Source organism: Brevundimonas sp., assembly GCF_041648615.1.
In the GTDB taxonomy this organism is placed as follows: Bacteria; Pseudomonadota; Alphaproteobacteria; order Caulobacterales; family Caulobacteraceae; genus Brevundimonas.
The window spans coordinates 1-52097 of sequence record NZ_JBAZOS010000019.1 but is presented as its reverse complement, the minus strand read 5'-3'; the positions used below and the strand labels follow the sequence as shown (position 1 = coordinate 52097).

At 68.5% G+C, this 52097-nt stretch carries 49 protein-coding genes and 1 pseudogene; 23 read left to right on the top strand and 27 right to left on the bottom strand.

All coding sequences use genetic code 11. From position 1 onward, the window contains the following. A pseudogene (locus tag WC555_RS09075) lies at nt 1-294 on the top strand (hypothetical protein); the annotation flags it as partial. Between the two features lie 18 nt (nt 295-312). Here the strand turns inward: WC555_RS09075 and WC555_RS09070 are convergent. The 6 genes from WC555_RS09070 to WC555_RS09045 form a co-directional block, all read right to left on the bottom strand. Next, nucleotides 313-1089, bottom strand: a complete 777-nt coding sequence (locus tag WC555_RS09070) for an NYN domain-containing protein (protein ID WP_373252996.1) — start codon at nt 1087-1089, stop codon at nt 313-315. Nucleotides 1090-1153: 64 nt separating this feature from the next. Continuing rightward, nucleotides 1154-1702 (bottom strand): fasciclin domain-containing protein, encoded by a 549-nt coding sequence (locus WC555_RS09065; protein ID WP_373252995.1) that lies wholly within the window; start codon nt 1700-1702, stop codon nt 1154-1156. A gap of 37 nt (nt 1703-1739) precedes the next feature. Further along, nucleotides 1740-2702 carry a hypothetical protein gene (locus WC555_RS09060; RefSeq protein ID WP_373252993.1) on the bottom strand — a complete coding sequence of 321 codons (963 nt, stop codon included), beginning with the start codon at nt 2700-2702 and terminating at the stop codon, nt 1740-1742. 407 nt (nt 2703-3109) lie between these two features. Beyond that, nucleotides 3110-4954, bottom strand: coding sequence for an LVIVD repeat-containing protein (locus WC555_RS09055; protein ID WP_373252992.1), 1845 nt, complete (start codon nt 4952-4954; stop codon nt 3110-3112). A gap of 22 nt (nt 4955-4976) precedes the next feature. Next, a complete protein-coding gene (locus tag WC555_RS09050; RefSeq protein ID WP_373252990.1) occupies nt 4977-5654 on the bottom strand; it encodes a DUF305 domain-containing protein in 678 nt (225 codons plus the stop codon). A 3-nt stretch (nt 5655-5657) separates the two neighbouring features. After that, the gene (locus WC555_RS09045; protein ID WP_373252989.1) at nt 5658-6023 is read right to left on the bottom strand and encodes a hypothetical protein; all 366 of its coding nucleotides are present in this window, start codon (nt 6021-6023) and stop codon (nt 5658-5660) included. 215 nt (nt 6024-6238) lie between these two features. On the opposite strand from WC555_RS09045, the gene WC555_RS09040 reads away from it, so the two are divergent. Continuing rightward, the gene (locus WC555_RS09040) at nt 6239-9583 is read left to right on the top strand and encodes an amidohydrolase family protein (protein ID WP_373252987.1); all 3345 of its coding nucleotides are present in this window, start codon (nt 6239-6241) and stop codon (nt 9581-9583) included. A 141-nt stretch (nt 9584-9724) separates the two neighbouring features. On the opposite strand, the gene WC555_RS09035 is transcribed toward WC555_RS09040, so the two are convergent. Further along, the gene (locus WC555_RS09035; RefSeq protein ID WP_373252986.1) at nt 9725-10324 is read right to left on the bottom strand and encodes a hypothetical protein; all 600 of its coding nucleotides are present in this window, start codon (nt 10322-10324) and stop codon (nt 9725-9727) included. A 217-nt stretch (nt 10325-10541) separates the two neighbouring features. On the opposite strand from WC555_RS09035, the gene WC555_RS09030 reads away from it, so the two are divergent. Next, entirely contained in the window at nt 10542-11867 is a 1326-nt protein-coding gene (locus tag WC555_RS09030; RefSeq protein ID WP_373252985.1) for an MvaI/BcnI family restriction endonuclease, read from the top strand. 7 nt (nt 11868-11874) lie between these two features. Here the strand turns inward: WC555_RS09030 and WC555_RS09025 are convergent, their stop codons facing one another. The 3 genes from WC555_RS09025 to lepA form a co-directional block, all read right to left on the bottom strand. Then, nucleotides 11875-12360 (bottom strand): very short patch repair endonuclease, encoded by a 486-nt coding sequence (locus WC555_RS09025; RefSeq protein ID WP_373252984.1) that lies wholly within the window; start codon nt 12358-12360, stop codon nt 11875-11877. Continuing rightward, nucleotides 12353-13531 (bottom strand): DNA (cytosine-5-)-methyltransferase, encoded by a 1179-nt coding sequence (gene dcm, locus WC555_RS09020; RefSeq protein ID WP_373252982.1) that lies wholly within the window; start codon nt 13529-13531, stop codon nt 12353-12355. Before dcm ends, WC555_RS09025 begins: the two co-directional genes overlap by 8 nt. 160 nt (nt 13532-13691) lie before the next feature. Beyond that, nucleotides 13692-15500: a translation elongation factor 4 gene (lepA, locus tag WC555_RS09015; protein WP_373252981.1), complete on the bottom strand. Its 1809-nt coding sequence runs from the start codon at nt 15498-15500 to the stop codon at nt 13692-13694. Between the two features lie 223 nt (nt 15501-15723). Here lepA and WC555_RS09010 point away from each other — a divergent pair, with 223 nt between their 5' ends. Continuing rightward, nucleotides 15724-16851, top strand: coding sequence for an efflux RND transporter periplasmic adaptor subunit (locus WC555_RS09010; RefSeq protein WP_373252980.1), 1128 nt, complete (start codon nt 15724-15726; stop codon nt 16849-16851). Between the two features lie 10 nt (nt 16852-16861). Next, nucleotides 16862-19954: an efflux RND transporter permease subunit gene (locus WC555_RS09005; protein WP_373252979.1), complete on the top strand. Its 3093-nt coding sequence runs from the start codon at nt 16862-16864 to the stop codon at nt 19952-19954. A gap of 72 nt (nt 19955-20026) precedes the next feature. On the opposite strand, the gene WC555_RS09000 is transcribed toward WC555_RS09005, so the two are convergent. The 3 genes from WC555_RS09000 to nhaA form a co-directional block, all read right to left on the bottom strand. Next, the gene (locus tag WC555_RS09000) at nt 20027-20491 is read right to left on the bottom strand and encodes a hypothetical protein (RefSeq protein WP_373252978.1); all 465 of its coding nucleotides are present in this window, start codon (nt 20489-20491) and stop codon (nt 20027-20029) included. A 181-nt stretch (nt 20492-20672) separates the two neighbouring features. Then, nucleotides 20673-23279: a TonB-dependent receptor gene (locus tag WC555_RS08995; RefSeq protein WP_373252976.1), complete on the bottom strand. Its 2607-nt coding sequence runs from the start codon at nt 23277-23279 to the stop codon at nt 20673-20675. A gap of 228 nt (nt 23280-23507) precedes the next feature. Beyond that, nucleotides 23508-24722, bottom strand: a complete 1215-nt coding sequence (gene nhaA / locus WC555_RS08990; protein WP_373252975.1) for a Na+/H+ antiporter NhaA — start codon at nt 24720-24722, stop codon at nt 23508-23510. Nucleotides 24723-24907: 185 nt separating this feature from the next. On the opposite strand from nhaA, the gene WC555_RS08985 reads away from it, so the two are divergent. After that, nucleotides 24908-26350, top strand: coding sequence for a protein adenylyltransferase SelO (locus tag WC555_RS08985; protein WP_373252973.1), 1443 nt, complete (start codon nt 24908-24910; stop codon nt 26348-26350). A 281-nt stretch (nt 26351-26631) separates the two neighbouring features. Further along, entirely contained in the window at nt 26632-27060 is a 429-nt protein-coding gene (locus WC555_RS08980) for a DoxX family protein (protein ID WP_373252972.1), read from the top strand. On the opposite strand, the gene WC555_RS08975 is transcribed toward WC555_RS08980, so the two are convergent. Further along, nucleotides 27057-27221 carry a DUF2256 domain-containing protein gene (locus tag WC555_RS08975; protein ID WP_373252971.1) on the bottom strand — a complete coding sequence of 55 codons (165 nt, stop codon included), beginning with the start codon at nt 27219-27221 and terminating at the stop codon, nt 27057-27059. The two genes, WC555_RS08980 and WC555_RS08975, sit on opposite strands and share 4 nt — an antisense overlap. A 49-nt stretch (nt 27222-27270) precedes the next feature. Between WC555_RS08975 and WC555_RS08970 the strand changes: the two genes are divergently transcribed. The 10 genes from WC555_RS08970 (at nt 27271) to WC555_RS08925 (ending at nt 37352) form a co-directional block, all read left to right on the top strand. Beyond that, nucleotides 27271-27756, top strand: coding sequence for a MerR family DNA-binding transcriptional regulator (locus tag WC555_RS08970; RefSeq protein WP_373252970.1), 486 nt, complete (start codon nt 27271-27273; stop codon nt 27754-27756). Between the two features lie 2 nt (nt 27757-27758). Beyond that, nucleotides 27759-29543, top strand: coding sequence for an acyl-CoA dehydrogenase C-terminal domain-containing protein (locus WC555_RS08965; protein WP_373252968.1), 1785 nt, complete (start codon nt 27759-27761; stop codon nt 29541-29543). A gap of 166 nt (nt 29544-29709) precedes the next feature. Next, nucleotides 29710-30873, top strand: a complete 1164-nt coding sequence (locus tag WC555_RS08960; protein WP_373252966.1) for an acyl-CoA dehydrogenase family protein — start codon at nt 29710-29712, stop codon at nt 30871-30873. 60 nt (nt 30874-30933) lie between these two features. Further along, nucleotides 30934-31653, top strand: coding sequence for a 16S rRNA (uracil(1498)-N(3))-methyltransferase (locus WC555_RS08955; protein ID WP_373252964.1), 720 nt, complete (start codon nt 30934-30936; stop codon nt 31651-31653). A 31-nt stretch (nt 31654-31684) separates the two neighbouring features. Then, nucleotides 31685-32143: an ion channel gene (locus tag WC555_RS08950; RefSeq protein WP_373252962.1), complete on the top strand. Its 459-nt coding sequence runs from the start codon at nt 31685-31687 to the stop codon at nt 32141-32143. Between the two features lie 67 nt (nt 32144-32210). After that, nucleotides 32211-33572 carry a glutamate--cysteine ligase gene (locus WC555_RS08945; RefSeq protein ID WP_373252960.1) on the top strand — a complete coding sequence of 454 codons (1362 nt, stop codon included), beginning with the start codon at nt 32211-32213 and terminating at the stop codon, nt 33570-33572. Between the two features lie 119 nt (nt 33573-33691). Beyond that, the gene (locus WC555_RS08940) at nt 33692-34441 is read left to right on the top strand and encodes a DUF72 domain-containing protein (protein ID WP_373252959.1); all 750 of its coding nucleotides are present in this window, start codon (nt 33692-33694) and stop codon (nt 34439-34441) included. Nucleotides 34442-34500: 59 nt separating this feature from the next. After that, nucleotides 34501-35559 carry an NAD(P)-dependent alcohol dehydrogenase gene (locus WC555_RS08935; protein WP_373252958.1) on the top strand — a complete coding sequence of 353 codons (1059 nt, stop codon included), beginning with the start codon at nt 34501-34503 and terminating at the stop codon, nt 35557-35559. Between the two features lie 203 nt (nt 35560-35762). Further along, complete coding sequence (gene phbB / locus WC555_RS08930) at nt 35763-36488, top strand: acetoacetyl-CoA reductase (protein ID WP_373252956.1); 726 nt, start codon at nt 35763-35765, stop codon at nt 36486-36488. A 75-nt stretch (nt 36489-36563) separates the two neighbouring features. Further along, on the top strand, nt 36564-37352 hold the full coding sequence (locus WC555_RS08925) for a DUF4908 domain-containing protein (RefSeq protein WP_373252954.1): 789 nt from the start codon (nt 36564-36566) through the stop codon (nt 37350-37352). A gap of 7 nt (nt 37353-37359) precedes the next feature. On the opposite strand, the gene gloB is transcribed toward WC555_RS08925, so the two are convergent. Further along, nucleotides 37360-38088: a hydroxyacylglutathione hydrolase gene (gloB, locus tag WC555_RS08920; RefSeq protein WP_373252953.1), complete on the bottom strand. Its 729-nt coding sequence runs from the start codon at nt 38086-38088 to the stop codon at nt 37360-37362. Between the two features lie 45 nt (nt 38089-38133). On the opposite strand from gloB, the gene WC555_RS08915 reads away from it, so the two are divergent. The 5 genes from WC555_RS08915 (at nt 38134) to WC555_RS08895 (ending at nt 42838) form a co-directional block, all read left to right on the top strand. Further along, on the top strand, nt 38134-38910 hold the full coding sequence (locus tag WC555_RS08915) for a class I SAM-dependent methyltransferase (protein ID WP_373252951.1): 777 nt from the start codon (nt 38134-38136) through the stop codon (nt 38908-38910). 10 nt (nt 38911-38920) lie between these two features. After that, on the top strand, nt 38921-39424 hold the full coding sequence (locus WC555_RS08910; RefSeq protein WP_373252950.1) for a histidine phosphatase family protein: 504 nt from the start codon (nt 38921-38923) through the stop codon (nt 39422-39424). Further along, the gene (locus tag WC555_RS08905) at nt 39421-39777 is read left to right on the top strand and encodes a DUF952 domain-containing protein (RefSeq protein ID WP_373252948.1); all 357 of its coding nucleotides are present in this window, start codon (nt 39421-39423) and stop codon (nt 39775-39777) included. The genes WC555_RS08910 and WC555_RS08905 overlap by 4 nt, the downstream gene beginning before the upstream one ends. Continuing rightward, nucleotides 39768-40805, top strand: a complete 1038-nt coding sequence (locus WC555_RS08900; RefSeq protein WP_373252947.1) for a quinone-dependent dihydroorotate dehydrogenase — start codon at nt 39768-39770, stop codon at nt 40803-40805. Before WC555_RS08905 ends, WC555_RS08900 begins: the two co-directional genes overlap by 10 nt. Before the next feature lie 65 nt (nt 40806-40870). Further along, complete coding sequence (locus WC555_RS08895) at nt 40871-42838, top strand: ATP-binding protein (protein ID WP_373252945.1); 1968 nt, start codon at nt 40871-40873, stop codon at nt 42836-42838. On the opposite strand, the gene WC555_RS08890 is transcribed toward WC555_RS08895, so the two are convergent. After that, nucleotides 42796-43242: a very short patch repair endonuclease gene (locus WC555_RS08890; RefSeq protein ID WP_373252999.1), complete on the bottom strand. Its 447-nt coding sequence runs from the start codon at nt 43240-43242 to the stop codon at nt 42796-42798. The genes WC555_RS08895 and WC555_RS08890 overlap by 43 nt on opposite strands. Before the next feature lie 51 nt (nt 43243-43293). Further along, nucleotides 43294-43779, bottom strand: coding sequence for a peroxiredoxin (locus tag WC555_RS08885; protein ID WP_373252943.1), 486 nt, complete (start codon nt 43777-43779; stop codon nt 43294-43296). Nucleotides 43780-43908: 129 nt separating this feature from the next. Between WC555_RS08885 and WC555_RS08880 the strand changes: the two genes are divergently transcribed. Beyond that, nucleotides 43909-44478, top strand: coding sequence for a YqgE/AlgH family protein (locus WC555_RS08880; RefSeq protein WP_373252942.1), 570 nt, complete (start codon nt 43909-43911; stop codon nt 44476-44478). Here WC555_RS08880 and WC555_RS08875 read toward each other — a convergent pair. The 10 genes from WC555_RS08875 to WC555_RS08830 form a co-directional block, all read right to left on the bottom strand. Continuing rightward, the gene (locus tag WC555_RS08875) at nt 44475-46142 is read right to left on the bottom strand and encodes a putative bifunctional diguanylate cyclase/phosphodiesterase (RefSeq protein WP_373252940.1); all 1668 of its coding nucleotides are present in this window, start codon (nt 46140-46142) and stop codon (nt 44475-44477) included. The genes WC555_RS08880 and WC555_RS08875 overlap by 4 nt on opposite strands. Nucleotides 46143-46187: 45 nt before the next feature. Next, nucleotides 46188-46778, bottom strand: a complete 591-nt coding sequence (locus WC555_RS08870) for a GNAT family N-acetyltransferase (RefSeq protein WP_373252939.1) — start codon at nt 46776-46778, stop codon at nt 46188-46190. A gap of 25 nt (nt 46779-46803) precedes the next feature. Beyond that, complete coding sequence (locus WC555_RS08865) at nt 46804-48015, bottom strand: M16 family metallopeptidase (RefSeq protein ID WP_373252937.1); 1212 nt, start codon at nt 48013-48015, stop codon at nt 46804-46806. 50 nt (nt 48016-48065) lie between these two features. Further along, on the bottom strand, nt 48066-48773 hold the full coding sequence (locus WC555_RS08860) for an SURF1 family protein (RefSeq protein ID WP_373252936.1): 708 nt from the start codon (nt 48771-48773) through the stop codon (nt 48066-48068). Beyond that, entirely contained in the window at nt 48763-49155 is a 393-nt protein-coding gene (locus WC555_RS08855) for a DUF983 domain-containing protein (protein WP_373252935.1), read from the bottom strand. The genes WC555_RS08860 and WC555_RS08855 overlap by 11 nt, the downstream gene beginning before the upstream one ends. After that, nucleotides 49152-50060, bottom strand: coding sequence for a cytochrome c oxidase subunit 3 (locus WC555_RS08850; protein ID WP_373252933.1), 909 nt, complete (start codon nt 50058-50060; stop codon nt 49152-49154). The genes WC555_RS08855 and WC555_RS08850 overlap by 4 nt, the downstream gene beginning before the upstream one ends. A 51-nt stretch (nt 50061-50111) precedes the next feature. Further along, complete coding sequence (locus WC555_RS08845) at nt 50112-50678, bottom strand: cytochrome c oxidase assembly protein (RefSeq protein ID WP_373252932.1); 567 nt, start codon at nt 50676-50678, stop codon at nt 50112-50114. Continuing rightward, complete coding sequence (locus WC555_RS08840; RefSeq protein ID WP_373252930.1) at nt 50675-50854, bottom strand: hypothetical protein; 180 nt, start codon at nt 50852-50854, stop codon at nt 50675-50677. Before WC555_RS08840 ends, WC555_RS08845 begins: the two co-directional genes overlap by 4 nt. Nucleotides 50855-50859: 5 nt before the next feature. After that, nucleotides 50860-51828 (bottom strand): heme o synthase, encoded by a 969-nt coding sequence (gene cyoE / locus WC555_RS08835; protein WP_373252929.1) that lies wholly within the window; start codon nt 51826-51828, stop codon nt 50860-50862. 112 nt (nt 51829-51940) lie between these two features. Further along, the coding region (locus WC555_RS08830; RefSeq protein WP_373252998.1) for a hypothetical protein at nt 51941-52097 on the bottom strand (157 nt) is incomplete at its 5' end.

Sequence of the window (52097 nt, the reverse complement as noted above, 5' to 3'; positions counted from 1 at the left end):
GCCGATCCCGAGGTGCGGGCCGCCGTCGGCCGGGCCCACGCCGCCATGCCCGCCCGCGGCCGCGCCATCCTGGTCTGGGACGGCGACTGGATCCAGGATCCGGGCCAGGCGGGCAAGGGTCTGGCCGGGGTGCGCCAGGCCATCGCCCTGGAGGTCGCCTTCGCTCCGCGCGAATGCCGGGCCCAGGCGGTGCGCGGCCTCGCCGTCATCGCCTTCGCCGACGGGCCGGACGCGCCGCGGCTGGCCCTGGGCGGCGGCGACTGGCGCTGGTCCGACCTGCTGGGCGCGCGCTGACCCGACAGGCGCCTCCCGTCAGGCCTTGTCGCGAATGCGCATGGCCCCGCCGGCGGCGCCGGTCTGGACCTCGAAACGGCCGGTGCCCCGGATCAGGTCCGACAGCTTGGCGAAGCCGTAGGTCCGCTGGTCGAAGTCGGGATAGGCGTTGCGCAGCCGGTCGCCGAGGCCGCTGACCGTGACCCATCCGTCGCCGTCCTCGTCCATGTCGGCGATGACCGTGGCGATCAGCCGGGCCGCCTCGACCGGCTTGCGCTTGCCGGGCGCCGGGGCCGCAGCCGGAGCCGCGCCGGTCCCTGTCCCGGCCGTCCGCCGCCCCGAGGCGACGGGCGCCGCGTCCGCCGCCGCCGGCGCGCTGAGGTTCTCGGTGTAGATGAAGCGGGTGCAGGCCTGACGGAAGCTTTCGGGCGTCTTCTGCTCGCCGAAGCCGAAGACGTCGACGCCCTCCTCGCGAATGCGCGACGCCAGCCGGGTGAAGTCGGCGTCCGACGAGACCAGGCAGAAGCCGTCGAACCGGCCCGAGTGCAGCAGGTCCATGGCGTCGATGACCAGGGCGATGTCGCCCGAGTTCTTGCCCTTGGTGTTGGCGAAATTCTGCTGCGGCTGGATGGCGAACCGGGCCAGCACCCGGGTCCAGCCGGCGATCTGGGCGCTGGCGAAATCGCCATAGATGCGCCGCGCCGAGGCCTCGCCCAGGGTGGCGATCTCGGTGAACAGCGCCTCGGCGATCCGCGCCGAGGCGTTCTCGGCGTCGATCAGCACGGCGAGGCGGGGGGCCTTTCCTTCAGCGGGCATGGCGGGGATCCTCGGTTGGGGCGACCGCACCTGTCGCCCCGGTGGCGCGCCGGGTCAATGCCGGCTAGTCCGCGGCGGGCGCCGCCGTCGTTCGCACCAGCAGGGCGTCGACCGGCTGCACCACCCCGTTGGAGGCCACGGTCTCGGCGGCGGTCAGGCGCGCGCGGGCGCCGTTGTCGCCCGAGACGATCACGGCGTCGCCCTCCTTGGTGAAGGTCAGCAGGCTGTTGGCCATGGTGCGCATCTCGGCCGCGCCCGAGCCGTTGCGCTCGATGGCGGCGACGATGTCGGCGCGGGTCAGGGCGCCGGGCACGATATGGGCCCGCAGCATGGCGGCGCCCTGGGCCTTCATCGCTTCGTCGCCGAGGTCGCCGGCCGCGGCGGCGAAGGCCGCGTCCGAGGGGGCGAACACCGTATAGGGGCCCTTGCCCGCCAGCACGTCGCCGAGGGCGGCGTTGTCCAGCACCCGCTCCAGCATGGCGAACGACCGGTCGTCCTTCAGCGTCGCCGCGATGGTCCGGTTCGAGGGCGCGGCCGCTTCTCCCGCCTTGCCGACGCCGTCGCCGCAGGCGGCCAGCAGCATCAGGGCGAGGGGCGCGAGCGCCCGGCGCATCGTCGATCTCATCATCATGGTCCCTGTCGACTCCGGATCAGGTCAGCAGCTGGATGACGGCGGTCACCAGCTGGGTCCTGGGATCGGCCTGATACACATAGCCGTCGTTGTAACGATACAGGGCGTCGGCGCTGTCGGCGTACCGTTCGCGGTAAGCCGTGGGCACATTGTAGATGTCATAGCCCTCGGGCAGGGGCTGGCCGACGCTGAGGTTCTGGCCGGTCAGCAGGGCCGCGACCTGGCTGATCATCTGCGTCTTCGGATCCACGCCGTACAGGGCGCCGTCGGCGTAGCGATAGTCCTGGTTCTGCGGCAGGCCGAAATAGCTGGAATAGTAGTCGGGCGCCGGCTGGTAGGCGTATTGCGACGGCCAGGCGGCGCCGGGCGACAGCGCCCCGCCCAGCACGGGCAGATAGCCCAGCAGCGAGCCCTGCGGATTCATCCGGTACAGATAGCCGTCCTCATAGCGGTAGCGGGACTCGTCCCCCGTCCGGCGCCACAGCGACTCATAGCGGTCGGCCCCGGCGGCGGCGGCGGCGATCCGGCGCGCCTGTCCCGGCGGCAGGCATCCGTTGTCCTTCTTCGCCAGTCCGGGCGGGCAGCCGGCGATCAGACCGCGGTCGTCGTCGCGGTTGAAATAGACCACGGGACGGCCGTCACGGGTCTGCAAGACCTGACGCTCGAGGGCGCGGCGCACATCACGCGGGGCGTCGGGGCGGCGGTCGCCGGAGCGGCGGGCGTCATCGCCGCGTTCGCTGCTGCGGCCGCGCACGGCCTCGACGATCCGCGTTTCGGTCCGGCCCCCGGCCCGATCGGCGCGGCGGTCGTCGTCCCGCCCGGCGCCGCGCCCCTGGCCCCCGCCGCGGTCGTCATCGCCGCCGCGATTTCCGCGTTCCTGTCTGTCGTCGCCGCCCTTGCCATTGCCGGGGTCCGCCAGAACGACCGTCGGGGCGGCCAGGGCGAGGACGAGGGCCGTGGTGATCGGGGCAAGCTTGTACATGGGACGCTCTTTCGGTTCCGGGTCAGAACGTCCGCGACCGGACGCTGTTCCGTTGGCCGCGCTCACCCGACGCCGTTCGTCGTGGCGCTCCGGGGCAGGCCTCGCAGTCTGAGCGTCCGCAGAGCCGCGATATCAGCTGTTCAACAGCGCGAGATCGTCTGTCTCACGGCGAACCTTTCGCGCTCGAAAAGACCCGTGCATCCCCGCGAAGGCGGGGACCCAGGTTTGAGAGGCGACCAGACTGGCGGACAGCACCGGCGCTCAGTCCGACACCGGCGGTGGGGCCAAAGCCTGGGTCCCCGCCTTCGCGGGGATGCACGGATGAGGGACGGGATGCACGGACAAGGGGGTGGGCCTGGCCCCTCGCCCACGCCGGCGATGGAAAACCGCTGGCAGGGCGAAGCCCCCTATCCCGCCCGCCTTCCGAACATCCCCGCCAGCGCCGTCATCCGGCCCTTGTCGGCGCCGGTCGCCTTTTCCGCCGCCGCCGTGAGGGCCGCGGCCAGTTCGGCGGAACCCTGACGGGCCCCGGCGCTCTGACGCCACTGGTCGACGCCCGCCTGGACCTGCGCCGTCAGGGCGGCGTCGGCGGCGGGTGAGCGGGCGATCTGGTCGAGGTAGGCCTGGGCGACCTCGGGGCTGTCGGGCCAGCTGACGCGCATCTGGGTCTGGGGGTTGATCGTGTCGGCCCGGACGCTTTCGGCCGCGGCGATCTCGGCCGCCGACAGGTTGGGGCCGGGGACCAGTTTCAGCACGTCGAGACCGCGGGCGATCTCGCTGGACCAGATGCGGCCGTTGAGCCAGTAGGCCGACCATGAACCGGCGACGAACAGCTTGCCCGTTTCGACCGGACCGCGATCGAAATACGCGATCTCGAACGGCTTCGTCGGGTCGGTGAAGTCCATGACCGAGACGCCGCCCTGATACCAGGCCTGGACCATCAGGTCGCGGCCGGGGACGGGGATGATCATGCCGTTGTGGGCGACGCAGTTCTGGTCGTCGGGCTGGGCCGAGGGCAGTTTGTGGAAGGCGCGGCCGCGCAGGGTGCGATTCTCGATCGTGGCGACCATGTTGGCGCCCCAGGTCGAGGGATCCTCGGCCCGGCAGCGCGCGCCGATGCCGCCGCCCCACTCATCGGTGAAGACGACCTTGTCGCCGGCGTTGTTGAAGGTGGCCGAGTGCCAGTAGGCCATGTCGGGGTCGAAGATGTCGGACACCCGGGTCGGGTTTTGCGGGTCCGAGATGTCGAGCAGGATGCCGTTGCCGCTGCAGGCCCCGGCGGCCAGGCCGATGTCGGGATAGACGGTGATGTCGTGGCACTGGTTGGTCTGGCTGGTGTTCTGGCTGGCGATGCCGGCGCGGCCGCCACGCCACAGGCCGGCGACGCGGCCGGTGACGCTGTCGGCGAAGATGCGCGGGCGGTTGACGATGGCGGCGTCCTGGGGCCGGTCGAGGTTCACCTTGATGACGTCGATCGAGAACAGGGCGGTTTCGGGGTTCTGGTCCGGCTGGCCGTCGGTGCAGATGGACAGCTCCTCGGTCTTGCGGACGTTCGAGGTGCCGGAGTTGTAGATGTAGAGGCTGCGCGGATCGGCCGGGTCGGGCACCAGGGTGTGGGTGTGCGAGCCGCGGCAGGTCTGGACGGCGGCGATCTGGCGCGGGGCGTTCAGGTCGCTGATGTCGAAGATGCGGACGCCGCGGAAGCGCTCGGCGTTGACCTCGCCCGTCGCGGCGGTCGTGCCGCAGTCGAGGCGGGCGCGGTTCTCTTCCACCGACATGAACAGCAGGTTTCCGTGGACGGAGACGTCGCCCTGACCGCCGGGGCAGACCACGGACATGACCAGACGCGGGGCGCCGTCGGTCACGTCATAGGCGTTGAAGCCGTTGAAATTGCCGAGGAACAACTTGCCGTCCGACATGGCCATGTCGGTGTTGGCCAGGGCCAGGGGACCGTATTTCGGATTGGCCCGCATACGCGCCTGGAAGGCCTCGGCCTCGGCCTGGTTGCGCGGCGGGGCGAACAGGGCGTCGGGATCGAAGAAGCCGGGGGGCGGCGGGACCGAATACTCCAGCGCCATGCCGGAGGCCGCCTGACCGGCGTCGTGCAGGCCGCCGGAAAGACCGGTGCGGGCGTCGGCGGCGATGACCTGGGCGGCGGGCGCCTGGGCCGAGGCCAGGGTGGGGGCCAGTCCGGCGCCGGTCAGCACGCCGAGGGCGGCGGCGGTGGAAAGCAGGGTTCTGCGAACGTTCATGGCCGGTCCTTGGGGTGCGGGTTCAGAGGTCTGACAGGATGGATTGCATGCGCAGGATCTCCGCCGACTGGTCGGAGACGACGGAGTTGGTGAAGTCGGACAGCAGGGTGTCCTCGGCCGCGCCGTCCGTGGCCAGCAGGGCGTCGACCATGTCGAGCGCACCCTGGTGGTGCTGGATCATGCCGGTGAGGAACAGGCGGTCGAAGGCGGGGCCGGTGGCGGCGGCGAGGGTCTGCATCTGCGCCGGGGACAGCATGCCGGGCATGACCGGCGTGTCGCTGGCGGGCATGGCCCGGGCGGGAGCGTGGCCGGCGTGGGCGGAATGATCCATGCCGGCGTGGGACATGCCGGGCATCTCCAGCGGCTGGCCGCGCTGGCTCAACCAGTCGCGCATGATGTCCATCTCGGCCTGCTGGCTCAGGGCGATGCGCCGGCCCATCAGCCGGACGGCGGGGCTGGCGGCGCGGGTCTGGAGGAGTTCGACCATCTCCACGGCTTGGGCGTGGTGGACGATCATATGCTGCATGAAGGCGACGTCGTCGCCGGTGAAGGTCGAGCGGCTGAGCGCCACCGCCTCGCCGGGGGTGATGACCCGCGACGCGGCGCCGGGGGCGCCGGGCTGGAAGATCGGCGGCGTCTGCGAACCCGCTGACTGGGCGGCGATCAGTCCGGCGAGGAGGAGGCCCGGCAGAAGGGTCATTCGCTAGCCCGTGACGCCGACGGTGCTGAACTTGCCGTCCTGCATCTGGCCGATGACCCAGGTCAGGGTCCGGCCGCCCGTGTATTTCACGCTCCAGCTCTCGACCCGGCCTTCCGGAGTGTCCTGGGCGCTGACGAAGGTCATGGTTTCGATCGTCCCAAGGGCGCTCAGCGCCGGGGCCATGCCCTGGATCTGGCCGTTGCAGGCGTCCAGCAGGGACTGGGCCATCAGCGTCTCCAGACAGGTTCCGGCGGCGGCCTCGGTGACGATGCGGTTCAGCTGTTCGCCATACTGGCCGTCCTCGGCCATGGCCGGAAACGCCACCAGGGCCGCGGCCGCAACCCCGGCCAGCATCATGTGGATACGCATTCGTTGGCTCCCCCGCCTGAATTCCGCGCGGACCATGACTCAGGCGGAGGACGTCCACAACCTGTCGCCGCATGACAAAGAATTCACGCTCCGGAACCGCCCGGCCGGCGGGGGCGCGGCTGGACTTCGCCCACCGGGGAATGCTCTGTTGCCGCCCGACAGGGACGCGGCGCCTAGGGGCGCGGTTCAGACGTCCGGTGTTGGGGCATGAAACCATGAAACGCGCTTTTCTGACCACGGTCGCCCTGATGGCGTTCGCCTGCCCGGTCGCGGCCCAGACGCCCGAGCCGGTCTCGCCGCTGGCCTCGCCGCCGGTCCCGGCGCCGGCTCCCGCTCCCGTCGCGGCGCAGGAGGGAGCGGCCGCCGCTCCCGCGGCCGCTCCGGACGAGACGCCCAAATGGGACGTGCAGAACCCGCCCGGACCCTCGCGCGACATTCCCATCGACGTCACCCGCGGCACCTGGATGTCGCTGGACGTCAGCCCCGACGGCCAGACCCTCGTCTTCGACCTGCTGGGCGACATCTACGTCATGCCGGTCGCCGGCGGCGAGGCGCGCGCCATCGCCAGCGGCGTGGCCTGGGAGATGCAGCCGAAATGGTCGCCCGACGGCCGCCATATCGCCTTCACCTCGGACCGCGGCGGCGGCGACAACATCTGGATCATGGACGCCGACGGCGCCAACCCGACGCAGGTGTCGAAGGAGACCTTCCGCCTGCTGAACCAGCCGGACTGGACCCCCGACGGCCAGTTCATCGTGGCGCGCAAGCATTTCACCTCGGCCCGGTCCCTGGGAGCCGGCGAGCTGTGGATGTACCACCGCTCGGGCGGCGGCGGGGTGCAGATGACCGAGCGCCGCACCCAGCAGAAGGACACGGGCGAGCCCGCCTTCTCGCCCGACGGCCGTTATCTGTATTTCAGCGACGACGCCACGCCCGGTACGACGTTCGAATACTCCAAGGACGTCAACGGCCAGATCTACATCATCCGCCGCCTCGACCGCGAGACCGGCGAGATCGATCCCTATGTCACCGGCCCCGGCGGCTCGATCCGGCCGACGCCCTCGCCCGACGGCAAGTCCCTGGCCTTCATCCGGCGCGTTCGCTACCAGTCCACCCTCTATGTCATGGACATCGAGTCCGGCCGTGAAACCCCGGTCTTCTCCGGCCTCGACCGCGACATGCAGGAGACCTGGGCCGTCCACGGCGTCTATCCGGCGATCAGCTGGACGCCCGACAACCGGTCGATCGTCTTCTGGGCCGACGGCCGCATCCAGCGCGTCGACGTGGCCTCGCAGGCCGTCACCGACATCCCCTTCCATGTCGCCGACACCCGCCGGGTGCAGGACGCCGTCCGCTTCCCCGTCGAGGTCGCGCCCGACCGCTTCGACGTCAGGATGATCCGCTGGGCCCGCCCCTCGCCGGACGGCACGAAGGTGGTGTTCGAGGCCCTGGGCAATCTGTGGATCCGCGACCTGCCGACCGGCACGCCGCGCCGGCTGACGCGCCAGAGCGACCATTTCGAACTCTATCCGTCCTGGTCCCGCGACGGCCGGTCGATCGTCTATACGACCTGGGACGACCAGGACCTCGGCTCCGTCCGCGTGGTCCCGGCGTCCGGCGGCGCGGGCCGCGTCGTGACCCCTCACCCCGGCCATTACGTCGAGCCCGTCTTCTCGCCCGACGGCCGCACCATCGTCTATCGCACCGTCAGCGACGGCTTCCTGACCACGGCCCTGTGGAGCCGCGATCCGGGCGTCTACCGCATCCCGGCGGCGGGCGGAGAGCCGGTCCACGTCACCGACGACGGCGAGGGCCCGCAGTTCGGCGCCGACGGCGACCGCCTGTTCCTGACCGGCCGCGACGGCGACAAGCGCGCCCTGATCTCGGTCGACCTGGACGGCGACGACAAGCGCACCCACCTGACCTCCGAATGGGCCAGCGAGTTCGCCGTCTCGCCCGACGGAAACTGGGTCGGCTGGACCGAGCGGTTCAACGCCTATGTCGCCCCCTTCGTCGCCGCCGGCCGTCCGTTCGCCGTCGCCCCCGACGGCAAGGCCCTGCCCCAGGCCCGGGTCACCCGCGACTCCGGCGAATGGCTGAGCTGGTCCGGCGACAGCCGCCGCCTGCAGTGGTCGCAGGGGCCCGAGCTGTTCACCCGCGACCTGAACCAGGCCTTCGCCTTCGTCGACGGCGCCCCGGACGAACTGCCCAAGCCCGACGAGCGCGGGATCAATATCGGCTTCAGCGCCGTGACCGACCGGCCCGAGGGCCGCATGGCCCTGACCGGCGCCCGGCTGATCACCATGAACGGCGCCGAGGTGATCGAGAACGGCGTCGTCATCGTCGACGGAAACCGCATCGAGGCCATCGGCCCGGCCGCGACCACCCCCGTCCCCGCCGGCGTCCCGGTCATGGACATGGCCGGCAAGACCATCATGCCCGGCCTGGTCGACGCCCACTGGCACGGCGCCATGGGGTCGGACGAGATCATCCCGGAGCAGAGCTGGGTCGACTACGCCTCGCTGGCCTTCGGCGTGACCACGATCCACAACCCGTCCAGCGACACCAGCGAGATCTTCGCCCACAGCGAGCTGGCCCGCGCCGGCCGCGTGGTCGCCCCGCGCATCTTCTCCACCGGCTCCATCCTGTACGGGGCGACCAGCGCCGGGACCGCCAAGATCGACAGTCTCGACGACGCCCTGTCGACGCTGCGCCGCATGCAGGCGGCGGGCGCCTGGAGCGTCAAGAGCTACAACCAGCCGCGCCGCGACCAGCGCCAGCAGATCATCGAGGCGGCGCGCCAGCTGAACATGATGGTCGTCCCCGAGGGCGGCTCGCTGTTCCAGCACAATATGTCGATGATCGTCGACGGCCACACCACCATCGAGCATTCGATCCCGCTGGCCGTCCTGTACGACGACGTCCACCAGCTGTGGCGCCAGACGGGCGTGGCCTACAACCCGACCCTGGTCGTGGCCTATGGCGGCAGCTATGGCGAAAACTACTGGTACCAGGAGAGCCAGGTCTGGAACCACCCGATCCTGACCCAGTACGTCCCGCGCCGCATCCTCGACTCCCGCGCCCGCCGCCCGGTGACCCTGCCGGAGAACGAGTGGAACCACATCTCCATCGCGCGCGAGGCGACGCGCCTGTCGCAACAGGGCGTCAGCGTCTCCATCGGCGCCCACGGCCAGCGCGAGGGTCTGGCCGCCCACTGGGAGCTGTGGAGCCTGGCCCAGGGCGGCATGGCCCCACTGGACGTGATCCGCGCCGGCACCCTGAACGGCGCCCGCTCCCTGGGTCTGGACCGCGACCTGGGCTCGCTGGAGGTCGGCAAGCTGGCCGACATGGTGGTGCTGGACCGCAATCCGCTGGAGAACATCCGCGACACCACCTCGATCGCCTACACCATCGCCAACGGCCGGGTGTACGACACGGGCATGAACGAGGTGGCCCCGCGCCAGAAGCCCCGGGCGCCGTTCTGGTTCGCGGAGACCGGTGGCGAAGGCTGGTCAGCGGGCGCCGCCGAAACGGAAACCGACGGCCACGGGCACGACTAGGGGCCTCGACGTCTCCTCCCCCCTTGTGGGGGAGGGGGACCACGCGCAGCGTGGTGGAGGGGGCCGCCGCCACACAGTCTCTTCCCTTTTCGCGAAGCGATGGGGAGGGGGACCGCGCGCAGCGTGGCGGAGGGGCGCCGGCTACGCCCCCGGCCCCTCGCCTCCAACCTCCCCGCCGGGCTTCCAGTCCGCCCCCAGCACCTTGCGGCGAACCGCCTCGAACTCCGCCTCGCTCGGCTCCTGCCCCCAGCCTTCGGCCGCCGCACGCCCCCGTTCCGCCAGCCGCGCATAGCTCTCGGCCAGTCCCGCCAGCGCCCTCGCCTCGGCCCACAGCCGCCCGGTCATGGCCCGGCCCGAGGCCAGTGTTGCGACCCTCGCCAGCGCCGCCGGATCGCCGGCGTCGGGATCGTCGGCCCGCGCAGGCGCGAACAGGCTTTTCAGCGCCCTCTGGTCCGCCCGCGGCCGCTCGGCCCGCACGGCCTCGGCGGCCTCGACCTCTCGCGCATGGGCCCGCGCCCGATCGTCGCCATTGGTCTTCTTGGTCCAGCCGTCCCGGCACGCGTGGTAATAGACCGACCCCGGCGCGACCCTCCACTTGACCGCCAGTTCGCGCGCCGTGGCGCCGTTCCGGTACGCCTCCACGATCTCGGCCCAGCTCTCCTTGCTCAGGCGATAGTGGCCCGGAACGACCGGCGGTCGGGGGCGGCGGGGCGGGAGCTCATCGGCATGGGTCTGTGTCATCCCGCAAGTATAACCCCGCCCGAAAAGGCGCCAGGAAAACAGGCCAACTCGGCCCGCAAACGCAGGCGGGGCCGTGAATTGGTATGCGCAGTAAAAAATCTTGAGACGGTCGCTCGAGAGCGGAGCCAGCACCTCTCGCGTAGATAGAATGATCCGCTATCCCCGCTCCCCGACGCGAGATACGGTCAAAGGCGCGAACAGTTGTTGAGGCTGGACTTTGATCGATTCACTCGGACGCTTGCTGGCGCTGATGGCATACCATGGTGCGTACCGCATCTATGCAAAGAGGCTCTCACCGAACGACAACTCCAAGAACCAAGTGTATCTTGGAGGCGGGTTTTCGGCATTAAATGTTCTTCCCCACGGTGAGATCTATATCGACACCACGTCACGCGGCGGCAGCAAGCAGGATCGCCCCAAAGCGGCGCTCAATTTTTTCTGGATTGACGGGGAGGGCAAACACCTCGCTCCAGACGCAAACCTAATCCTCTATCCAGACTACCCCGAAGTGCGAATGTCCGGTTTTCTGCGTGGCTGCCAGTCCGCGCCAAACAACTTGATGACGATACGCGACGAGGGGCGCATCTTGTTTTTTGGGGTCACGCGAGACGGGGAGGTTCTGGGATTTGCCACGAATAGTGACGGTCCGATCTCAAACCAGCTCAACGCTAGCTCATGGCCCGCGCTGGGGGTCTTCCTCGAGCTACCGCTCAGCCTAGAGGATCCGACCGATCCGAAAGCGGCTCTCCTCGCACAATTGCGCAGGGTCCATGACTTGCGATGGATCGCGTCTCAGAAGCTCACGCGGACGGGAGCAAGGGCCGCCTATGCGGCACGCAACGGTGGCGGCTATACGCTCGAGGCGGAACTCGGTGTCCAGCCAAATGGATATGCCGAACCCGATTTCATGGGCTGGGAAGTGAAGCAGTACGGCGTCAGGGATTTCGTCAAATTTGCACCCAAGTCGGTGGTCACCTTGTTCACGCCGGAGCCGACTGGTGGCTTCTACAAGACCCGAACCGCCGAAAAATTCGTCGAGCGTTTCGGATACCCCGACAAGAGCGGGAAGGCCGACAGGATCAACTTCGGAGGAATTTATTCCTGCCAGAAAGCCGCGCATGGAGACACCGGGCTCCGCATGACCCTTAAGGGCTTTGACGCTGCCGTCGGGAAGATTACCGACATGGACGGAGGATTGTCGCTGGTTACTCAGGACGGCGAAGAGGCCGCGACTTGGTCCTTTTCGGGCTTGATGGCGCACTGGAACAGAAAGCATGCCCAAGCGGCCTACGTCCCCTCGCTCTTCCGAACACCACCGCCGGAATACTCGTATGGATCGCGGGTTCTCCTCTGCGAACAGACCGACTTCATTCTTTTCTTGAAAGCATTCGCTGCGGGGAAAGTCTACTACGATCCAGCATTGAAACTTGAAAAGGCTGTATCCGGCAAGCATGTACTACACAGACGCAGCCAGTTTCGGATTCAGCACTCCAATCTCGCGCAAATGTATCATCGCCACGAAACCGTTAGCTTGATAAATTGATCTGAGACTACACTTTTCTGGATGTGCCTGGTTCACGGCGGGCCGGAGCACCCCGGATTTCGAAGATCGCATCGTTACCGACCAACCAAGACTCGCACTCGTCCAGCACCGTTTCCAGCGATAAACGAGCCCGGCCTTTGAGTGCGCATTCCCATATCGTACCCACGCGCCAGCCTGCCTTCAGGAGTGCAGTGATCGAAAGTCCGTCCAACTCTCGGTTGCGTCCGATTTTCGCTTCCCAGAACTCCGGTCGCGTCTTCGGCCATTTGAACAGATGGCAATCGTGCCCGTGCCAGAAGCAGCCGTGGACGAAGATCACCGCCCGATATTTCGGCAGGCAGATGTCCGGCTTTCCGGGCAGATCGCAGTGCAGCCGGTAGCGAAACCCGCGCGCATGGAGCGCCTTGCGGATCAGCAGTTCCGGTTTGGTGTTCTTGCCCCGGATGCCGGACATCATCCGGCTGCGGGTCGCCGGATCGACGACGTCAGCCAAGCCCGGCCTTCGGCCGTTTCCCGAGCGCAGCGAAGAGGTGCGGCTTCATATGTTCGGCGACGGCTTTCACGGCCGGCACCACAACAGAATTGCCGAACTGGCGATAGGCTTGGGTGTCCGACACCGGGATGATGAAGTCATTTCCTTGAGCGTCATCAAAGCCCATCAGACGAGCGCATTCTCGCGGCGTAAGACGGCGAGGGGCCTTGCCTTCCTGCTTCACCAGAATCTCGGACCCGTCCTTGTGGTACCGGGCCGACAAGGTGCGGGCCACGTCACCGGGGCCGACCAGCCCGAAACCGAAGCCATTGCCAGCGGCCGCGTGTTTTTCCTTGTACCGCTGGAGGTAGGTCCAGAGGTTGTCGGTCAGTGTATAGCGGTCGGCTACCCGCCCCGAATTCCCGACCGTGAACCGCTGATCCGGGGCCTCCGATCCATCCCCGGGGTGAAGGATTTCCGCCAGCTTCGGCGCCGCATCGGGCAGCTTCATATCGGCAAAGCGGAAGCCCTGCTCCTCGCGGAAACCGATGATGAAAATCCGCTCCCGGTGTTGCGGCGTCCAGTGGCGGCCGTCGATGACCCGGCAGTCGATTTTGTAGCCGAGCTCCTCCGTCAGCACATCCTTGATGGTCTGAAAGGTCTTGCCCTTGTCGTGCCCCACCAGGTTCCGGACGTTCTCGAGCAGGAAGGCGGCGGGTCGATGGTGGGCGATGATCCGCGCCACGTCGAAGAAGAGAGTGCCCTGGGTCTTGTCCTCAAAGCCGTGCGCGCGGCCGAGGGCGTTCTTCTTGGACACGCCCGCGATGGAGAACGGCTGGCACGGGAAGCCCGCCAAAAGGACATCGTGCGCCGGAATCTCGGCCGCCTCGACGGCGCGAATGTCACCGTTGATCTCGTGATCGTCGTCCGGGAAATTCGCCCGGTAGGTCTGCTGGCTGAATTTGTCCCACTCGGACGTGAAGACGCAGCGACCGCCGATGGACTCGAAGCCGCGACGCAGCCCGCCGATACCCGCGAAAAGGTCGATGAAGGTGAAGTCGGCGGGTGGCTGGTCCTTGCCGCCGCGCAGCAATTTCAGCTTGGGTTGCGGGGCCACAGGCGTGACCGGACCGTCAATATAACCCAAGCTCACCGCCGCGTCGGCGGTCGCCTGTCCGGCCTGTTTCACCATTAGGGTGTACTCCGACACGCTGATTCCGCGCTTGTTGAGGGTGGCAGACTGGGGAGATTCTGCCAGGAGAACAAGTCAGGAACAAGAACTTACCAACCGCAGGCTGAGCCCGTTCGCGGCTTCTAACAAAAACCCCTGCTCGGCGCCTTGGGCAGACTCCTCAATCGTCATCCATCTTCAGCGCCGCGATGAAGGCCTCCTGCGGGATCTCCACCTTGCCGAACTGGCGCATCCGCTTCTTGCCGGCCTTCTGCTTCTCCAGCAGCTTCTTCTTCCGCGTGGCGTCGCCGCCGTAGCATTTGCTGGTCACGTCCTTGCGCAGCGCCCGCACCGTCTCGCGGGCGATGATCTTGCCGCCGATGGCGGCCTGGATGGGGATGACGAACAGGTGCGGGGGGATCAGCTCCTTCATCTTCTCGACCATCGAGCGGCCGCGCATCTCGGCCCGGCCGCGGTGGACCAGCATGGAGAGGGCGTCGACGGGCTCGGCGTTGACGAGGATGTTCATCTTGACCAGGTCGCCGACCTTGTAGTCCGACAGCTCATAGTCGAACGAGGCGTAGCCCTTGGAGATGGATTTCAGCCGGTCGTAGAAGTCGAACACCACCTCGTTCAGCGGCAGCTCATAGACCACCAGGGCTCGGCTGCCGACGTAGGACAGTTCGACCTGGGCGCCGCGGCGGTCCTGGCACAGCTTGATGACGCCGCCGAGGTATTCGTCGGGGGTCAGGATGGTCGCCTTGATCCACGGCTCGCTGATTTCCATGATCTGCATCACGTCGGGCAGGTCGGCCGGGTTGTGCAGCTCGATCTCGGAGCCGTCGCGCAGGGCGATCCTGTAGACCACCGAGGGGGCGGTCGCGATCAGGTCGAGGTTGAACTCGCGGCTGAGCCGCTCCTGGATGATCTCCAGATGCAGCAGGCCGAGGAAGCCGCAGCGGAAGCCGAAGCCGAGGGCGGCGCTGGACTCCATCTCATAGGTGAAGCTGGCGTCGTTCAGGCGCAGGCGGCCGATGGCGGCGCGCAGGTCCTCGAAATCGGCGGCGTCGACCGGGAAAAGGCCGCAGAAGACCACCGACTGGACCTGTTTGAAGCCCTTGAGGGCTTCGGTCGTCGGCTTCTTCTCGTCGGTGATGGTGTCGCCGACGGCGGCGTGGGCGACTTCCTTGATCTGGGCGGTGATGAAGCCGACCTCGCCGGGACCGAGCTGGTCGACCGGGGTGTTCTTGGGCAGGAAGACGCCGACGCGGTCGATCAGATGGGTCGAGCCGTGCTGCATCATCTTGATGCGCTGGCCGGCCTTGATGGCGCCGTCGAAGACGCGCACCAGGACGACGACGCCCAGATAGGGGTCGTACCAGGCGTCGACCAGCAGGGCCTTGAGCGGCGCGTTCGGGTCGCCCTTCGGCGCCGGCAGGCGGGTGACGATGGCCTCCAGCACATCCTCGATGCCGATGCCGGACTTGGCCGAGCACAGCACGGCCTCGGAGGCGTCGATGCCGATGACGTCCTCGATCTGCTGGCGCACCCGCTCGGGCTCGGCCGCGGGCAGGTCGATCTTGTTGAGGACCGGGACGATCTCGTGGTTGTTGTCGATGGCCTGATAGACATTGGCCAGGGTCTGGGCCTCGACCCCCTGCGACGCGTCGACCACCAGCAGGCTGCCCTCGCAGGCGGCCAGCGAGCGGCTGACCTCATAGGCGAAGTCGACGTGGCCCGGCGTGTCCATCAGGTTGAGGACGTAGTCGAGCCCGTCCTTCGCCTTATAGTTCAGGCGCACCGTCTGCGCCTTGATTGTGATCCCCCTCTCCTTCTCGATATCCATCGAATCAAGCACTTGCGCCGACATTTCACGCGCGGTGAGCCCGCCGGTGAACTGAATCAGCCGGTCGGACAGGGTGGATTTGCCGTGGTCGATGTGGGCGACAACGGAGAAATTCCGGATACGGTCGATGGGAGGGGTCGTCATGGCCGCGCCGGTAGCACAGCGGGGCGGAATCGCCAAAGAGTCCACGGCCCGCAGGATGTTTCAGACCTGAAATCCGGCATGGATTACTTCGCCGTAAGACCCTGCTTTGCCGTTTGAGAAGCCGTCGCGAAACCGCTATTCAACGGCTGATGACGAAGCGCCGGACGGCGCGAACGATCGGCGCGCGGCCTCCCCCGCCGCGGCGCCCTGCAAGGGATCAGACGTGGCGAACATCAAACGGAACCTGCGGGCCGGCGCGGCCCTTGTCCTCGTCAGCCTGGCCCTGGCGGCTTGCGGCGGCGAAGGCGACGCCAAGAAGGCCGAGACCAAGGCCGGCGGCGGCGCGTCCAGCCAGACCGTTTCGGTCGTGACCGCCTCGCTGCAGAACCTGCCGCGGACCGTCACCGCCTCGGGCACCGTCTCGGCCTGGGAAGAGGTGCCGGTCGGCGCCGAAACCGGCGGGCTGACGGCGACCGGTGTGTTCGTCGATGAGGGGACCTATGTCCGTCAGGGCCAGGCGCTCGTGCAGATGAACGACGCCCTGTTGCGCGCCCAGCTGCGTCAGCAGCAGGCGGCGGTGCAGACGGCCGAGGCCAATGCGGCGCGCGATCAGGCGGCGCTGGGCCGGGCCCAGGAGCTGAAGGAGCGCGGCTTCCTCAGCCAGGCCTCGCTGGACACGGCCCTGGCCAACCAGCGCGCCTCGAACGCCAATGTCGCGGCGGCGCAGGCCTCACTGTCCGAGACCCGCACCCGCCTGTCGCAGGCGACCATCAAGGCCCCCGTCTCGGGTCTGGTCATCAGCCGCAGCGTCACGCGCGGCCAGATCATCGCCGCCGGGACGGAACTGTTCCGCATCGTCCGCGACGGCCGGCTGGAGCTGGACGCCCAGGTGCCGGAAACCGACATGGCCCTGGTCCGGGCGGGCCAGAGCGCCGTCGTCTCGTCCGATCAGGTCGGCGAGACCACCGGCCGCGTCCGCATCGTGACGCCCGAGGTCAATGCCGAGACCCGTCTGGGAACCGCCCGCATCGCCCTGGTCGGCGGCGCCTTCCGTCCCGGCATGTTCGCCCGCGCCCGCATCCAGGTCGGCGATCAGCCGGCCGTGACCGTGCCCACGGCTTCGGTGCTGTATCGTGAGAACCGCGCCGGCGTCTTCGTGCTGGGGACCGACAACCGGGCCCACTTCCAGACCGTGACCGTGCTGTCGCGCACCACCGAATCGACCGCGGTCGGCGGCCTCGCCGCCGGGACGCGGGTCGTTGTCGCCGGCGCCGGGTTCCTCGGCGAAGGTGACCGCGTGACCATCGCGGCCGCCGCCCGGCCGGCCGCCGCCGCACCGGCCGCCAGATAGGACCCGGACGATGAAAAACATCTCGTCCTGGTCGATCCGGAATCCGATCCCGATCATCCTCATGTTCGTGCTGCTGACGCTCGCGGGCGTCAACGGTTTCATGGGGATGCGGATCAACAACAACCCCGACATCGATTTCCCGCTGGTCAGCGTCTATGCGGGCCGGCCCGGCGCCGCGCCCAGCGAGATGGAGGTCCAGGTCACCCGGCTGATCGAGGATTCCCTCGCCGGCCTGCCGGGCGTGCGCCACATCAACTCCCAGATCACCGACGGCTCGTCCTCGACGACGATCGAGTTCGAGCTGGGCACCGACACCGAGCGGGCGACCAACGACGTCCGCAACGCCATGAGCGGCCTGCGCGCCGACCTGCCGCAGGACATGCAGGAGCCCAGCGTCCAGCGCATCGACATCACCGGCGACGCCCTGATCACCTGGGTGGTCCGCTCGTCGACCATGACGCCGGAAGAGATCAGCTGGTTCATCGACAACGAGGTGAGCCGCTCGCTGCTGGCCATCAGCGGCGTCGGCGAGGTCAACCGCTCCGGCGGCGTGGATCGCGAGATCCGGGTCGAGCTGGATCCCGACCGTCTGGCCTCGTTCGGCCTGACGGCGGCCTCGGTCAGCCAGGCCCTGACCTCGGTCAACAACGACCTGCCCGGCGGGCGGGTGACGATCTCGGGGTCCGAGCGGTCGATCCGTACCCTGGGCGCCGCCGGCTCGATCGAGCAGCTGCGCGAGACCCTGATCCCGTTGTCGGGCGGCCGCTCGGCCCGTCTGGGCGACCTCGGCACGGTCGAGGACCACTGGAGCGAACCGCGCCGTCTGGCCCGCTACAACGGCCAGGAGGCCGTCACCTTCAACTTCCTGCGGTCGCGAAGCGCCAGCGAGGTCAAGGTTTCCGAGCGCGTCCGCGAACGTGTCGCCGAGATTGACGAGGCCCACCCCGAGCTGACCATCGAGAAGGTCACGTCCAGCGTCGAATACATCGAGGAAAGCTACCTCGCCTCGATCGAGGCCCTGCTGCTGGGCGCCGGTCTGGCGGTCGTGGTGGTGTTCATCTTCCTCAGGGACTGGCGCGCCACCTTCATCACCGCCACGGCCATGCCGTTGTCGCTGATCCCTGCCTTCGCCATCCTGGGGCCGCTGGACCAGTCGCTGAACGTGGTCACCCTGCTGGCGCTGTCGCTGACGGTCGGCATCCTGGTCGACGACGCCATCGTGGAGATCGAGAATATCGTCCGGCACATGCGGGACGGGAAGTCGCCCTATCACGCCTCGATGGAGGCGGCGGACGAGATCGGTCTGGCCGTCGTGGCCACCACCGCGACCATCCTGGCCGTCTTCGCGCCCGTGGGCTTCATGCCGGGCATCATCGGCCAGTTCTTCAAGGCCTTCGCCCTGGCGGCCTGCGTCTCGGTGGCCTTCTCTCTGGTCGTGGCGCGGACGCTGACGCCGCTGATGGCCGCCTATCTGCTGAAGCACCAGAAGCACGAGGACGCCGACCCGTTCTGGATGGGGACCTATCTGAAGGCCCTGCGCTGGAGCGTCCGGCACCGGTGGATCGTGTTCGGCATCGGCACCGTCCTGTTCGTCGGCTGCGGCTATCTGGCCACCAAGGTGCCGTTCGAGTTCTCGCCCTCGGGCGACCAGTCGCGCGCCGCCTTCTCGGTGGAGCTGCCGCCCGGCGCGACCCTGCGCCAGACCGACGCCATCGTGCAGCAGGTCACCCGCGACCTGCAGCAGCGGCCCGAGGTCACCTCGGTCTATGCCGCCGTCGGCGGCCAGGACGTCAATCAGGCCAATGTCTATGCCGACATGGTGGGCAAGGGCGAACGCGCGCTGAGCCAGCAGGAATTCGCGCGCGAGATGGTCGACGGCTGGAAGGCCATCCCCGGCGCCCGGATCGGCGCCGGAACCGGCAACCAGGGCGGGGGGCCGTCCGACGGGACGACCTACACCTTCGCCATTCTGGGCGACAGCCCCGAGGCCCTGCAGGCCGCGGCCCGCAAGATCGAGGCCGAGATGCGCACCGTTCCGGGCCTGGCCAATGTGGTCAACACCGCCTCGATCGCACGGCCGGAAATCCTCGTCACCCCGCGACCGGACGAGGCGGCCCTGATGGGCGTGTCGACCGGCGACATCTCGCAGACCATCCGCGTCGCCACCATCGGCGACATCGCCCAGAACCTGCCCAAATATAACCTGGGCGACCGCCAGGTGCCGATCCGGCTTCAGTTGACCGAGGCGGCGCGCGAGGATCTGTCGGTGCTCGAGAACCTGCGGGTGCCGACCAACAGCGGCGGGGCCGTGCCGTTGAGCGCCGTGGCCGACATCCAGTTCGGATCGGGCCCGTCGCAGGTGCTGCGTCAGGACCGCTCGCGCATCGCCTCGATCACCGCCGAACTGGACGGCATCCGGTCGGGCGAGGCCGAGGCCGCGGTCAAGAAACTGGACAGCGTCCAGAACCTGCCGGCCGGCGTGCGTCAGGTTCCGGCCGGGGACGCCGAGTTCATCCAGGAGATGATCAGCGGCTTCGCCGTCGCCTTCCTGACCGGCGTCCTGCTGATGTATGCGGTGCTGGTGCTGCTGTTCCGCAGCTTCGCCTATCCGATCACCATCATGGCGTCCCTGCCCCTGGCCATCGGCGGCGCCTTCGTGGCCCTGGTCATCGGCGGCTCCAGCTTCTCGATCTCCTCCCTGATCGGGGTGCTGATGCTGATGGGCATCGCGGCCAAGAACTCCATCCTGCTGGTCGACTACATCGTCATGGCCGAGAAGGAGGGCATGACCCGGCTCGACGCCATCATGGACGCCGCCCACAAGCGGGCGCGGCCCATCCTGATGACCACCTTCGCCATGGGCGCCGGCATGATGCCCGTGGCCGTCGGCTGGGGCGCGGACGTCGAGTTCCGTCAGCCCATGGCCATCGCCGTGGTCGGGGGACTGATCTCCTCGACCTTCCTGTCGCTGCTGTTCATCCCGCCGATCTTCACCATCATCGACGACATCGCCGGCTTCTTCGCCCGGCGCATGACCAAGATGTTCGCCAGCCAGCGCCACGCGCCGACGCGAGCGGAGCCGGTCGCGCCTCCGGCGGAGTAGGCGAGCGAGAGAAGGGTTGGAAGCGGGCACGGTCAGCCGTCCGCTTCCAACCCCTTGCGGACCTTCCCATGGTCAGACCGGGTAGGTTTCCCAATTCCGCTTTCGCGGGCTCCGCAACTCCACCTTGGTTGGACTGAAACTGAGCATTCCCTCGCTTGGCGAGGGTGGAACCATCGTGTCTCGCTCGACAACCATGCTGCCGCACCAGTGCCCAGCGGCGTCCGTGAACACCGCCGTGCGAATGGCGCCGGAGAGCCAGTCAGACACGAGTTTGATGGCTTCTTGTGCTGCACCTTCGGCATCGAGGGCCTCTTCAGGAAGGTCGGTCTCCCAATAGCCGAACTCGACGTGAAGCTCTTCGTCCGCCGTGTCGATCAGAATGGGCTCAATCGCGTCCTCGTCCAACCGGTCGATTTCCAAAAGAAGATAGCCGCCGTCCCATCGGGTCCAGCGCCCATTGAGCGTCTCGGCCCAGCCGGAAAGTGCCCGGAACACATCGCGTGACCATTGATCTACGGGGTCGGTTGACGCCGCCATGAAAGGCGTTCCACTCGGTTTGGATGTTCGCATGTCGCCGACTTCAGTGCCGCAGGTGATCCAGTTATCACTCAGGCAGCTACAGTCCGCTACCCACCCATAGCGGCCCCGATCGCGCAAAACAAAACCGGCCGGGGTTTCCCCCGGCCGGCTGCGTCGCCCCGCCTCGCGGCGAGCGTGGCTAGTATTTGAAGCGCAGGGTCGCGCCGTAGGTGCGCGGCTGGCCCAGGAAGGCGTCGTAGGTCTGGGTGTCCAGAGCCGGGTTGTAGTAGGTGCCGTTCGGCTGGACCGTCGTCTGGAACGCCGAGCCTTGCAGCGGGGCGTTGTAGGCGACCTGGATGTACTCCTCGTCGGTCAGGTTCTGGACCCAGAACTCGGCCGTCCAGCGTTCGTCCTCGGTGCCGATCATGATGCGACCGTTCACCGTGGTGAAGGCTTCCTGCAGCTTGTAGGGCAGCAGGTCCGACCCGGTGTTGTAGTCGTCCATGTATTTGGCGGCGAGGCTGAAGCCGGCGCGCAGGCCGTTGCCCATGCTGCGGTCATAGTTGATCGAGCCGGTGGCCGACCATTCCGGAGCGAACGAGGCGCGGGCGCCCGGCAGCAGCGAGAGTTGCGGGAAGTTGCCCGGGCTCGTCAGATCGGCGGCGGTGAAGTTTCCGTAGTTGGCGTCCGTGTAGGTGACGCCGCCCTGGAAACTCAGGCCCTCGATCGGCGTGAACCAGACCATGTCGGCGTCGACGCCGCGCGAGGTCAGTTCGGGGATCGATTCCACCACGAAGGCGGTGCCGAGGAAGGTGTTGAGCTGGAAGTCCTCGAACGTCTGGTCGAAGTAGGTCGCGTTCAGCAGCAGGGTGCGGTTCAGCAGCGTCATCTTGACGCCGGCTTCGTAGCTGTCGACCACTTCCGAGGGGAACAGCAGCGAGGCGGCCGGCGTGATGCCGCTCTGCACCCGATCCAGGTTGTAGCCGAAGCTCTTGTAGCCGCGGGCGTACGACACATAGGCCAGGATGGACGGGTTCAGGCGGTAGGACGCCTTGACCGTGCCGCTCAGCTCGCCGTCGTCGAAGCTTTCGGAGACATTGCGGTTGGTGAAGGCCGAGTTGGCCCACGGCAGACAGATGTTGCCGATGATGGTCGAAGCCGAGGCGCCGAGGACTCCGCCGATGGCGGCGGCGTTGGCCAGCGTGGCGTTACAGGTGTTGCCGTTGCCGTTGATGTTGCGCTGCTGCGCCACCAGGCTCTTGTCATCCATGGTGTAGCGGAGGCCCAGGGTGATGTCGAAGGCGTCGGTGACGTGCCAGCTGTTGTTGGTGAAGATCGCGATCGATTCCGATTGCTGATCGTAGTTGTCCTCTGCGCCCTGGCCGACGACGAAGCCGATGCCGCCGCCGCTGACGGCGCCGCCGGTGCCCAGGCAGGCGCCGAGCCCGCCCGCCGTCTGCGCCGTCCGCGTGAAGCAGCCGATGTCGTTCGAGCTGACGGGAAGGGCCGGATTGGCGCGGTTCAGGGCCGCGCTGAGAACGAACGACAGGTAGGGCGTATAGTCGGCGCCGAAGTAGTAGCTGTCCGTCCGGTTGATGTCTTCCTTGGTGGCGAACAGGCCGACCAGCCAGTCGAGACGGTCGTTCGAGCCGGCCAGGCGGAATTCCTGGGTCAGGTTGTCGACTTCATAGCCGTAGTCGCCGTCCTGGACGCGGTACAGCAGGTCGGCGCCGGTGTAGTCGATGTCCTGGCCGAGGCTGGAGGTCCAGCGACGGGCCGAGGTGACCGAGGTCAGGGTCGCGCCGCCGAACAGGGTCGGCAGGTCGATGTTGGCCTCGATCGAGATGCCCTTGTCCTCGACTTCCTGGCCGGTCGAGCGGTTGGCGTAGCCGGTGCGCAGGAAGGGCAGCGGGCCGTTGCCGGCGACCGGCGGACGCTGTCCCGTGCCGGTCGAGAGGCCGTCGACGAACGGATAGGTCGGACCCGTGCGGATCTGGGTGCCGACGCAGCAGAACTCGTCACGCGACGAATAGTCGGCGATCACGCGGATGGAGACGTCGTCGTTCGGCAGCCAGAGCAGCTGGCCGCGGACGGTGCCGAAGTCCTGGTTGCCGTCGGTGGTCTCGGCGCGCGGGCCGTCACCGGTGTCGATGTTCATGAAGCCGTCGCGGACGCGGCGGCCGGCGTAGAGGCGGAACGCCAGGGTGTCGCTGATCGGGCCGGTGACCGAGCCCGAGACGCCCATCTGGCCGTAGTTGCCGGCGTTCAGTTCGGCGTTGAAGCCGGGCGTGAACGACGGGGCCTCGGTGATGATGTTGATGACGCCGGCCGAGGTGTTCTTGCCGAACAGCGTGCCCTGCGGGCCCTTCAGCACTTCAATGCGGGCCATTTCGCCCAGGTCGCCGAAGCCCACCGAGTTACGCGAGCGATAGACGCCGTCGATGACCACGCCGACCGAGCTTTCCAGGCCGGGGTTGTCGCCGACCGTGCCGACGCCGCGGATGCGGGCGGTGGTCGAGGCTTCCGACGAGGTCGAGGTGACCGTCATGCCGGGGGTCAGGATCTGCAGGTCCTTGATGTCGCGGACGCCGGCGTTCTGCAGCGTTTCCTGCGACAGGCTGGTGACCACGATCGGCACGTCCTGCAGGTTCTGCTCCCGCTTCTGGGCGGTGACGATGATGTCGTCGATCGTCGTCGGCTGGTCCTGCGGCTCCTGCTGGGCCGAGGCGGCGCCGGCGATGCCGAAGGCGCAGACGCCCACGACGGCGGCCGACACAGTTGTGCGAAGAAGGTTGGTAAGGCGCATGGTCGCTCCCCGACATGGGCCGGGACCCCGTCAAGGACGGCGACCGCGGCGTTTCCTGATCCCTGGCCCGCGCCCTTCTGTGGAGCGCGGAAAGTCCAGTATCCGGGGTAATCCAAGCCGGACTCAGCGACAAGCAGCGCGACAGCTCACGGCCCTGTTTCCGCCATGGCGCAAGCATGACTGTGACGCAAAAGCGACAGAAATCGATGACGCTAGGTCAATATTCGCCTAGACCGGGGCAGTATCCGGCGCCTGTTCGGCCAAAATCTTGCGTCGTCGCGCGGCCACCGCCAGCACCGCGCCGCCGGCGACCGCGGATAGCAGCGACCCCAGCAGCACGCCCAACTTGACCTCGACCTGTTCCGGCGAGTCGATGGCGCCCGGGAACGCCAGGGCGCCGATGAACAGGCTCATGGTGAAGCCGACGCCGCACAGCAGGCTGACCCCGTAGACTTCCAGCCAGGTCGCGTCCGTCGGTTTGGAGCCGATCCGGAGGGCCGAGGCGAGCCAGGCCGCGCCCAGCACCCCGACCTGCTTGCCGATGAACAGGCCGAGCGCGATGCCCAGCACCAGCGGAGCCAGCATCTGGTCCAGCGACAGGCCGGCGAAGCTGACGCCGGCCTTGGCGAAGGCGAACAGCGGCAGGACCAGGAAGGCCACATAGGGGTGCAGGTCATGCATGGCCTCCTGCAACGGACTCTGTCCGTCGCAACGGCGGTCGACGACCGGCACGATGGCGGCGAAGGCGACCGCGGTCAGCGAGGTCGACAGCCCGGCCAGCACCGTCAGATACCAGACCGCGCCGAAGCCGAGGACCCAGAAGGGCGCCGGTATCTTGCGATTTCGGGCCACGAAGAAGCCAACCACCAGAACCGCGACGATCGCGGCGAGCGGCTGCAGGCTGACCCCGCTGGAAAAGAGCGCGGCGATCAGGGCGATGGCGCCGAGGTCGTCGACGATGGCCAGGGTCAGCAGGAAGACCCGCAGCGACGAGGGCAGCCGCCGCGCCATCACGGCGAAAACGGCGAGGGCGAAGGCGATGTCGGTGGCCAGGGGGATCGGCCAGCCGCCGTGCGGCCCGCCCATCAGGCTCGAAAAGGCCAGATAGACCAGGGCCGGGGCGATCATGCCTCCCGCCGCCGCCAGAACCGGCGTGGCCAGTTTGCGCGGATCGCTGAGTTCGCCGCGCAGGATCTCGTATTTGATCTCCAGCCCGACCACGAGGAAGAAGACGGCCATCAGCCCTTCCTTGATCCACTCGGAGATCGACATCTCCAGGACCAGCGGGCCGAGTTGCAGGACGTGCTCGCTCTTGAGCCAGCCAAAATAGGCCGTCGACCACGGCGAGTTGGCGACGACCAGGGCGGCCAGGGCGGCGAACCCCAGCACCGCGCCCGAGCCGGCCTCGGTCTTGAGGAATTCGAGAGTGAGTTTACGCGCCACGGCGGCCTCCGGATCAGAAAGGTCTGTCGTGACGCCAGGTTATCGACGGGCGCCGGACCGGATTCATCCTCGTCGGGACGCCAGCCTGACCGCGCGCGGCGGCCTGATCTCTGCCGCATACAATAGAGGCAGGCGGCGCACATTCAACCGTTGCGCCCGGAGTATCGAGACCGCATCTGCGCTTTATGCCGATCTTACCCGCCTATCGCCCCGATCCCCGCTTTTTCAATCTGGGCGAGGACTATGGCGACGCCGTGAGGGCGGCGGACTTTCCGGAGGCCATTCTGCGGGTCCGCAACGACCGGGCCGCCGCGAGCGTCGGGCTGGACTCCCTGAGCGACGCCGAATGGATCGCGCATTTCGGCCGGTTCGAGCCCCTGCCCGGCCAGCCCGGTCCGATCGCGATGCGCTATCATGGTCACCAGTTCCGCACCTACAACCCCGACCTCGGCGACGGGCGCGGGTTTCTGGCGGCGCAGGTGCGGGATGACCGGGGACGGTTGCTGGACCTGGGGACCAAGGGATCTGGCCAGACGCCCTGGTCGCGCGGCGCGGACGGGCGGCTGACGCTCAAGGGCGGGGTGCGCGAGGTGCTGGCGGCCGAAATGCTGGAGGCGCTGGGCGTTCCCACCAGCCGCGCCTTCAGCCTGATCGAGACCGGAGAGCCCCTGCAGCGCGGCGATGAGCCGTCGCCGACGCGGTCGGCGGTGCTGGTGCGGCTGTCGCACAGCCATATCCGCTTCGGCACCTTCCAGCGGGCGGCGTATCTGGGCCGCAAGGACATGGTCGAGGCGCTGGTCGAGCATGCGCGCGCCGCCTATCATCCCGAGGTCGCGTCCGGCGACGTCCCCGGCTTCCTGCGCGCCGTGGTCGAGGCCTCGGCGCGGCTGGCCGCGCGCTGGATCGCCGCCGGCTTCGTCCACGGGGTGCTGAACACCGACAATCTGAACGTGACGGGCGAGAGTTTCGACTACGGCCCATGGCGGTTCCTGCCGCATTACGAGCCGGGCTTCACCGCCGCCTATTTCGACCAGACCGGCCTTTACGCCTTCGCCCGCCAGCCCGAGGCCGTGTTCTGGGCCCTGACCCAGTTGGGCGGAGCGCTGAAGCCGGTCGCCGACGCCGGGCCGCTGACCGAGGCGCTGAACGGTTTCGGCGCGGCCTATATCCGCGAACTGCGCGCCGCCTTCCTGGCCCGACTGGGGGTGCTGAGTCTCGGCGAGGCGGCCGACCAGAGGCTGCTGGACACGACCCTGGCGCTGCTTCGCGAGGGCGGCGAGGCGCTGCGCTGGGAGCCGCTGTTCTTCGACTGGTTCAGCGGCTTCCCGTCGTCCGCCCGGGCGCTGGGCGGACGACGCGGCAAGCTGTACCAGGGCGAGACGTTCGACGCCTTCCGCTTCGCCCTGTTCGAGCATGAGCCGGACCGACCCCACCGGCTGGAGCATCCCGTCTTCGCCCGTCCTGAACCCGAGGAAATGCTGATCGACGAGGTCGAGGCGATCTGGACGGCGATCGACGACGACAACGACTGGGGGGCGTTGAAGACAAAGATCCAACGCGTTCGCGAAGCGGGCGAGGCATGGGCCCTGGCGGCTGCTGACAGCAGGGTGGCGGCAGGGCCGGCGTAGGAAGGCGGGGCCGGATGTCAGCCGGTTCGCCCGCCTTGTGAGCCACCCCGATGCCGAACCCGTCCTTGAAGGCCGCCCGCCGCAGGCCTGGCCTTAACTCCGCTTCAACGCCGATCGCATTACAGAGATTTATGGATACGGCCACGCTTCGGCCCCGTAGCTCACGCAGAAGGCGGTCACGGATGGTTACGGTCACGCTTCGCACCCTTGCGGATTGGCTCATGCGATCCGACATCGCCACTGTTGCCAATCAAAAGAGCGCCCTCCCCGGCGTGCGAAAAATGAATTCTCGGACTCTCTCCCCCGCCCGTTCGCGCCTGAACGCCAGCTATCGCAATCTGACCCTGTGGACGCTCCAGGGTTGGCTGGCGATGTTCTTCGTGGGCGCCGGATACGCCAAGCTCAGCGAGCCGATGGCCAATCTGATCGACCTGATGCGCTGGCCGGCGCTGGTGGCGCCCAACATGGTGCGCGGCCTCGGCCTGGCGGAAATCCTGCTGGCCCTTCTGGTGCTGGCCCCGCTGGTGTCGTGGAAGCACGGCCGTCCGCTGCTGGTCATGGCCGCCTCGGGCCTGCTGGGGCTGGAGATCGTCATGCTGGGCCTGCACGCGGCCGGCGGAGACGTCGGTCCGGCCCTGACCAATCTGGTCCTGATCGCCATCACCGCGCCGGTGCTGTGGTGCCGGGCCCGGGAGGTCCGCAAGGCCTAGGGTCCGGCGGCCCGGCAACGGTCCGAGCATACCTTCACGCTCTCCCAGTCGCGCGCCCATTTGCGGCGCCATGAGAACGGCCTGCCGCAGACGACGCACGTCTTCTGCGGCAGATCGCGCTTGTCGGGGGCGCTGCCCAGGTTGACGTGTTTGCGGGCCATGCCGAGCTAAAGGCTTCCCTTTACGTGCACGTCAAGTTATGACTTCGGCATGGCGACCGCCGACGACCATCGCACCTATTCGATCCGCCAGCTGTGCCGCGAGTTCGGGGCGACGGCGCGGGCGCTGCGTTTCTATGAGGACAAGGGCCTGCTGACCCCGGCCCGCAAGGGCCAGACGCGGGTCTATGACGCCCGCGACCGGGCCCGGCTGAAGCTGATCCTGCGCGGACGGCGCATCGGGTTCAGCCTGCTGGAGATCCAGGAGATGCTGGACCTCTACGACCACGACAATCACAACGCCCATCAGATGGCGGTCGCGCTGCGCCGCCACCGGGCCCAGATCGCCGCGCTGAAACAGCAGCGCGAAGACCTCGACGCCGCCATCGAGACGGCCGAGGAAGCCTGCGCCGTGATGGAGCGGAAGCTGGGCGAATACCGCCCGGATCTGCTGCCGGGCGCCGAAGAATACGCCGACCTGCTGAAGGCCCGGCTGAATCCCGACCCCCACCACCAGCCCTTCAAAGCGAGAGCCTGATCATGGCCTACAAGGCGCCTGTCCGCGACCTGACGTTCATTCTGGACGAGGTGCTGGAGATCGACCGCTATTCCAACCAGCCCGGCTTCGCCGACGTCTCGTCCGATCTGGTCGCCCAGATCCTCGAGGAAGGCGCGAAATTCGCCGAGGAAGTCATCGCCCCCCTGAATCGCGTCGGCGATCAGGAAGGCTGCAAATGGGTCGACGGCAAGGTCACCGGCCCGACCGGCTGGAAGGAAGCCTACAAGGCCATGGTCGAGGCCGGCTGGCCCGCCCTGTCGGCCCTGCCCGAGCATGGCGGCCAGGGCATGCCCTCGGTGGTGGCCATGGCGTTCGGCCAGATGACGGCCGCGGCCAGCGCCGCCTTCTCGATGTATCCGGGCCTGACGGCCGGCGCCTACTGGGGTCTGAACGCCAACGGCTCGCCCGAGCAGAAGGCGATGTATCTGCCGAAGATGGCGACCGGCGAATGGGGCGGCACCATGAACCTGACCGAGCCGCAGTGCGGCACGGACCTCGGCCTGATCCGCACCAAGGCCGTGCCCAACGGCGACGGCAGCTACAACATCACCGGCCAGAAGATCTGGATTTCGTCGGGCGAGCACGATTTCACCGACAACATCATCCATCTGGTGCTGGCCCGCATCGAGGGCGCGCCCGCCGGGATCAAGGGCATCAGCCTGTTCGTCGTGCCCAAGGTCTTCGTCAACGAGGACGGCTCGCTGGGCGAGCGCAACGCGGGCGCGGCCTGCGCCGGCCTCGAACACAAGATGGGCATCCACGGCAACGCCACCTGCGTCATGGCCTATGACGACGCCAAGGGCTGGCTGGTCGGGACCGAGAACAAGGGCATGGCGGCCATGTTCGTGATGATGAACGAGGCCCGCCTGGGCACCGGCCTGCAGGGTCTGTCGATCGGCGCCGCCGCCTATCAGGCCGCCGTCGAGTTCGCCCATGACCGGCTGCAGGGCCGTTCGCTGACCGGCCCGAAGAACCCCGACGGCCCGGCCGATTCCATCATGGTCCACCCGGACGTGCGCCGTATGCTGCTGGAGGCCAAGGCCTTCATCGAGGGCGGCCAGGCCTTCACCCTGTGGACCGCGCTGCAGGCCGATCTGCAGCACTCGAACGACGAGGCCGAGGCGCAGAAGGCCCGCGACTACATGGGTCTGATCACCCCGGTGCTGAAGGCCTATCTGACCGACAAGGGCTTCCACGTCGCCTCGCTGGCCATGCAGGTGCACGGCGGCAGCGGCTACACCGAGCATTTCCCGGCGTCGCAATATCTGCGCGATGCGCGGATCACCATGATCTACGAGGGCGCCAACGGCATCCAGGCGCTGGATCTGGTCGGGCGCAAGCTGCCGGCCAACGGCGGTCGCGCGATCATGAGCTGGTTCGCCGACATCGACGCCTTCGTGTCCGAGAACGGCGCCGAGGGTCCGATCAAGCCCTTCGTCGACGGCCTGGCCGACGCCAAGAAGAAGCTGCAGGAAGGCACCATGTGGCTGATGCAGAACGGCATGCAGAACCCGGACAACGCCGGCGCGGCGTCGACCGACTATCTGCACATCTTCGGCCTGACGGCCCTGGCCTATATGTGGGCGCAGATGGCCAAGGCGGCGCAGGCCAAGGTGGACGAGGGTTCGACCGATCCGTTCTATGCGAACAAGCTGATGACCGGCCGGTACTTCGTCGAGCGCATCCTGCCCGATACGGGCGCCCATCTGGCCAAGCTGAAGACCGGCGCGGACGTGTTGATGGCGATGCCGGCGGAGGCGTTCTGATTTGATTTCTCCCTCCCCCTTGTGGGGAGGGTGGTCGGCGCGCAGCGACGACCGGGTGGGGCAAGGCCGGCATTGAGCCGCCGGCGTTTCCTCGCCAAGCGTCCCCCACCCGGCCGCTTCGCGGCCACCCTCCCCACAAGGGGGAGGGAGAACGCCGAGTGAGCCTATGAACGTCCTGAACGTCCCCGAGCCCGATTTCATGCAGGAAGAGGAAATCGTCCTCTTCTCGGACAGCGTCGGCAAATGGATCGACGAGCACGCCTCGCCCGAGGCGGTGCAGTCCTGGATCGCCAATTCGTCGGTGCCGCGCGAGCTGTGGAACCAGTCCGGCGAGGCCGGTCTGCTGGGCCTGTCGATGCCCGAGGCCGACGGCGGCATGGGCGGCGACTACCGGCATGAGGTGGTGCTGATGCGCCAGCTGGGCTGGAAGGGGGCCGATCACTTCGGCATCTCGCTGCACAATGCGATCGTCATGCCCTACATCTGGCACTACGGCACCGAGGCGCAGAAGGCGCGCTGGCTGCCGCGGCTGCAGTCGGGCGAACTGGTCGGCGCCATCGCCATGACCGAGCCGGGCGCCGGGTCGGACCTGCAGGGCGTCAAGACCACCGCCATCAAGACCGGCGACCAGTATGTGGTGAACGGGTCCAAGACCTTCATCACCAACGGCCAGCTGGCCAATTTCATCATCGTCGTGGCCAAGACCGACCCGTCGGAAGGCGCCAAGGGCACCTCGCTGATCGTGGTCGAGACCGACGGGGCGGAAGGCTTCGAGCGCGGCCGGAACCTGCACAAGATCGGCATGGAGGGGAACGACACCTCCGAGCTGTTCTTCAACGAGGTGAAGGTCCCCGGCGAGAACATCATCGGCGGCGGCGAGGGCCAGGGCTTCATCCAGCTGATGCAGCAACTGCCGCAGGAGCGGCTGAACATCGCCGTCCAGGGCGTGGCCGCGGCCGAGCGCGGACTGCAGGAGACGCTGGCCTATGTGAAAGAGCGCAAGGCGTTCGGGAAACGGGTGATCGACTTCCAGAACACCCAGTTCAAACTGGCCGAGGTGAAGACCAAGCTGACGGTCGCGAAGGTGTTCGTCGACCACTGCCTGGGCCTGCATCTGCAGGGCAAGCTCGACGCCGCGACCGCCTCGATGGCCAAATACTGGGTCACCGACATCCAGGGCGAGGTCATCGACGAGATGCTGCAGCTGCACGGCGGCTACGGCTATATGAACGAATACCCGATCGCCCAGCTGTACAAGGACGCGCGGGTGCAGCGGATCTACGGCGGCACCAACGAGATCATGAAGCTGCTGATCGCGCGGACGCTGTAGGACCTCTGATCCGTCAAGCCCGAGGATGACGGCCAAGGGGGTGCGGGCTATGTGAGGGCCATGATCCGCCTCCACGTCCCCACACTCCTCTCCCCCGACGCCGCCGTCCTGCCGACGCTGGACCAGTCGCGCTACCTGACCCAGGTGATGCGACTGAAGATCGGCGACAGCCTGCTGGTCTTCAACGGCCGCGACGGCGAATGGCGCTGCGTCATCGCCGAGGTGTTGAAGAAGGGCGTGGTGCTGCGGGCCGAGGAACAGGTGCGGCCGCAATCGACCGGCCCCAATGTCGAGCTGCTGATCAGCGTGGTGAAGAAGAGCGCGCTGGAGTTCGCCGTCGAGAAGGCGACCGAACTGGGCGTGCGTCGCATCCGTCTGGTCGTCACCCACCGGACCCAGACCCAGCATGTGCGCATGGACCGGCTGGACGCCATCGCCATAGAGGCGGCCGAACAGACCGGGCGGGTCGACGTCCCCATGGTCGACGAGCCGGTGAAACTGGCCGAATTGCTGGACGGCTGGGAGGCCGGCCGGCGGCTGATGTTCTGCGACGAGACGGGGGGCGCCGTCGCAGGGCCGGCCCTGCAGGCGGCGGGTGCGGACCCGTGGGCCGTGCTGATCGGACCCGAAGGCGGCTTCTCGCCGGAGGAGCGGGACCGGCTGCGGGCCCTGCCTTTCACCACCGCCGTGTCGCTGGGGCCGCGCATCCTGCGGGCCGACACCGCCGCCATCGCCGCCCTGACGCTGTGGCAGGCCGCCGTCGGCGACTGGGACCGCTAGCGGGACCCGCGGCTTCAGGGCAGGATGCGGCATGTTCAACGAACTGGCCCTGTCCACGGTTATGGCCCTGCTCGCCGTCAGCATTCATGGCTTCGGCCTGTTCAACCTCGGCCGCGTTCTGGAGCTCTACGAAGTTCGGGCGGGCCGGCCCTATGTCGAGGGACCGCTGTGGCGGCACGTGCTGCTGACCATCGCCGTGGTTCTGGGCCTGTTCGTCATCCACGGGGTGGAGATCTGGATGTACGCCGCCCTCTACAAGCTGATCGGCGCGGTGCCCGACCTGCGCGAGGCGGTCTATTTCTCCAGCATCAGCTATGGCTCGATCGGCTACGACGACTCGCTGATGGCGCCGGAGTGGCGTTTGCTGGGCGCGATCGAGGGCGTGGCGGGCGCCATCCTGCTGGGATGGTCGGTCGCCTTCTTCGTCAGCGTCATGACGCCGTTCACGTCGCGCCGGAAACACGGCATGGTCCATCGCGACGTCCCTTGAGGAACGCGCTGTTTCGCCCCATCTAGCCGCAACGACAGCCTTCGGGCTCTGGGGCTGAAAGATCCGCATGGCCGACGCCGAACCGCTTTCCCGGGAAGACCTGATCGGCGCCATGTCGAAAGGGGCAAAACCCAAGGCCGAATGGCGCATCGGCGCCGAGCACGAGAAATTCGGTTTCGACCGCACGACCCTGCGCCGCCCGACCTATGAAGGCGAGAACGGCATCCTGGCCATGCTGACCGGCCTGCAGCGGTTCGGCTGGTCCCCGGTAGAGGAAGCCGGCCACGTCATCGCCCTGGAGCGTCAGAACGCCGACGGCATGACCGCCTCCATCTCCCTGGAGCCGGGCGGGCAGTTCGAATTGTCAGGCGCGCCGCTGAGGGACGTCCACGACATCTGCGACGAGACCGGCCGCCACCTGATGGAGGTCAAACAGGTCGCCGACCAGATCAACCTCGGCTTCATCGGCGCCGGCTTCGACCCGCTGTGGCGGCGCGAGGACGTGCCGATCATGCCCAAGGGCCGCTATGGCATCATGCGGGCCTATATGCCGAAGAAGGGCTCGCTGGGCCTCGACATGATGCTGCGCACCTGCACCATCCAGTCGAACCTGGACTTCGCGGACGAGGCCGACATGGTGGCCAAATTCCGCACCTCCCTGGCGCTGCAGCCGATCGCCACCGCCCTGTTCGCCTGTTCGCCGTTCATCGAGGGCAAGCCCAGCGGTTTCCTGTCCTCGCGCGCCAATGTCTGGACCGACACCGATCCCGACCGCACAGGCATGCTGGACTTCGTCTTCCAGGACGGCTTCGGCTTCGAGCGCTACGCCGACTACGCCCTGGACGTGCCGATGTATTTCGCCAAGCGCGGCGAGACCTATGTCGACCTGTCGGGCCAGTCGTTCCGCCGCTTCATGACCGGGGGTCTCGACGCCCTGCCGGGGGAGCGCGCCACGAAGAAGGACTGGAACGACCATCTGACCACCCTCTTCCCCGAGGTGCGGCTGAAGTCCTATCTCGAGATGCGCGGCGCCGACGGCGGGCCGTGGAGCCGGATTTGCGCCCTGCAGGCCCTTTGGGCCGGCGTTCTGTACGACGGCGCGGCGCTGGCCGCGGCCTGGGACCTGGTCAAGGACTGGGACATCGCCGACCATGAGCGGCTGCGCCGCGACGTGACGCGGCTGGGTCTGAAGGCCGAGGTGGCGGGCCGTTCGGTGCGGGACGTCGCCGTCGACATGGTCCGGATCGCCCGCGACGGCCTCAAGAACCGCGCCCGCTTCTCGGGCGGGATGGTCGACGAGCGCGGCTATCTTTCGGAGCTGGAGGACATCGCCGACAGCGGGATCACCCCCGCCGACCGGCTGCTGGAGCTCTACCATGGGGAGTGGCAGGGCGACGTCCGGCGGATGTACCGGGATTTCGCCTACTAGGCAGGGCCGGCCGGCGGCCATTCTCGCCGCCTTCCGGACCACGAACCGCGCGACAGCGCTACGGGCGCTTGTGGGTTCGCCCGCCTGATCCTAGGTCCGGGGTGGACAGGGAGGACGACATGACAGGCAAAATCCGCGTCGGCATCGGCGGCTGGACCTATGAGCCGTGGCGCGGCGTCTTCTATCCGGACAAGCTGAGCCAGAAGAAGGAGCTGGAGTACGCCTCCGGCAAGCTGACCTCGATCGAGATCAACGGCACCTACTATTCCGGCTTCAAGCCCGAGACCTGGATGAAGTGGCGCGACGAGACGCCCGAGGGCTTCGTCTTCGCGGTCAAGGCCAGCCGGTTCTGCACCAACCGGAAAATCCTGTCGGAGGGCGGCGAGAGCGTCGGGCGCTTCCTCGACCAGGGGCTGACGGCGCTGGGCGACAAGCTGGGACCGATCAACTGGCAGTTCATGGCCAACAAGAAGTTCGACCCGGTCGATTTCGAGGGCTTTCTGAAGCTGTTGCCGAAGGAGAAGGACGGGGTGCGCCTGCGCCACGCCCTGGAGGTTCGCAGCGGCACGTTCGACAATGAGCAGTTCTTCGACCTGGCCCGCAAATACGGCGCGGCCATCGTCTACGGCCACGACGACGAGGCGCCGGAGTGGCCGCGCATCGACCAGGACACGGCCGACTTCAAATACGCGCGGCTGATGTCGAGCCGCGAGGACGAGCCGACAGGCATGACGACGGAAGAGCTGGACGCCATCGCGGCGCAGGCGAAGACTTGGGCGAAGACCGGCGACGTCTTCGCCTATTTCATCGCCGGGGCGAAGGTGCGCAATCCGGCGGCGGCGCAGGCGCTGATCGAAAAGCTGGGCTGACCCGTTGCGCCGGGGCTCGGTCACCCTCACCTGACGTCGAGCCCCAGGAGCCCTCCCCCATGCCCATCGCCACCCGCGCCTTCGCCGCCACGTCCAGCGACGCCCCGCTGTCGCCCTTCAGCTTCGATCGGCGCGATCCGGGCCCGGACGACGTCGCCATCGAGATCAAATTCGCGGGCGTCTGCCACTCCGACCTGCACATCGTGAAGAACGACCTGGGCAATACGACCTATCCCATCGTCCCGGGCCACGAGATCGCGGGCGTGGTCACGGCGGTGGGCGGGAACGTCGCCCGCTTCAACGTCGGCGACCGGGTCGGCGTCGGCTGCATGGTCGACAGCTGCCGCCAGTGCAAACCCTGCCTGGACGGCGAGGAGCAGTACTGCGTACCCGGCATGACCCAGACCTATGGCTCGCCCGATCCCAAGGGCGCGGCCGTCGGCCAGACCATCACCCAGGGCGGGTATGCGACGGCCATCGTGGTCGACCAGAACTATGTCGTGACCATTCCCGACAGCATTCCGCTGGACGCCGCCGCGCCCCTGCTGTGCGCCGGGATCACCACCTATTCGCCGCTGCGCCACTGGAAGGTGGGGCCGGGGTCGAAGGTGGCGGTGATCGGCCTCGGCGGCCTGGGCCACATGGCGGTCAAACAGGCGGCGGCCATGGGGGCGGAAGTCACCGTCCTGTCGACCTCGGACCGCAAGAAGGCCGACGCCGAACGGATGGGGGCGAAGCATTTCCTCATCAACTCCGACAAGGCGGCGATGCAGGCGGCGGGCGAGAGCTTCGACCTGATCATCAACACCGTCTCGGCCACGCACGAGATCGCCAGCCATGTGAACCTGCTGGCCAAGGACGGCACCATGGTCATGCTGGGCCTGACCACCGAGGGCCTGCCGGTCTACGCCATGGGCCTGTTGTGGCGGCGCCGCGCCGTGGCCGGCTCGCTGATCGGCGGCATCCGCGAGACCCAGGAGATGCTGGACTTCTGCGCCGAGCACGGCCTGGCCTGCGACATCGAGGTGATCGCGCCCGACCAGATCAACGAAGCCTACGCCCGGCTGGAGAAGTCGGATGTGCGGTACCGGTTCGTGCTGGATATGGCGAAGATCTGAGGGGCGAGGGATCAGGGAGGCCTGGTCGACGGCCACTACGGGTAGCAGCCACCCCGCGCCTTCTGATCCTAGTCCGTAATCCCTAATCCCTAGTCCCCAGTCCCTAGTCCCTACCTCAACCCTCGACCCTCGACCCTCCCGCCGCTACACCTGCTGGTGAAGGCCCTCCGTCAGAGCGGGTCAGCAGGGACAAGGAAACGCACATGGCTCGAGTGGCTCTGGTCACGGGTGGCACCCGCGGAATCGGCAAGGCGATCGTTCAGCGACTGAAGGAAGACGGCATGTCCGTCGCCGCCGGTTATTCCGGCAATGTCGAGGCGGCCGAGGCCACCGCGAAAGAGCTGGGCGTCACCATCGTCAAGGGCAACGTCGGCTCGTTCGAGGACTGCGAGCGGGCGGTGAAGGAGGTCGAGGACCAGCTGGGTCCGATCGACATCCTGATCAACAACGCCGGCATCACCCGCGACGGCTTCTTCCACAAGATGAGCGCCGACCAGTGGTCCGACGTCATCCGGGTGAACATGGACAGCGTCTTCAACATGACGCGCCAGGTCATCAACGGCATGCGCGACCGCGGCTTCGGCCGCATCGTCAACATCTCGTCGATCAACGGCCAGAAGGGCCAGATCGGCCAGACCAACTATTCCGCCGCCAAGGCCGGCATGATCGGCTTCACCAAGGCGCTGGCGCTGGAGAACGCGCGCAAGGGGGTGACGGTGAACTGCATCGCCCCCGGCTATATCGACACCGAGATGGTCGGGGCCATGGACGAGAAGGTCCTGGCCGGAATCATCGCCCAGATCCCGGTCGGAAGGCTCGGAAAAGGCGAGGAAATCGCCGACATGGTGTCCTGGCTGTCGGGCGAACGTGCCGGATATGTCACAGGCTGTACGCTGTCGCTGAACGGCGGTCAGTATCTGGTTGGCTGACCCGGGGCCGCCCAAAATCCGCCGCGCGACGGTTTCACGACTGTGGCCATGGACTTGACGGCAGGGACCAGAACGGTGCGAACGCCGCTTCCGGCCGCGATGGCGATCGCCATCGCGTCGGCGGCCCTGTCGCTGCTGCCCATCGCCGCCGAGGCCCACGCCCAGACCCGCGGCAACGCCCAGGCCGAGCAGAGCCGGATCCTGCGTAACAGCGGCGGCCCGTCGCGGACCATGCCGCCGACGGGCCGATACGTCGCGGAATCGGGCGAGGCCTTCATCCTCGACCGGTCCGGCCAGCGGCCGCTGCTGCGTTTCGACCAGCGCGACGAGACCTGGGTGCTGCGGCCCACCGCGGCGCCGCGCGGCGACGTCATCTACCGCAACGACGCGGGCGACCAGCTGCTGAGGGTCACGCCGGGCGGAGGCATGACCGTCTATACGCCCCGCGCGCCCGGCGGATCGCCGGCCTCCTTCACCGGTCCGGGTCAGAGCCTGACGCCGCCGACGCTGGGCCCTGTCCAGATGTGGAACCTGATGGCGCGGCGCAGCGCCATGCTCAGCCAGGCCCTGGGCCGGCTGATCGAGATCGAGGTCAACACCGACAGGGCTTCGGAGAGCCTGACCGTCGAGGCCCTGATCCTGTCGACCGACACCGCCCTGCGCATCGCCCGCTCGCCCTCGGCCCGGTCGTCTCTGGACCGGCTGCGCAGCATCACCATCGTCGACGGCGCCCGCCCCTCCGTCACCTACGCCCGCGGCGACCTGCGCATCGTGGTGTCGCCGACCCAGGGCGTGGCGGGGCGCCCGTCCTCGGCCCGGATCATCGACGCCTTCCTCACCCCGGCCGAGCCCCGCCGGCGCTGAAGGCCGTCTAGCCGGCGAAGACGTCCTTGGCGGCCCGGCGGGCGGCGAAGTCGGCGGCGTCGGCCGCCCGCAGGAACGGATTGAAGGCCTTCTCCGCCCCGATCGTCGTCGGAACCGTCGCCTCGCCCCGTGCCCGCATCGCGAAGACCGCCTGCGCCCGCGCGGCCATCTCGGGACGATCATCCAGGGTCAGGGCGAAGCGGGCGTTGGCGGCGGTGTATTCATGGGCGCACCAGACCACCGTCTCGTCCGGCCACGCCGCGAGGGTCCGCAGACTGGCGTGCATCTGTTCCGGCGTTCCCTCGAACAGCCGGCCGCAGCCCAGATTGAACAGCACGTCGCCGACGAAGGCCTGGGCGTCCGCGACCGAGCGATAGACGACATGGCCCAGGGTGTGGCCCGGGGCGTGGGTGACCTCCAGCACGGTCTCGCCCAGCATCACCGTGTCGCCGCCGGCGATGACCCGGTCGATCGGCGCGGCCTTGCGCACCTCTTCGGGACCGACGATCTCGCAGCCGGTTTCGGCCTTCAGCCGGGCGTTGCCCTGGGTGTGGTCCGGGTGCCAGTGGGTGTTGAGGATCAGGTCCAGCCGCCCCCAGCCGGACCGCTCCACCTCGTCCAGGATGACGGCGGCGTCGGGCGTGTCGATCGCAGCCACGACGCCGGCGCCAACGTCGCGGACCAGCAGGCCGTAGTTGTCGTTCAGGCAGGGGAAGAGGCGCACGTCGAGGGTCATGGGCCCATCCTAGCAGCGCGCCCCGACCCGGCCTATGCTGCGGGCATGCGGCGCAGCATCGAGGACCTTCGCATCTTCTACGGCGAGCCGGCCGGCGCCCTGGCGCGCCGTCTGCTGGCGCGGCGACTGGAAGACGCCTGGGGCGAGGCGACCAACAGCGACGTCCTGGGTCTCGGCTATGCGACACCATGGCTGGACGCCTTCGTCGGCGCGCGGCGCGTGGTCGCGGCCATGCCGGGCGGACAGGGAGTCGAGCGGTGGCCCCCGGTCGGCAAGAACCGCACCCTGCTGGTCGACGACCGCCGCCTGCCGTTCGCGGCCGGCTCCTTCGACCGCATCCTGCTGATCCACGCCCTGGAAGAGGCCGACGACGCCCAGGCCCTGATGGCCGAGACCGTTCGCGCCCTGTCGCCGGCGGGGCGGATCATCCTCGTCGCCGCCGCGCGCGGCGGCCTGTGGGCGCGGGCCGAGAGCACGCCGTTTGGACACGGCCGGCCCTTCACCCGTGGTCAGCTGGAGCGGCTGGTGCGGGCCGCGGGGCTGGAGCCGACGGCCTGGTCCCAGACCCTCTATGTGCCGCCCTGGGGGCCGCTGCTGCCGCTGGCCGACGGTTTCGAACAGGTCGGCCAGCGCATCATGCCGGGCGCGGCGGGGGTGATCCTGCTGGAGGCGACGCGTCAGGCCTATGCCCGCATCCGGCCCGGCGGGGCGGTGGCGACCGCGCCGGTCAGGACGCCCGCCCTCCAGCCGCAGCCGGCCAACCGGTCGGGACGCGAGAAACTGACGGGCGACGATCTGGCGGGAACGGGCGAACGCCCTTAAAGCCGGGGCCATGCAGCGACTGATCCTGATGCGCCACGCCAAGGCCGAGAAGACGTCCGCCTCGGGCCGCGACCGCGACCGCCCCCTGTCGGACAAGGGGCGGACCGACGCCGCCGCCATGGGCCGCGCCCTGGCCGCGCGGGGCATGCGGCCGGATCTCGCGTTCGTCTCGCCCTCGACGCGCACGCGCCAGACCTGGGATCTGCTGCACGACGCCTTCGGCGACGTCCAGGTGCGCGAGGACGAGCCGCTGTACAACGGCGCATCCGACACCCTGCGCCGCTTCGTCGAAGGGGCCGAAGACGAGGCCGGCTGTCTGATGGTGGTGGCGCACAATCCGGGCGTCCATCTGCTGGCGGTGGAATATCTGGTCGAAAGCGCGGCCTCCCCGTCGGTGCTGGACCGCATGAGCGGCGGCTTCCCGCCGGGCGCCGCGGCCATTTTCACCGTCGATGTCGCCGGCCGATGCGCCTTTGAAGGCTTCCTGCAACCCGCCGACCTGGCCCGCGGATGACCGAGGTCGCCTGGAAGCTGGTGGACCGGGCCGAATGGGCCGCGGCGCGCGCGTCCGGGGCCTATGCCGGTTCCGCCGTCGATCTGGCCGATGGCTACATCCACCTGTCGGGCGCCGAACAACTGGCCGAAACCGCGCGTCGTCACTATGCGGGGCGGACCGGACTGATGCTGGTGGCTGTGGACCTGCGGTCCCTTGGCGACCATCTGAAGTGGGAGGCGTCGCGGGGCGGGGCCCTGTTTCCTCATCTCTACGCCCCCCTGCCCGTCGCCGCCGCGACGCAGGAACGGCCGCTGTCGGTCGACGACGAGGGGATCATGCAGTTCGACGACGGAGCCGCGGGATGGCCCTGAGCGATCTCGGCGCCGCCCTGCTGCGACGGATCGACCCCGAGTTGGCGCACGGGTTGGCGATCCGCGCCCTTCAGGCCATTCCCCTGCCCGCGCCGCCCGCTGACGACCCGATTCTGAGGACCAGGGTCGCGGGACTGGACCTGCCGAACCCGGTCGGCCTGGCGGCCGGTCTGGACAAGAACGGCGAGGCCTTGCGGGGCCTGGCGCGCCTCGGCTTCGGCTTTGTGGAATGCGGCTCCGTCACCCCCCTGCCGCAGGCGGGAAATCCGAAACCGCGCCTGTTCCGCCTGTCCGAGGACCGGGGCGTCATCAACCGGATGGGGTTCAACAACCTCGGTCTGGAGGCCTTCGCCGCCCGCCTGTCGGACCGCCCCCGGAACGTGATCGTGGGCGCCAATCTGGGGGCCAACAAGGACACGGAGGACAAGGCCGCGGACTATGTCGCCGGCCTGATCCGCCTGCGCGGCCTCAGCGACTATGTGACCGTCAACGTCTCCTCGCCGAATACGCCGGGCCTGCGCGCCCTGCAGGGCCGGGCGGCGCTGGATGACCTGCTGGGGCGGCTGAACGAGGCGCGGGCCGGCGATCCGACGCCGGTCTTCCTCAAGGTGGCGCCTGACCTTACGGCAGACGAGGTCGCCCTGATCGTCGAGGCCAGCCTCGACCACCGCATCGACGCCCTGATCGTCTCCAATACGACGCTGGACCGGCCGGACAGCCTGCGCTCGCCGCACCGCGCGGAGGCGGGCGGCCTGTCGGGCGCGCCGCTGAAGGCCCGCGCCATGGAGGCGCTGCGCGCGGCGGCCGCGGCGGGGGGCGGCCGCCTGCCCCTGATCGCGGTCGGAGGCGTCGATTCCGGGGCCGAGGCCTATGCGCGGATTCGCGCCGGCGCCGCCGCCGTCCAGCTCTATTCCGCTTTGATCTACGAGGGGCCGGGCCTCGTCGCGCGGATCAAGCGGGATCTGGCCGACCTCTTGCGCGCGGACGGCTTCTCTACAGTCTCGGAGGCCGCTTTGGCCGCCCGTTGACGGAGCGTTAGGGCAACCCCGGCATACTGGATGGAAGGGCGACACAGCCTTGTTCGGGGAACCGCATGGCGATCGCCACAGCCGATACGCAAGCCTTGGACTCCGCGGGCGCGGACGACTGGGCGACGGCGATCCGTCAGCGGCGCAAGGCGCTGCTGCAGCGGCTGGGCATGTCCGCGGCCAGCGCCCTGATCTTCAGCCCCCTGCTCGGCTGGCCGCTGAGCGTCGGCTGGGTCATCGGCTATTTCATCATCCAGGCTCTCGATCTGTGGATCTTCAGCCCGATCAACAGCGGCGGGACCGAGCGTCTGAAGGGCCTGCGCAGGGTCGCCGGCTGGGCCATACTGATCACCAACGCCGCCTATTTCGGCAGTCTTTCGGTTCCGATGTGGCTTATCGGCGGGCCGATGGGCGGCATCTGCGCCTCCATGCTGCTTTCGGCCGGCGCCATCTATTCGGTCATCAACGCCCCCCGCTCGAGGCCCGTCATGCTGATGACGGCCTCGGTCCAGTTCGCCTATCTGGCGGCGACGCCGGTCTTCATGGCCATCTATGGCGCCTCGACGGGCTTCGTCACCGCCGCGGCCATCGCGGTCGGCGTCTTCGTCACCTACTGCCTGTCGACCTGGCAGCGCATGAACGAGGCGCGCCTGGCCGAGACAGCCGCGCGGATCGAAGCCGACCAGAAACGCGTCGACGCTGAACGCATCATGGAAGGTCGCAGCGCCTTCCTGGCCGCCATCGGCCACGACCTTCGCACGCCGATCAGCGCCATCCTGACCGGCGCCGCCGAGCTGGAACGGGGCGCGACCGACGCCGCCGCCCGGTCGCAGGCGCACCTGATCACCGACGCCGGCTTCATGATGAAGGCCCTGCTGGACGACCTGCTGGATCACGCCAAGCTGGACGCCGGACACATGACGGTCGAGCAGACCGACTTCAACCTGCGCGACCTGTTGAACCAGACCGTCCGCCTGTGGCGCGGGCCCGCCCGGGCCAAGGGCCTCAAATTCCGGGTCGAGGGCGCCGCCTCCATCCCGGAGACGGTGCGCGGCGATCCGATGCGTCTGCGTCAGGTCCTCAACAACCTGATCTCGAATTCGATGAAGTTCACCGAGACCGGATCGATCACCTTGCGCCTGCAGGCGTGGGCGGACGAGCCGGGCGGCCATGCCCTGCTGATCGAGGTCGCGGACACCGGTCCCGGCATGACCCCCGATCAGCTGGCGCGTCTTTTCACGCCCTTCGACCAGACGATCGCCGGCGTCAGCGCCGTTCACGGCGGCACCGGCCTGGGCCTCGCCATCAGCCGCCAGCTGGTCCAGCTGATGGACGGGCGTCTCACCGCCCGCAGCCAGCCCGGCGCCGGCGCCCAGTTCACCCTGTCGCTGCATCTCCAGCCCGGCGAGACCGTCAGCGCCTCGCCTTCGGCGCTCGACCAGCAGAGCCGCGACGCCGTCGCCCGCGCCCTGTCGGGCCGCCGACCGGCCGAGGCTGAACAGATCGCCGCGCCCCGGCCCCTGCACGAAGCGCGCCCGACCCTCGCGCCGCTGGCGGTCGAGGAGGCCGCGCCGGCCGGGCCTGAATCCGGGCCTGAACAGGACGATGACGATGAGGGCCGGCCCATGCGGGTGCTGGTCGTCGACGATCACGACATCAACCGCCGCGCCATCCAGCTGATCCTGCAGCCGCTCGGGTGCGACATCGCCACCGCGGCCGACGGCATGCAGGCGCTGAAGATCTGCGAGCATACCGGCTTCGACCTGATCTTCATGGACGTGCGGATGCCCGAGCTGGACGGTCGCGAGACCACCCGCCGCATACGCGCCGGCGACGGCCCCAACGCCGCCGTGCCGATCATCGCCGTCACCGCCGACACCTCGGCCGACGACATCGCCGCCTGCACCGCCGCCGGCATGACCTATTTCGTGCCCAAGCCGATCACCCCGCCCATGCTGCTGGGCGCCATCACCCATGTGATGACCATGGCTCAGTCCGATGTGGCGCCTGCGGCGGAAACCGCCGCGGCCTGACCCCGCACCTCGGCCGTCAGACGGTCGGCGAAGCCGTCCGTCTTCATGGCGCATTCCCAGACCGTGACCACCCGCCAGCCCGCCGCCGCCAGGGCCGCCCGGCTGGCCTCGTCGCGGGCGCGATTGCGGTCGATCTTGGCGCTCCAGTAGGCGGCGTTGGCCTTGGGCTTTCGCCCGCCCCTCGCGCAGTCGTGGCCGTGCCAGAAACAGCCGTGCACGAAGACCGCGACGCCCCGCCCCTTCATCACCAGATCGGGCCGCCCGGGCAGGCCCGCGCCGCCCAGCCGGTAGCCGACGCCGGCCGCGCGCAGGATGCGGCGCACGGCCAGTTCGGGCGCCGTGTCCCGGCCCTTCACGCGGCGCATGACCGCGCTGCGCTGTTCAGGGGTGAAGACGTCGGTCATGGTACGCACGCGCTCACGCCGCGAGCGACCGCGTCGCTCGCCGCAGCGCCCTTACAGCTGCGCCAGCAGGTGCTCCGCCGAGGACACGTTGAACTCGCCCGGCTGCTCGATGTTCAGCTGTTCGACCACGCCGTCCCGGACCAGCATGGAATAGCGCTGCGACCGCTCGCCCATGCCGAAGCCCGTGGCGTCCATCGACAGGCCCAGCTGGCGGGTGAAGTCGCCGTTGCCGTCGCCCAGCATGACGATGTCGTCCTTGCCGATGCCCTGGCTGTCGGCCCAGGCGCCCATGACGAAGGCGTCGTTGACCGAGACGCAGGCGATCGTGTCCACGCCCTTGGCCGCCATCTCCTCGCGATGGTCCTTGAAGCCCGGCAGATGGCGCGCCGAACAGGTCGGGGTGAAGGCGCCCGGGACGGCGAACAGGGCCACGGTCTTGCCGGCGAAGATGTCGTCGGTGGTGACCGGCCTGGGGCCGTCGTCGGTGGCGCGGGTCAGGTTGGACGAGGGGATGCGGTCGCCGATCTGGACGGTCATGGGCAGGCTCCGGGAGGGGGTGAGGACGAAACGTGTCGATCAGATAGGCGTTGCCGCCGCTCCCGCCAACCGGCCCCGACACGCGAACACCGCCTTGCGAACGCCGCCGTCCGTGCCGATGATAGGGTCATGGACGAATTCCAATCCCTGGCCGGGCGGCTTCTGGTGGCCATGCCCGGCATCAGCGACCCCCGGTTCGAGCACGCGGTCATCCTGATCTGCGCCCACCGGCCGGACCACGCCATGGGCCTGAGGCTGGACCGGCCCGCGCCCGGCGTGAACCTGAAGAAGGTGCTGACCAAACTCGACACCCCCGCGCCCGCCGACGCCGACAGCCGCGCCGTGCTGATCGGCGGGCCGGTCGAGCGCGAGCGGGGCTTTGTGCTGCACACAGACGACTGGCTGGTGGACGACGCCTCCCTGGCCTTCGGCGCGGGTTTCGCCATGACGGGCACGCGCGAGGCGCTGCTGGCCATGGTCGATCCGGCGACGGGTCCGCATCGCTCGGTGCTGCTGCTGGGCTACGCCGGCTGGGGCGAGGGCCAGCTGGAGGATGAGCTGGGCGAGAACGTCTGGCTGACCGCCGAGGCTGATCCCGAACTGATCTTCGATCCGGATCACGCGAGCAAATGGGGCCGCGTCCTGGCGGGTCTGGGCGTCGATCCCGCCCGGCTGTCGGGCCAGATCGGCCGGGCCTAGCCGGACCGCGCCCTGATCGGCGCCGTGCCGTCGGCCAGCGACTCGTTCAGATAGACCTCGGCCTCCTGGGCCGGCAGGGCCTGGGCGTAGCCGAAGCCCTGGCCGTAGTGGCACTGGGCGTCCAGCAGCAGCTTGGCCAGGCCGGCGTTCTCGACCCCCTCGGCGACGACGTCGAGGCCCAGGTCGCGGCCCAGATTGACCACCGACTTGACGATCTTGGCCGAGCCCTCGTCCTTGTCCATGGTCAGAACGAAATAGCGGTCGATCTTCAGCGTATCGAACGGCAGCTTGGCCAGCCAGGTCAGGGACGAGAAGCCGGTGCCGAAATCGTCGAGCGCCAGCGAGGCGCCCGCCTCGCGCAGCCGCGTCAGGGTGTCGGCCGCGCGCGAGGTGTCCCGCATGATGTCGCCCTCGGTCACCTCCAGCTTCAGCGCGCCCTTGGGCAGGCCGGCCTCGGTGATGATGCGGGTGACGTCCGTGACCAGGTCCGACCGTTCGATCTCCCCGACCGACAGATTGACGCTGCAGAACAGCCGGCCCGCCGACGGATGGCGCTGCAGCCATTCGGCCAGCTGCCGCGAGGCCGAGGTCATCATCAGCAGCCCGAGCTCGTTCATCAGGCCCATCTCGTCGGCCAGACCCAGGAATTCGTCGGGCGGCACCAGTCCGCGCTTGGGATGGCGCCAGCGGGCCAGGGCCTCGAACCCCGCCACCGCCCCGGTCAGCAGGTTCACGATCGGCTGGTAGAAGGGTTCGATCTCGCCGCGGACGAAGGCGTTCCTCAGGTCGGCTTCCAGCGCCAGCCGGGACAGGCTGTCGGTTTCCAGCGCCCGGCCATAGGCCGCCACCCCGCCGCGGCCCGCCAGCTTGGCCTGTTCGACGGCCAGTTCGACGCGGCGCAGCAGTTCGGCGGGATCGGGCGCGTCCGGCCCGCCCTCGGCCGAGGCCGAACCGATCGAGACGGTCGGATAGATGTCGAAGCCGGCGATTCGCAGCGGCTGTTCCATCGCCTCGCGCACCCGCTCGGCCACCATGCCCGTCCCCCGCGGGGCCAGGACCGCGAACTCGTCCTCGCCGATCCGGGCGGCGTTGGCGTCATGGGCGAAGGCGGCGTTCAGGCGCGAGCCGAGGGCGGACAGAACCAGATCGGCCCGCGCATGCCCCAGCGCCTCGTTCAGACGGCGCAGGCGGTCCACGTCCGCCACCACCAGCTCATAGTCTCCGGGCTGGGTCAGGGCCTCCCCGGCGCGCGCCAGGAAGGTGCGCCGGTCCAGCAGGCCGGTCAGGTGATCGCGATGGGTGGCCGCGAACTTGGCTTCCAGGGCCACCACGCCCGCCGCGCGGAGGCCGTCCTCCAGCCAGACGCCGCGCCAGATGCAGGTCTCGGCGTCGCGCATGCGCAGGCGAATGGCGACCTCGGTCCCCTCCTCCTGCGGCTTCAATATCTTTTCGGCCAGCGAGCGGTCCTGCGGCGAAGCCACGGCGGTGAAGGCCGCGCCCGAACACTCCGGCGCCAGGGGTCCCAGCCCCAGCGCCCGGGTGGCGCCGGTGAAACGCATCCGGTCGTCGGAGGGCGTCCAGATCCACAGGGCGGTGTCAGCCGCCGCCAACGCCTCGATGGCGGTCGTCGCGTCCCAGGCCAGACTTCTGGAGCGAGTGTTCAAACGCCTTACCGTCCTGACAGAACGGCCCCCCAGGATCAGCCCTGATCAGCCGCCGCGCGCGGCTCCGTCATTCACGACGCCGAACAGCAGATGGTCTGCCCATGCGCCGTTAATTTTGAGATAAGCCCGCGCCTGTCCTTCCAGCGCGAAGCCGGCTTTTTCGAGCACCCGCCGCGACGGGAGGTTGCCCGGCACGCAGGCCGCCTCGACCCTGTGCAGCCTCAACTCGTCGAAGGCGTAGGCGACCACGGCCCGCACCGCCGCCGTCGCGTGGCCCTGACCCGCGAAAGGCTTGCCGATCCAGTAGCCCAGCGTCCCCGTCTCGGCCACGCCACGCCGGATGTTGGACAGGGTGATGGCGCCGATCAGGGCCTGGTCCGCGTCGGCGAAGATGAAGAAGGGCCAGGCGTTGCCGCTTTCCATTTCACGCGCATAGATCGCCAGCCGCCGCTTGTAGGCGGCCCGGGTCAGGTCATCCTCGGGCCAGCTGGGCTCCCAGGGCTGCAGATAGGCGTGGCTGGTCTGGCGCAAGGCGGCCCAGGCCTCGTGATCGCCGGCCCGCGGCGCCCTGAGCGTGACGCCCGCGCCCTTCACGACCGGACCGGTCGCCTCATTGATCCAGTCCAGCAGGGCCATGACGGGCAGACTAGCGGCCCTCCGGTCAGCCGAAAAGAGCTTCGCGGAACGCGGCCCCGGCGGGCGCGGCCGTCTTCGGCCCCAGCACCGCCGTCGCGGCCATGCCGGCCGCCAGGGAGCCGGCCGCGGCGGCGCGCACGTCATCGCCGGTCTGGGCCAGCATCCGCCCGGCCATGGTCTCCGACGAGATCGGCGCGCCGAAGATCAGCACTTGGGCCGCAGCCCGACCCGCACGGGCGGCCGGGCTTTCGTCCGACATCCAGAGGCCCGCGTTCATCACGGCCTTGGCCCGCGACAGCTCCGCCGCCGTCGGGCCGGTCTCGGCGAGGGCCTTCAGCTCGGCCGCGCACACCCGGGCCAGTTCGACCGACCGTTCGGCCGCCGCGCCGGCGTAGATGCCGAGGACGCCGGCGTCCTCATAGGGCTCGTGATAGGCGTCGATGGCGTAGGCCAGTCCGCGCTCCTCGCGGGCGCTCTGGAACAGGCGCGAGGCCATGCCGCCGCCCAGGATCTCGGTCATCAGCCGCGCCGCCGCATAGGCCGGATCGCCGGCCGCGGGGGCGGGCAGCTGGAAGACGATATTGGCCTGTTCGATACGCCGCGACAGGGCCGCGTCGCCGCCGGTGAAGCGCGGAACGTCGGGCTCGGCCGCCGCCGTCGCCGTCTCGGACCCGAACCAGCGCTCGGCCAGGGCCAGAAGCTCGGCCTCGTCAACCGCGCCCGACACGGCCACCACCATGCGGTCGGGCGAATACAGGCGGGCGCGCCAGTCGCTGATCGAGGCGCGGGTGATCGGCTTCAGGCTGTTCACCGACCCCAGGATCGGGCGGCCCAGCGGCTGCGCCTTCCAGGCCTGGGTCTGGGCCATCTCGAACACGTGATCGTCGGGCGTGTCGAAGGCCTCGGCAATCTCCTGGGCGACCACGTCCTTTTCGCGCTCGATCTCGCCGGAATCGAGGGTGGGGCGGAACACCAGATCCGACACCACCTGCATGGCCAGCGGCAGGGAGCCGTGCAGGGCGCGGACCTCGAAACTGGTGCGCTCATAGCCGGTGGAGGCGTTCAGCGACCCGCCCTCGGCCTCGATCCGCTCGACGATCTCGCGCGCGCCCATGTCGCCGGCGCCCTTGAAGACCAGATGTTCGAGACAGTGGGACCAGCCCGAGGTCGCCTCGGTCTCCCATTTGGCGCCGCCGCGGACGGCGACGGTCAGGGCCAGGGTGCGCAGGCCCGGCATGGGATCGCAGACGACGCGGACGCCGTTGGACAGGGTGTGGAGGGTGGCGGTCAGGAGGTGAGCTTTCGACGGAGCAGGGCGATGTAGAAACCGGCGAGCGCCAGCGCCAGCCCGAACCACGTCAACGCGTAGCCGAGGTGGTTGTTCGAGAAGGCCGGGGGCGGGGCGACGGGCTGAAGCGCCCCGAAACCGGGGAAGGCCGAGGTCACCGCGTAGAGGGTCTGCGACGCACGGTCCGGCGGGACGCCGAGGATCGCCGCGATCGCCCGATTGTCACGGGCGAAGAACCGTCCCTTTTCGGGCGGAAGGGCGAAGCTGTTCGGGGCCGGCGTGTTTCTGACTTCGGCGATGATCGTCGGATAGCTGCCCGACAGGCGAGGCGCGCGGTATTGGGTGAACGGCGGACGCGCGCTGATCTCCTCTGAAATGAAGCCGAGATCGACCAGACGGCCCCCACACCCGGAAATCAGGCGAACGCCGGGGACGCCGTCTTGGATGGTCTGCAGTTCAACCCGCTGGCTGGCCTGAAAGTCGCAATCGAGGATGACCGTCTGGAACTCCGGCAGGTCAGTCCGCTGGCCGGAGGGCAGGGGAACCGGCGGGTGCTTCGCGGCGGCCCCGGCCTCGGCGATCAGGCCTTCCTTCCACTGCATCCGCTGCACCTGCCAGACGCCCAGCAAGACCAGCAGGATGAACGCCAGGGTGCAGACGATGGTCAGGCCCCAGGGAAAGCGGCTGCGGATCGCCTCAGTCGTCATTGCGCGCCTGTCCCGCCCTGTTGCGCATCTGCAGGGCGATCATCACGCCCTTGCCCGGCCGCATCAGCCCGATCGACAGGGCGGCGGTCAGCGGCAGGGCGACGACCAGCATGGCCCATATGGGCGGATTGTACGCGACCTGGATGAACAGGGCGCCGAAGACCACGATCCCGCCGGCGATCTGCATGATGAAGATGGCGGCCCCATCGCCCGTGTTCAGCCGGGTGAAGTCGAAGCCGCAGACGGTGCAGCGATCGACCACCTTCAGAAAGCCCGCGAACAGCGGACCCTTGCCGCAGTTGGGGCAGCGGCAAAGCAGACCGGCGCGGATCGGATCGATCCGCGCCGGTTGAGGATCAAGCCCTGTCGGGCCGTCCGTCACCCGAAGGTGACGTAGACGAAGGCGAACAGGAACAGCCAGACCACGTCCACGAAATGCCAGTACCAGGCCGCCGCCTCGAAGCCGAAATGCTTCTGCGGCGTCATCTGGCCGGCCATCAGGCGCAGCAGGCAGACCAGCAGGAAGATGGTGCCCAGCAGGACGTGGAAACCGTGGAAGCCCGTCGCCATGAAGAAGATCGAGCCGTACAGCCCCGAGTTCGCGGCTTCCTCGTTGAAGAAGAGGTTCTCGTGGAGAATGTGCTGGTACTCATAGACCTGCACCGCGGTGAACAGGACGCCGAGGACGACGGTGATAGCCAGGCCGAGCTTGGCCGCCTTGCGGTCGCCGACCTGCAGGGCGTGGTGCGCCCAGGTCACCGTGGTGCCTGACAGCAGCAGGATCACCGTGTTCAGCAGCGGCAGCTGCCAGGCGTCCAGGGTCTCGATGCCCTTGGGCGGCCAGGTCGACCAGGCGGCGGCGGTGTCGGCCCAGTTGCCGATCTCGGGGATGTGGGCGCGGGCTTCGTTGAAGACCGCCATCTCGAAGAACATCCAGAAGAAGGCCGCGAAGAACATCACCTCGGAGGCGATGAACAGCATCATGCCGTAGCGCAGGCCGAGCGAGACGACCGGCGTATGGTCGCCCGCCTGGCTTTCCTTGATGACGTCGGCCCACCAGCCGAACGCGGCCACCAGCACGCCGACGAAGCCGGCGAAGAACAGGGCCTTGTCGCCCTTGGCCAGCAGGGCGCCGGCGACGGCGCCGGCGTCATCGCCGACCAGACCCTTCATCCACACCACGGCGCCGACCATCATGATGGTGACGGCGATCGAGGCGATCAGCGGCCAGGGGCTGGGGTTCACCAGGTGGTAGTCGTGATGCGGGGCGGCGTGAGCGTCGGCCATCAGGGTCTCTTGAAGTGGTCGATATACGTATGCGGCAGGCTATAGCGCCCGCTATCCCGCTGCGCCAGAGGGTTGGCCGGCGTTGGCCGCCAGTTCGGCCTCGCGGGTCGGGTAGAAGGTGTAGCTGAGGGTGATTTCGTGGACCCCGCGGCTCTCGCGATCGGTCGCCATCTCGGGCGCGACGAAATACTGGACGGGGAATTTCATCGTCTGGCCGGGCTGGATGGTCTGCCCTTCGAAGCAGAAACACTGCAGCTTCTGGAAATAGGGCCCGGCGCGTTCCGGCACGACATTGTAGGCCGCCGTCGCGTGGATCGGCTTGTCCGAGGTGTTGGTCACGTCGAAATAGGCCATGCCGGTCTCGCCGATTCGCACCCGCTGGCTGACCTGTTCGGCGCGGAAGGTCATCGGCAGGCCGCGCACATTGGTGTCGAAACGGATCAGCACGGTCTCAGCCAGCACCTGGTCGGGCGCCTTCTCGGCCTTCCTGACCGTGCCGTCGAAGCCGGTGACCTGACAGAACATCCGGTACAGCGGCACCGCCGCGAAGGCCGCGCCGGTCATGCCCATGACGCCGACGGCGCAGGCGATGGCGATGGCGTTACGGGACAGTTTCATCCGGCGTAGCCCACCGGCCGGCCCTCGGCGATGGCCTCGGCGCGGGCGTCCAGATTGCGCTTCAGGTTCAGCACGGTCACGCCGAACACCAGCACGATGAAGACGACCAGCGCCCCGGCGATGGCCAGGTTGCGCTTGTTGCGGGCTTGCAGCTGTTCCGGGGTCAGGCGGGTCATGGCGGTTACAGTCCAGGGATGGCGGCGACGCTCTCGACCAGCAGGGCCGCGAACAGGGCCATCAGATACAGGATGGAGAAGGCGAACAGGTTCCGCGCCGGTTTGGCCTCGGCGCGGACATCATACAATGCGGCTTCTCGCCCCACGGCCTCCGCCTTGTCCGGCTGGTCGCCGGCGCGGCTGCGGAACAGACGGATCGCGAGGAACAGGAAGCCGAAGCCGCCGAGGACGGACACGGCCAGATACAGCAGGCCGCCCATTCCCGTCAGGCCCGGCGCGATGGCCACGGGCACGAACACCAGGGTGTAGATCAGAATCTGCAGCCGCGTGCTCTTCGCGCCGCGCGCCACGGGCATCATCGGAATGCCCGCCCGGGCGTAGTCGCCCGCCGAATACAGGGCCAGGGCCCAGCTGTGCGGCGGGGTCCACAGGAAGATGATCAGGAACAGCAGCCACGCCTGCCACGGCGCCTGACCCGTGGCCGCGGCCCAGCCGATGACCGGCGGGAGGGCTCCCGCCGCGCCGCCGATGACGATGTTCTGGGGCGTCCGGCGCTTCAGCAACAGGGTGTAGAAGGCGGCGTAATAGACGATGGTCAGCAGCAGCAGGCCGCCGGCCAGCCAGTTGGTCGTCATGCCCAGCAGCATGACCGAGAAGATCGACAGGATGACGCCGAAGGTCATGGCGTCGTTCTTGTTGACCCGCCCCGCCGCGACCGGCCGGCCGCGCGTGCGCCGCATCAGGGCGTCGGTCTCGCCCTCCAGCGCCATGTTCAGCGCCCCCGCCGCGCCCGCGCCCACGGCGATGCACAGGATGGCGATGGCGGCCGAGATCCAGTCGATGTCGCCGCCGGCCACGACCAGTCCGGTCACGGCGGTGAAGATCACCAGCGACATCACGCGCGGCTTCAGCAGTTGGAAGAAATCTTCCGGCTGGGCCATCGAGATCGCGGGCTGGGGGGCGGTTTCGGTCATCGGGCTTTCCCGCGCTCAAATAGCGCGAAGCGCGGTCGCGCGCAAAATGTCGGAGGGCCGCCCCTTCGACTGAAAGAGCGGCCCTCGTGTGTCAGTTCCGGTCGGACCGGACCTAGTGGTCGTCGCTCTTGACGACCGGCAGTTCGTTGAACTGGTGGTGCGGGGGCGGCGAGGACAGGGTCCACTCCAGCGTCGTGGCGCCTTCGCCCCACGGGTTGGCGACGCCCTTGCGACGACGGATCGCCGACTCGGCCAGCATGACCAGGAAG

Excerpts from the sequence above, each read along its gene's own strand:
- WC555_RS08995 (WP_373252976.1), bottom strand. The coding sequence starts at position 23,279 with ATGCGCCTTACCAACCTTCTTCGCACAACTGTGTCGGCCGCCGTCGTG.
- WC555_RS08935 (WP_373252958.1), top strand. The coding sequence starts at position 34,501 with ATGCCCATCGCCACCCGCGCCTTCGCCGCCACGTCCAGCGACGCCCCG.
- cyoE (WP_373252929.1), bottom strand. The coding sequence starts at position 51,828 with ATGACCGAAACCGCCCCCCAGCCCGCGATCTCGATGGCCCAGCCGGAA.
- WC555_RS08905 (WP_373252948.1), top strand. The coding sequence starts at position 39,421 with ATGACCGAGGTCGCCTGGAAGCTGGTGGACCGGGCCGAATGGGCCGCG.
- WC555_RS08975 (WP_373252971.1), bottom strand. The coding sequence starts at position 27,221 with ATGGCCCGCAAACACGTCAACCTGGGCAGCGCCCCCGACAAGCGCGAT.
- WC555_RS08970 (WP_373252970.1), top strand. The coding sequence starts at position 27,271 with ATGGCGACCGCCGACGACCATCGCACCTATTCGATCCGCCAGCTGTGC.
- WC555_RS08945 (WP_373252960.1), top strand. The coding sequence starts at position 32,211 with ATGGCCGACGCCGAACCGCTTTCCCGGGAAGACCTGATCGGCGCCATG.
- WC555_RS08940 (WP_373252959.1), top strand. The coding sequence starts at position 33,692 with ATGACAGGCAAAATCCGCGTCGGCATCGGCGGCTGGACCTATGAGCCG.
- phbB (WP_373252956.1), top strand. The coding sequence starts at position 35,763 with ATGGCTCGAGTGGCTCTGGTCACGGGTGGCACCCGCGGAATCGGCAAG.
- lepA (WP_373252981.1), bottom strand. The coding sequence starts at position 15,500 with ATGACGACCCCTCCCATCGACCGTATCCGGAATTTCTCCGTTGTCGCC.
- WC555_RS08950 (WP_373252962.1), top strand. The coding sequence starts at position 31,685 with ATGTTCAACGAACTGGCCCTGTCCACGGTTATGGCCCTGCTCGCCGTC.
- WC555_RS08915 (WP_373252951.1), top strand. The coding sequence starts at position 38,134 with ATGCGGCGCAGCATCGAGGACCTTCGCATCTTCTACGGCGAGCCGGCC.
- WC555_RS09050 (WP_373252990.1), bottom strand. The coding sequence starts at position 5,654 with ATGACCCTTCTGCCGGGCCTCCTCCTCGCCGGACTGATCGCCGCCCAG.
- WC555_RS08980 (WP_373252972.1), top strand. The coding sequence starts at position 26,632 with ATGAATTCTCGGACTCTCTCCCCCGCCCGTTCGCGCCTGAACGCCAGC.
- WC555_RS09060 (WP_373252993.1), bottom strand. The coding sequence starts at position 2,702 with ATGTACAAGCTTGCCCCGATCACCACGGCCCTCGTCCTCGCCCTGGCC.
- dcm (WP_373252982.1), bottom strand. The coding sequence starts at position 13,531 with ATGGTGAAACAGGCCGGACAGGCGACCGCCGACGCGGCGGTGAGCTTG.
- WC555_RS08840 (WP_373252930.1), bottom strand. The coding sequence starts at position 50,854 with ATGACCCGCCTGACCCCGGAACAGCTGCAAGCCCGCAACAAGCGCAAC.
- WC555_RS08960 (WP_373252966.1), top strand. The coding sequence starts at position 29,710 with ATGAACGTCCTGAACGTCCCCGAGCCCGATTTCATGCAGGAAGAGGAA.
- WC555_RS08985 (WP_373252973.1), top strand. The coding sequence starts at position 24,908 with ATGCCGATCTTACCCGCCTATCGCCCCGATCCCCGCTTTTTCAATCTG.
- WC555_RS09055 (WP_373252992.1), bottom strand. The coding sequence starts at position 4,954 with ATGAACGTTCGCAGAACCCTGCTTTCCACCGCCGCCGCCCTCGGCGTG.
- WC555_RS09065 (WP_373252995.1), bottom strand. The coding sequence starts at position 1,702 with ATGCGCCGGGCGCTCGCGCCCCTCGCCCTGATGCTGCTGGCCGCCTGC.
- WC555_RS08965 (WP_373252968.1), top strand. The coding sequence starts at position 27,759 with ATGGCCTACAAGGCGCCTGTCCGCGACCTGACGTTCATTCTGGACGAG.
- WC555_RS09000 (WP_373252978.1), bottom strand. The coding sequence starts at position 20,491 with ATGGCGGCGTCAACCGACCCCGTAGATCAATGGTCACGCGATGTGTTC.
- WC555_RS08910 (WP_373252950.1), top strand. The coding sequence starts at position 38,921 with ATGCAGCGACTGATCCTGATGCGCCACGCCAAGGCCGAGAAGACGTCC.
- WC555_RS09070 (WP_373252996.1), bottom strand. The coding sequence starts at position 1,089 with ATGCCCGCTGAAGGAAAGGCCCCCCGCCTCGCCGTGCTGATCGACGCC.
- WC555_RS08860 (WP_373252936.1), bottom strand. The coding sequence starts at position 48,773 with ATGACGACTGAGGCGATCCGCAGCCGCTTTCCCTGGGGCCTGACCATC.
- WC555_RS09040 (WP_373252987.1), top strand. The coding sequence starts at position 6,239 with ATGAAACGCGCTTTTCTGACCACGGTCGCCCTGATGGCGTTCGCCTGC.
- WC555_RS08890 (WP_373252999.1), bottom strand. The coding sequence starts at position 43,242 with ATGACCGACGTCTTCACCCCTGAACAGCGCAGCGCGGTCATGCGCCGC.
- WC555_RS08900 (WP_373252947.1), top strand. The coding sequence starts at position 39,768 with ATGGCCCTGAGCGATCTCGGCGCCGCCCTGCTGCGACGGATCGACCCC.
- WC555_RS08870 (WP_373252939.1), bottom strand. The coding sequence starts at position 46,778 with ATGGCCCTGCTGGACTGGATCAATGAGGCGACCGGTCCGGTCGTGAAG.
- gloB (WP_373252953.1), bottom strand. The coding sequence starts at position 38,088 with ATGACCCTCGACGTGCGCCTCTTCCCCTGCCTGAACGACAACTACGGC.
- WC555_RS09005 (WP_373252979.1), top strand. The coding sequence starts at position 16,862 with ATGAAAAACATCTCGTCCTGGTCGATCCGGAATCCGATCCCGATCATC.
- WC555_RS09045 (WP_373252989.1), bottom strand. The coding sequence starts at position 6,023 with ATGCGTATCCACATGATGCTGGCCGGGGTTGCGGCCGCGGCCCTGGTG.
- WC555_RS08865 (WP_373252937.1), bottom strand. The coding sequence starts at position 48,015 with ATGCCGGGCCTGCGCACCCTGGCCCTGACCGTCGCCGTCCGCGGCGGC.
- WC555_RS08895 (WP_373252945.1), top strand. The coding sequence starts at position 40,871 with ATGGCGATCGCCACAGCCGATACGCAAGCCTTGGACTCCGCGGGCGCG.
- WC555_RS08955 (WP_373252964.1), top strand. The coding sequence starts at position 30,934 with ATGATCCGCCTCCACGTCCCCACACTCCTCTCCCCCGACGCCGCCGTC.
- WC555_RS08850 (WP_373252933.1), bottom strand. The coding sequence starts at position 50,060 with ATGGCCGACGCTCACGCCGCCCCGCATCACGACTACCACCTGGTGAAC.
- WC555_RS08885 (WP_373252943.1), bottom strand. The coding sequence starts at position 43,779 with ATGACCGTCCAGATCGGCGACCGCATCCCCTCGTCCAACCTGACCCGC.
- WC555_RS08845 (WP_373252932.1), bottom strand. The coding sequence starts at position 50,678 with ATGAAACTGTCCCGTAACGCCATCGCCATCGCCTGCGCCGTCGGCGTC.
- WC555_RS08880 (WP_373252942.1), top strand. The coding sequence starts at position 43,909 with ATGGACGAATTCCAATCCCTGGCCGGGCGGCTTCTGGTGGCCATGCCC.
- WC555_RS09035 (WP_373252986.1), bottom strand. The coding sequence starts at position 10,324 with ATGACACAGACCCATGCCGATGAGCTCCCGCCCCGCCGCCCCCGACCG.